Below are 57292 nucleotides of genomic sequence, written 5' to 3' on the forward strand. Positions count from 1 at the left end.
CGGCTCGGCCTGCCGGCCCGGGTGCATTTCGCCTGCGCGAAGGACTCCATCGAGGACCGCGGCACGCTCGACTACCTGCGCGATACCGCGATCCAAGCCGGCCTCGCCGCCCCGGCGCTGACCATGGACGAGATCGGCTGGGACGGACGCTGCTTCCGCGACGCCGACGAGCAGCCGATCCAGGCGATCTTCAAGCTCTACCCTTGGGACTGGCTGCTGGCCGAGGATTTCGGCGCCCATATCCCTCATGCCCCGACCCGCTGGATCGAGCCCGCCTGGCGGTTGATGCCAGCCAGCAAGGCCTTCCTCGCCCTGCTCTGGGCGCTCTTCCCCGACCACCCCAACCTGCTGCCCGCCTATTTGGAGCCTGGGCGCTGCGGCGGCCCGGAGATCGCCAAGCCCTACTGGGGCCGCGAGGGCGCCAACATCACCGCCCCCGGCGCCGAGATACCCGGCCCCTACACTGATCAGCCACGGGTCTGGCAGCGCTATGCTGAGCTGCCCTGCTTCGCCGGCCGCTACCCCGCCCTCGGCAGCTGGGTGATCGCAGGCGTCCCCGCCGGCCTCGGCATTCGCGAGGATGCGACGCCCATTACCCGCGACACCAGCCGCTTCGTCCCCCACTGGTTCCAGCCCGAGGGCTCCAAATGACCAGCCTCGCCGCCCTGCCGGCCTTCCTCGCGCATTTCCTGGCCGGGCTGGCGCTGCTCGGCGCCGCCTTCCTGATCTTCACCAAGGTGACGCCGCATGACGAGATGGCGCTCGTCCGGACTGGCAACCTGCCGGCAGCGGTGGCGCTCGGCGGTTCGGTGATCGGCGTGGCGCTGGCCATCGCCTCCGCCGTCTCGCATTCGGCCGGACTGGTCGATGCAGTGGTCTGGGCCGTGGTCGCCCTGCTCGCCCAGCTTGGCGCCTTCCTGGCGACCGCCTGGCTCCTGCCGGAATGGCGCGCCGCGATCGAGCGCAGCGAGATGGCGACGGCGGCGCTGAAAGCCGCGGTCGCGATCGCGGTCGGCCTGCTGAACGCGGCGGCGATGGTGCCTTGACCCGACTTCCCCATACTCGCCGTTCGGGGTGCTGGCCTCGGCCGTCCTTGTCCCGCTGTTCTACCCTACCTGCATGCGTCCGATCCTTTCCCGGATTTTGCGGCTCTTGGAGCGTGCGGCAGATGGCCGGGAGGACTGCGAAGCCGGCCGCTCTGCGTTGCACAGGATGAGAGGTTGTGCAGAGATGGACACCCCGTCTCAGGCCGCAGCCGCTATCGCCGGTCCCTCCAGGCTCTCGCGGATGAATCGCATCAGCGGCTCCGCCAGCGGGTTCTGCCCCGCCGCATCGCCGAAGACGCACATCTCCGCCGTCCCCAGCGCCGGCAGGCCCGGCACCTCGGCCAAGCCCGGCGGCATCCCGCTCCGCCCCAGCACGCTCAGCGCGAAGCCCGCCTGCGCCGCCGCCGCCACGCCGAGCAGGCTGGCCGAGACATAGACCACCTCGAAGGCCATCCCCGCCCGCGCCAGCGCCGCGAGGGCTCGGTCGCGGAACATGCAGCCGGGCGGCAGCATCGCCAGCGGCAGGGGCCGCCCTACGGGCACCACCCAGTCCGGCGCCGCGACCCAGACCACCGCCTCGGTCCAGATCGGCCGACCTTCGGTCTCGCCATCCCGTCGCTTGCCGAGCACCAAGTCGAGCGCGCCCCGCTCCTGCGCCGCCCGAAGCTCATGGCTGCGCCCGACTTCCACCTCCAGCGCCACCTCGGGGTAGGTGCTGGCGAAGCGCGCCAGCAGCGGTGCCAGGTTGCGCGGCACGAAGTGATCGGCGACGCCAAGCCGCAGCCGCCCAGCCACCGGTGGCGCCACCATCCGCCGCACCGCCTCGTCATTGAGCGCAAGGATGCGCCGTGCATAGGCCAGCAGCGTCTCGCCATCGCGCGTGAGGACGACGCTACGGCTGGTGCGTTCCAGCACGCGTCGCTGCACCACCTCCTCCAGCCGCTTCACCTTGAGGCTGACGGCGGATTGGGTAAGGCCGAGCGCCGCCCCGGCGGCGGTGAAGCCGCCCCGCTCCGCCACGGCGACGAAGCAGCGAAGCAGGTCGAGGTCGAGATCGGGGATGCGCATGGCATGACTATCCCTCAGGCCATGCGCCGCCTCAATCAGACCTCTTCGTCGTAATCGCCGCCGGCATCATCCATGCCGCCGCCGGTGTCGTAGTTGCTGGTATCCGTGTCGTAGCCGCCGCCGGTCGCGTCATTGGTTGAGCCATAATCCTGGCCGCCGCCCCAGTCGCTCTTCTGGCCGCCATCGGTGCCCCAGCCCTGGTCGGCCGCGGCCGAGCCGGGATCGGTCCAGGGGGAGGAGGCCGGCACCGCTTCCTGCCCGAAGGCGCCATTGCCCCCGGTGACGTCGGACGCCGTGGCCGCTGCCGCCGCACCGTGACTGCCGGAGAAGGCATTCATCAGCATGTTGCCGAGCACCATGCCGCCGGCGACGCCCGCTGCCGTGGTCAGCGCCGTGCCGAGGAAGCCGGAGCCGCCCCGCTGCTGCTGGAGCATCCCGGGGTTGTAGCCCGGCGGATAGACCGGCTGCGGGGGAGGGGGAATCTGCGGCGACGGCCGGCTGCCACCGCCGCCGAACATGCCGCCGAACAGCCCGCCGCTGCGCGGCTGCTGCGCCGACTGGGCCTGGGCCTGGGCGTTCTGCACCTCCCATTCCAACTGGCGGATGCGGTTCTGCGCCTCCACCAGCGCCGCCTCCTGCACGAACGCGGTCTGGGTGATGCGATAGCGCGCCTCGGGATAGCGAGAGAAGAGGTCCGCGATCAGCGCGTCCGCCTCGCGGTCGACCGGCGGCAGGGGCGGGCGCGACTGGGTCGCCGGCACGCTGCTGCCGCCCCATGGCCCCGGCGCGGCGGGAGCAGGCGATGCGCCCGCGATCCGCTCCACGAACTGGCTGATGATCCGGCGTTCGTCGTCGTTCATGGTCCTCGTGTCTCCCTGGCCCCGTCCCGGCAGCCGCCGCCCTGTTGCCGGGCTGGTCCGGCCCTCGGTGCCGTAACCGGCGAAGTGGCCCGGCAACCGAACCGTTTCAAGCGGCAGCGATGCGTCCCGGCAGGCCGAGCCGCCGCCACTCGATCACCGGGCAGCGATCCTGCACGAAGCGCAGCCCCGCTGCCCGCGCCCGCTCGCCGGCCGCGTCATCGCGCACGTCAAGCTGCAACCAGACGCTGCGGGCGCCGAGGCGAATCGCCTCGTCCACCACCGCCCCCGCCTCCTCGCTGCGGCGGAAGACATCAACCATGTCGAGCGACCCGGCCGCCTCCAGGCTCGGCGCCACCGCGGCCCCATGCAGCACCCCGCCGGCGAGGCCGGGATTGACCGGCGTCACCGTGTAGCCGCGCTCCACGAGGAAGCCGGCAACTCCGTAGCTCGGCCGCTCCGGCCGCGCCGAGGCGCCGACCACGGCGATGCGTCTGGTGGTCATCAGGATGTCGCGGATATCATCGTCGCTCATGGACCTCGCCTCCGGTGCTTGCCTTCCGCCGCGCCGCCCGGCATTCCTCACCGGGCGAGGGCCTGTAGCTCAATGGTCAGAGCGGACCGCTCATAACGGTTTGGTTGCAGGTTCGAGTCCTGCCGGGCCCATCGCTCATTGACCGATACTCACCGTCGCCGTCCGTCCCGGCAACAGCCGCACCCCCTGCGGCACGCTGTCGATGGCGATCCGCACCGGCACCCGCTGGGCCAGCCGCACCCAGCTGAAGGTCGGGTTGACGGTGGCCAGCAGGTTGGGCCCGGCCGCCCGGTCGCGGTCCTCGATGCCGCCGGCGATGCTGGCGACATGGCCGCGGATATCCGCCCACTCCCCCATCAGCCTCACCTGCGCCGGGGCGCCCGGGGCAATTCGCGGCAGCTTGGTCTCCTCGAAATACCCCTCGATGCGGATGGTGTCCCGGTCCACCAGCGCCAGCACCGCTCGTCCTGCCGTCACGTAATCCCCCGGCCGCAGCTCCAGGTTGGTCACAGTCCCACTGACCGGCGCCATGACCCGTGACCGCTCTAGGTTGAGCCGCGCCACGTCCCGCTCGGCGATCGCCTGGGCATAGGCCGCCGCCGCCTGGTTGGCATCCGAAACCGCCCGCTCCTGCGTCTGCACCGAGACCACGCTCTGGTCCAGCCGCGTCACTCGCCGGGCATCCCGCTGCAACTGCTGCAAGGCCTCCCAACGGGCTTGCGCCGCCGCATCCGCCTGCTGCACCGCCAGCTCGAAGCGCGCCCGGTCTATCTCGAAGAGCAGCGTCCCCCGCTCCACCACTTGGTTGTCCTGCACCGCGACGGTTGCGACCAGTCCCGAGACATCCGGCGTGACGCCGACCACATCCGCCCGCACCCGCCCGTCCCGCGTCCAGGGCGCCAGGATGTAGTAGTCCCAGAGCTGCCAGCCGACGAGGCCAGCGAGTGCTACGGCGAGCAGGGTCAGGGCAAGGCGCTTCATGAACCGATCCCATGGACCAACGCGACGATACCGCCGAGCAGAATGAGGAAGAGCGCCGCATCGAAGAGCGGTGCATGCCAGACATGCCGGTAAAGGCCGGCCCATCGCAGCCCGCGCCGGACCAGCGCCGCCAGCATCAGCGCCAGCACCACCCAGGCAAGCAGCGCCGGGACGAAGACGCCGAGGATGTCGATTTCCGCGATCATGCCGCCTGCGCCACCGGCCCCGGCAGCGCCGGCGGCGCCGCCTCCGGGAACAGCGCCATGCGCAGCCCGGTGAGCGCCAGCGCCGCCGCCCGTGCCGACGTATCGACCCGCTGGAAGGTGGCGAGCAACGCCGCATCGATCCGCGCCAGCGCCGCCTCCACGGGCACGCTGCCGCGGACCATCCCGGCGGTTGCCGCAATCGCCGCCTCCACCGACCGTTGTTCCGCCGCCGCCAGCACCGGCGCCACCGCACGCAACCGCAGCAGGTTGAAGGCAGCCCGCAGCTCCGCCAGCTCCCGCCGGCCCATCGCCGCGGCATCCGCTGCGCCGAGCCGGGCCGAGAGCGCCTCGAACCGGTCGAGCATGGCGGCGGCGATGCGGCGCAGATCGGCTGTCTGCCGACCCTCGGCCAGCCGCACCAGGTCGCGCCTATCGGCCTCCACCAGCCTTTCCACCCGCCAGGCGACGCCCGCCCCGCGGACCAGGCGGGTCACTGTCAGCGCCACGCCGAAGCCGAGCATCATGGCGATCCCGCCCTCGAGGAAGCTGTCGAACTCCGCCCCATAGGTCGATTGCAAGGCGAGCAGCGCGAAGCCATTGATGGCGACGGGCGCCATCCGCGGCTGCAGGGCTGGCATCGCCAGCAGCGCCCCGACCGGCAAGTAGAGCGTCCCCAGAACCAGAACGAGCGGCACGAAGCCATCCACCATCGGCAGCACAGCGAAGAGCATCAGGCCCGCCAACGCCACGGCGATGGCGGTGCCCTCCATGAAGCGCAGGATGGCCGGCGCCGGATCGTCGAGCTGGGCGAAGAGGCTCGCTCCGACCGCCGCCATCATCGCCGCCGTCGCCCCGCCCGGCCAGCCGACGAGGACCCAGAAGGCACAGCAGAGCAACACCGCGAGCGCCGCGGCGAGGCCCGACAGCCCGACCAGCAGCGGGTCGGCATGGCCCGGCAGCCCGGCCGGCGCCGCTGGCACCCGTCCCGCATGCTTCGATGCGATGCGCGCCGCATGGGCCTGGCAGGCCACCCAGGTCGCCAGCAACTCCCGCAGCCGAGCGAGCAAGCCCTCGCGCAGCAGGCCCGGCCAGCCGCCCTCCGCCGCGGCCTCCCGCTCCGCCGCGGCAAGCCGCTCGTCGAGCGAGCGCTGTTCGGCCTGGCCGATCCGTGTCCCGATCGCCGCCGTCACTTCCCGCAGCAGCGGCTCGGCGCGGGCTAGGCCGGCCGGGTCGGTCGCCCGCAGCCCCGCCACCCGGTCCGCCGCCGAACTCGCCAGCACCGGCATCCGCCGCGCCTCGCCTCGCAGCACCGGCAGCCAGCGCAGCGCCGCCCGTCCGCCATCCTCATACCGCGCCTGCTGGAACAGCGTGTCGAGCGCCGTCCCGCCAATCGCCAGCCGCCGCCGGTCCTCGGCCAGGTTCGGCAGCTCTCCGCGCAAGGCATCGGCGGTGAGGCGCGCGACCGCCGCCGTCCAGGTCTCCAGCTGCCGCAGCAGCCGTGGCGTCGCCGGGTTCGGCAGCAGCACCGAATGCAGCGCCCAGGCGCAGGCGATGCCGAGCCCGATCTCCTCCACCCGGAGAAGCGCGGTGGTGAAGATCGCATCCGGCGCATCCACCGCCGGGAAGCCGATGATCGCCGCCGTATAACCCGCCAGCATGAAGCCGTAGCTGCGCGGCGTCGTATCGAGCAGCGCCGCGGCTAGGCAGGCCCCCACCCAGAGCGTCATGGCGAGCACCAGCAGCGGCGGAGCATTGACTAGGTTCGGCACCGCCAGCACCGCGAAAGCCGCCCCGGCGAAGGTTCCGCCCAGCCGCCAGATACCCTTGGCCCGCAACGCCCCCGCCGAAGGCTGTGCCGTCACGTAAACGGTTGTCGCCGCCCAATAGGGCCGCTCCAGCCCGGTGCCGAAGGCGATGAAGAGCGCAAGGGCCGCCGCGGCGAAGGTGACGAGGGAGAACAGCCACTCCCGCCGTCTAGGCAGCCATTGCTCCAAAGCCATCCCTCCGCGCTGCCAGGCCGGCAACGCGGCGTGGATGGCGCGGTTCAGCTCCGCTCCGCCTCCGGCACCGGTACGTCGAAGCCGTTCAGCGTCACCGAGACCATGCAGTAGAGCCCGACCAGGTAGATCAGCTCGGCCGCTCCATGCTGGCCGAACGCCTCCACCGCCTGCTTGTAGCTCAGCGCCGGCAGCACTCCGCCATTCACCAGGGCGGAGGCGATGTCATAGGCGATGGCCTGGTCGCGCGGCAGGTCGCTCGGCCGCTGGCCGGCGACGATGGTCGCCAGCGTGTCGTCGGCGAGGCCGCGCTGCTCGGCGGCGATGACATGCGCGTAGATTTCGTAGGCCGAGTGGAAATGCGCCCCCGTGACGAGGATGGCGATCTCCCGCACCGGCTTCGGCAGGCTCGTGGAGAAGGAGAGCGCCTTGGTCAGCTCCCAGATCGGCCCGCCGAATTGTGGCTCGTGCAGCCAGGGATTCCACGGGCCGAGCAGCGCACCATCCTCGTCGATGGTAGCGAAACCCTTGAAATTCTTCTCGATGCCGGCACGCATATCGGCATAGAGCGGCTTTTGCTCCTCGGTCAGGCTGTCAGGCTTCATCAAGGGAAGGCGCATGGCCGGATCCTTTCGGTTGTGGCGCCTGAACGCGGCCGGGGAGCCGGCGCCGCTTGGCATCGCGTTGATCGGGGCGCGGACCGTCCCATGCCCGGGCGCCGCTTTCAATCACCGGCCCCCTTCGCTAGAACCACGACCAAACGCCCCCTCAGGACCGATGCCATGGCCTCCTACCAGTACGCCTATGTGATGAAAGACCTGACCAAGTCCTATCCGGGCGGACGCGAGGTCTTCAAAGGCATCACCCTCTCCTTCTTGCCGGATGTGAAGATCGGTGTGCTCGGCCCGAACGGCGCCGGCAAGTCGACGCTGATGCGCATCATGGCGGGGCAGGACAAGGAGTTCGGCGGCGAGGCCTGGGCGGCCGAGGGCGTGCGCGTCGGCTACCTGCCGCAGGAGCCGCATCTCGACCCGGACCTGACCGTCGGCGAGAACGTCATGCTCGCGTTCAAGGAGATGAAGGCGCATCTCGATCGTTTCAACGAGATCTCGCTCGCCTTCGGCGAGGAGATGTCGGACGACAAGATGAACGAGCTGCTGGCCGAGCAGGCCGACCTGCAGGAGAAGATCGACGCCGGCAGCGGCTGGGAGATCGACCGCACCGTCGAGATCGCGCTCGACGCGCTGCGCTGCCCGCCGGCCGAGAGCCCGGTGACCACCCTCTCGGGCGGCGAGCGCCGCCGCGTGGCGCTCTGCAAGCTCCTGCTCGAGAAGCCCGAGATGCTGCTGCTCGACGAGCCGACCAACCACCTCGATGCCGAGAGCGTCTCCTGGCTCGAGAAGACGCTGCGCGACTATACAGGCGCCGTGCTGATCGTCACCCACGACCGCTACTTCCTCGACAACGTCACCAACTGGATTCTCGAGGTTGATCGCGGCCGGGGCATCCCCTACCAGGGCAACTACTCCGCCTACCTTGAGCAGAAGCGCAAGCGCCTCGCCCAGGAGGAGAAGGAGGAGAGCACCCGCCAGCGCCAGCTCGCCGAGGAGCAGGAATGGATCGGCCGCAGCCCCTCCGCTCGCCAGGCGAAGTCCAAGGCCCGCATCCAGGCCTATGAGGAGCTGCTGGCCCGGAGCCTGGACAGGGCCCCTGACCCGACCGAGATCCAGATCCCGCCGGCCCCGCGCCTGGGCAACACCGTCATCGTCGCCGATGCTATCCGCAAGGGCTTCGGCAACCGGCTGCTGATCGACAACCTGTCCTTCAAGCTGCCACCGGGCGGCATCGTCGGCGTCATCGGCCCGAACGGCGCCGGCAAGACCACGCTGTTCAAGATGATCACCGGCGTCGACAAACCGGACAGCGGCACGATGACGGTCGGCGAGAGCGTCCAGCTTGGCTATGTCGACCAGAGCCGCGACAGCCTGGACGACAAAAAGACCGTCTGGCAGGAAATCTCCGACGGCCAGGACCAGATCGTCATGGGCAAGCGCTCCGTGCCGAGCCGCGCCTATTGCGCCGCCTTCAACTTCAAGGGCGGCGACCAGCAGAAGCCGGTCGGCGTGCTCTCGGGCGGCGAGCGCAACCGCGTGCATCTCGCCAAGATGCTGAAGAACCCGCACAACGTGCTGCTGCTCGACGAGCCGACCAACGACCTCGACGTCGACACGCTCCGCGCGCTGGAGGAGGCGCTGGCCGATTTCGCCGGCTGCGCCGTCATCATCAGCCACGATCGCTGGTTCCTCGACCGCCTTGCGACGCATATCCTCGCCTTCGAGGGCGACAGCCATGTCGAGTGGTTCGAGGGCAACTTCCAGGCCTATGAGGCCGATAAGCGACGCCGCCTCGGCGCCGCGGCCGACCAGCCGCACCGGATCAAGTACCGCCCGCTGACACGGTAGGGGCGGCCATGGGCCATGCGCATCCCGTGCCGATGCCGGCACGGCTGGTCCGCACCGCGCGGCTGACCCTCGCGCCGCCGGGCAAGGAGAACCTGCCGGACCTTGTCCGGCTGAAAGGCGACCCGCGCGTCTTCGAGCTGATGCTGCACGGCATCCGCACCTCGGAGATGACCCGGGCCGAACTGGAGGACGACATCGCCTTCTGGTCCCAGCGCGGCTATGGGACATGGTGCGTCTTCCACACCGAGAGCGGCGAGTTCCTCGGCATCTCCGGCCTGATGGAGCGCCCGGACGGGCGCGGCATCGCGCTCCGCTTTGCCCTCTGGCCGGAATGCCGCGGCCATGGCTATGCGCGGGAGGCGGCGAAGGCCGGGCTCGAATTCGGCCATCGCGCCGGCCTCGCCCGCATCATCGCCGTCGCCTGGGAGAACAACCAAGCCTCCCGCCATGTGCTCGCGGATATCGGCATGGCGGAATGCGACGCCTTCGACTACCGCGATCGCCACATGATCGTCTACGAAAGCCTTAGGTAGCAGCCCGAGGGGAACAACCTCGGGCCGTCCTGTTCAGCGCCCCTGCTCGCGCTGCGCGAGCTGCTGGATCTGCCCGCGCATCGCCGTCAGCAGCGCGGCAACGGAACCGTTGTTGCGCTGGATCACGCTGGAATACTCGCTTCGCTGAGTAAGCCGCAGCGAGGTCCCCTCGGCGATCACATCGACGATCTTCGGCTGTCCGTTGATTTCCGCCACGCGCCAGTCGAGCGAGAAGGGCGCCGTGTTCGGCCGCTCGATGACGGTGTTGACCAGCACGTCGTCCTCGGTGCGCTGCTGCGTCCGGCCGAGCGCGAAGCGCACCCCCTGGTATTCGCCGAAGCGGGCTGAGAGGTTGCGGATCAGTGTCTCCTCGAAGAGCTTCAGGTACTCCTGCTGCTCCTGTGGCGAGGCCTGGCGCCACCAGCGGCCGAGTATGAAGCGGCCGACGCTCTCCACATCCACGGCACGGCGCAGGACGGCGGCAACACGCTGCCGGCGGGCGGCGATGTCGCGCGTCTGGTCGTTGACCGCCGCCACCAGCTCCTGGCCGGTGGACTGGATGAAGTTGGCGGCGCGGCCGATATCTGCCTGGGCCATCGCCGGCCCGGCCAAACCTGCCACGGTGAGGAAGAGGGCCGTGCCAAGCAGGGCACGGCGGTCGAGGTCATGCATGGTCATCTGTCTCCCGGACCGGCCTTACCTGCGCTGCTGGTCCATGCCGGTGCCAACGCCGAATCCCGTACTGGTTGCCGCCGCGGGCGCAACCTCTCCCGCATTGCTGATCTCGGCGGCACGACGCTGGCGATAGGCGCTGCGCAGGGTGGAATACGAGTCGAGCGAGGTGCGGTTCACGTCGTCGATGGTGTCGATCAGGCTCTCGCGGGTATCGACCACGGTCATGCCGGCACGGCCATAGACCAGCCCGTCGACCACCGCGCCCTGGCCGAACCAGCTCAGCGGGTCGGAGACGATGCCGAGGCCGAAGCCCACCAAGTCGCGCGGGTTGGAGGGACCAATCACGGGTATGAACAGGTAGGGCCCTTCGCCGACGCCCCAGCGCGCGAGCGTCTGGCCGTAATCCTCGGCATGGCCCCGCACCCCGAACCAGCTCTCGGCGACATCGAAGATGCCGGCGACGCCCAGCGTCGAGTTGATGACGAAGCGCCCGAGCGTGTCGCCGGCCCGGCGCGGCTCGCCCTGCAGCATGTCGTTCGCCAGGATCACCGGCGTCCGCAGGTTGCCGAGCACGTTGCGGACCCCTGACCGCACCGGCTGCGGCACCACGGCGCGGTAGCCGACCGCCACCGGGCGCAGCGCATACTGGTCAATCGCCTGGTGCACGGCGTAAAGCCGCCGGTTGGTCGGCTCCGCCGGATCGTTGGTCTGCTGGTAGTCGGCGAGCGCCTCCGGGTCGGAGGCCGGCGGCCGCGTGGCGCAGCCGGCCAGCAGCACGGCCGCCAGCAGCGGGGCGGCAAGGGCAGCCCGGGAAAGGCGGGATCTGATCGGCTGACGCATCGGTCCGGTTGCCCTCGTCGGTCTTGGCATGGTTGCGGAGAAGATAGGGATTCATCGGCAGGATGCCATGCATCCCCATGCCGTGCCGATAGGCCCACTGCTTAGATGATTGTAGCACTGGTTGGTGTAACCGATAACGCCCCAAACCGTTTCCGTGTATTGCGCTTGCGAAGGTGATCGGCAATGGGCAGATAACCCGCCATGGATCACGCCCTTCCCGAAGTTCCGCCGCAGGGGACCCTGCAACGCTGGTTGACCGGACCTCGTTTCGGCGGGCTGCCGAACTTCGCGGACATGCCGCCGCCCAAGCTCTCCTTTGAATTCTTCCCGCCGAAGACCGAGGCGCTCGAGGCCCAGCTCTGGTCCTGCATCCGCCGGCTGGAGCCGCTGCGCCCGTGCTTCGTCTCCGTTACTTATGGCGCCGGCGGCACCACCCAGGCCCGCACCCACGCGACCGTGGCCCGCATCGTGCGGGAGACGAGCCTGACGCCGGCCGCCCATCTCACCTGCGTCGGCGCCTCCCGCGGCGAGGTGGACGATGTCGCGCGTGCCTACTGGGATGCCGGGGTGCGGCACATCGTGGCCCTGCGCGGCGACCCGCCGGCCGGCGCCGAGCGCTACGAGGCGCATCCGGAAGGCTATGCCTATGCCGCCGACCTGGTGGCCGGCCTCGCCCGCATCGCCCCCTTCGAGATCAGCGTCGCCGCCTATCCGGAGACGCACCCGACGGCACTCTCCTCCGACCACGACCTCGACAACCTGAAGCGGAAGATCGATGCCGGGGCGACGCGGGCGATCACCCAGTACTTCTTCGACAGCGATGTCTTCCTTCGCTTCCTCGATCGCTGCGCCGCGGCCGGCATCACCCTGCCGATCGTCCCCGGCATCATGCCGGTCTCCAATTTCAACCAGATGAAAAAATTCTCCGCCATGTGCGGCGCCGGCGTGCCCGCCTGGATGGGTCGGCTCTTCGAGGGGCTGGACGAGGATCCAGAGACGCGTCGGATGGTCTCCGTGGTCCTCGCGGCCGAGCAGGTCCGCCTGCTCCAGGCCAATGGCGTTGACGAGTTCCACTTCTACACGCTGAACCGGCCGGACCTGGTCTACGCCATCGCCCATATCCTGGGCGCCCGGCCGCAGCCCGTCACTCCACCCTGATCCCCTCGGCGCGGATGAGGTCCCCCATCCGCTGACGCTGATCGGCGAAGAAGGCGCCGAACTCGTCCGGCCCGCTGCCGACCGGGATCATGCCGATCTCGCCGAGGCGCTTCACCGCCGCCGGGTCCCGCATCCCGGCCGCCGCGGCCTCGGCCAGCCGGTTGACCGCCAGCTCCGGCGTCCCCCGCGGCGCGTAGAAGCCGAGCCAGTCATAGATGTCGAAGCTGGGGAAACCCTGCTCGGCAACGGTCGGCACGGAAGGCAGGTTCACCAGCCGTTCCTTGGTGCTGACGGCAATGCCCCGCAGCCGCCCCTCGATCACCAGTGGCGCCGCTTGCGGCAGGGTGGAAAAGACGAATTCCGCATCCCCGGCCAGGATTCCCGCCACCGAGGCCGCCCCGCCCCGGTAGGAGACATGGTTAGCCGTGACCCCCGCCTGCCGCAGCAGCATCGCCGGCGCCAGATGCGTCGCCGTCCCGGTGCCGGAAGAGGCATAGGGAATCTGCCCCGGTGCCGTCCGCAGCCGCGCCAGCAGCCCCTGCAGGTCCTTGGCCGGGTGGTCCGGCCGCACGACGCAGATCAGCGGCGACTTCACCATCTGGCTGATCGGCAGCAGCGCCGTGGCGAAATCATAGGGCAGCCCAGGAATCAGCGGGTTGTTCACCGCCCCCGCCGCCGTATCGGCCAGCGCCGTGTAGCCATCCGGCGCCGCCTGGGCGACGACCCCGGCCCCGACCGAGCCGCTCGCCCCCGCCCGGTTCTCCAGCACCACCGGCTGGCCCAGCACCTGCTGCATCGCGGGCGCCGCCAGCCGCATCGGGATATCCGCCCCGCCCCCCGGCGGCCAGGAGATGACGATACGCACCGGCCTGATTGGCCATGCCTCGGCGCGGGCCAGATGCGGCAGGGCGAGCGCCGCCGCCAGCAGCGGGCGGCGGGGGATGCGATGCGGCATGGCGAACCTCCCTTGGGCTTTGGCGCTCATCCTGCCGCCAAGCGCCGCAGCCCGAAAGGCTTTGGGCGCCGGCCGCGTCTGGGCCTACACTCCGCGCAACGCCAAGGAGGAAATGGCGATGCAGCAGCAAGGCCCGCTGAGCGCGGAACAACTCCGCCAATTCGAGGAGGAGGGCTGGCTCTTCCTCCCCGAGACCTTCAGTCCCGAGGAGGTCGCCGTCCTCGCCCGCGAGGCGGAGGCGATCTATGCCGAGAACCGCCCGGAGATCTGGCGGGAGAAATCCGGCGCCCCGCGCACCGCCTTCGCCGCCCATACCTTCAACGAGGTATTTCGCCTGCTCGGCGCCCATCCGCGGCTGATCGGCCCGGTGGAGCAGATCTTCGGCGAGCGGCTCTACATGCATCAGTTCAAGATCAACGCGAAGGCCGCCTTCACCGGCGATGTCTGGCAATGGCACCAGGATTACGGCACCTGGAAGCGCGATGACGGCATGCCCGAACCTCGCGCCATGAACATCGCCGTCTTCCTCGACGAGGTAATGCCGATCAACGGCCCCCTAATGCTGATCCCCCGCAGTCAGGCGCATGGCACGCTCGAGGCCGGCCACGACACCAGCACCACCTCCTACCCGCTCTGGACCCTCGATGACGCGATGGTGACCCGGTTGGTGCAGGAGGGCGGTATCGTCGCACCCACCGGCAAGCCGGGCGGAGTGCTGATGTTCCACGGCAACCTCGTCCATGGCTCCGCGCCAAACATCACCCCTTATCCGCGGAAGATCGTCTACCTGACGCTCAACGCCGTCTCGAACCACATCCGCACCCCGACCCGGCCGGACTGGATCGCCCACCGCGACTTCACCCCGATCGACCCGGTCCCGGCCGAGGCGCTGACCGACTACGCAAGGCGCTGGAAGCAGGCCGCCGAATAGGCATCCCCGCCGGCTCTCGCCCGTTGCTGCCTCCGACAACAGAGGAGGCAGCGATGTCAGGCTCCGGCGAGATTCGCCCGCATATGGAAGTGGTTGGCGCCGATGGCGTGCACGTCGGCACCGTGGACGGGCTGGAGCGTGGTGCGATCAAGCTGACGCGCCAGGACGACCCCGACGGCACCGGCCGGCACCATCACCACATCCCGCTCGGCGCCATTCGCATGATCGAGGGCGACCGGGTCTGGCTCACCATGCCGGCCGGCCAAGCCCGCGCCATGGCCGTCGGTGGCCAGTCGCCGGAGGATATGGAGGAGGGCAGCGCCGCCACCGACGAGGCCGGCATCGCCCGCCCGGACCGCACCGGCGTTTCGCCGATGGAGGGCGGCGCCACCGGCAACATCCATGGCGGCGGCACCATGGCGCCGAACGGCGGCGGGGCAGGGGGCACCGCCGCCTACAGCCAGGGCAGTGGCGGCGGCATCGCCCATGACCCGAACATGGACCCGAGCGGCCGCGGCGACCCGGATCTGTAAGCCGACGGGGCCGCTACGCGGCGGCCCCGCCTCATTCCTCAGCCGTGCCACTCATAGACGCGGACGAAATCGACCATGATGTCGTAGCGTCCCGGCGCATCCGCCCCTGGCACGCCGCCATACCAGGTGTCGCTCGGCGCCCCGACATGGCCCTGGAGCCCGACCGTCATCTTCATGCTCGGGATGTTCTGCGTGAAGGTATGGATCGCCTGGCCGTCGACAGTCATCGTCACCCGGTCCGGCGTCCATTCCAGCCCGTAGACATGCCATTGGGTCAGGTCGACGTCGTAGTTGTGGCTCTCGAAGACATCGCCGCCGGTCACCGGATCGGGCCAGTGCTGGGTGACCATCCCATCGCCTTTCGGCGTCTCGAGGATGTCGAGCTCCGGCGGCCAGACCCCGTTCGCCGCCGGCCAGAGCAGGAAGCATGGACCCATCCCCGTCACCTCGGCGCTCATCTTCGCCATGATCTCCACCTTGCCATAGGTGAAGGCGAAGCCCGGGTTCCACTGGTTCGGCGTGGTCGAAAGGCCGCCCGTCGCCCAGCTTCCATCGGCCATCCTGGTGATGCCGATGTCGAGCATCCCGTTGCCGACGCTGACCTGCGAGTTGTCCCAGCGGAAGGCGTTGTTCCAGTAGGTCGAGCCGCCATAGCTGATTGGCCACTTCGTCGGGTCGACCCGCGTGCCGCTGAACTCGTCCTGAAAGATGAGCCCGCCGAACTCGTCCGAACCGCTGGAAGGCGCGTAGGTCCAGGGCGGATCGACCAAGGTGTTCATCCAGGCATCGGTGACGCCGGCCAGCATCACCGTATCGCCCGTGCCCGGCCCGTAATGCACCAGCGTACCGCTGACGCCGTTGACCGTCGCCGCCTCCTGCCAGACCGCGAAGGTCCCGTCTGTGGCGATGGAAAGCCGGTCCTCGCCCGGCTTGAAGTCGGTGATGACGTCGGCGCCGTCGCCCGGCTTGAGGACGAAGACGTCGGCCCCGGCGCCACCGGTCAGGGTGTCGTTGCCGAGACCGCCGGTGATGGTGTCGTTGCCAAGATCGCCGTTGATCGTGTCCGCGCCGAACTTACCGGTCAGCACGTCGTTGTCCGCTGTGCCGGTGAGGTTGAGGTTGTCGGACGGCGGTGGCGCCTCGAAGAAGGAGAAGCTTTTCATCCCTGTCGAGGTCAGGTTGAGGCTGGAATCCGCGACCTCCTGCCCGGCATAGGTCGCGCCGCCGACATAGAGGTTGCGGTCCTGCGCCAGCGACCCGCCCCAGCCGTCATTGAGGAAATTGACCTCGACCTTGTGGATGCCCGCCGCCCAGTCGCCCTTTAGGGTCAGCGTGTCGTACTGGCCGGAGCTGCGCAGCGCAGAGGCGGTGAAGGTGCCGCCGATCTGCACGCCGTCCACCTTCACCGTGTACTGCGCGCTGCCGCTCCAGGCATCCTGATTGATCTTCAGCACTAGGCTGTCCGGTCCCGTCCCGGCAGTGAGCAACCTGGGTGGGAAAGGATCCGCCGGCGGCTGTTCCGTGAAGGAGAAGCTTTGCACCCCGGAGCGTCCGAGGTTGAGCGCCGCGCCGCTGACCGCCAGCCCGGCATAGGCGGCGCTTTCGACGTAGAGGTTGCGGTCGGTGTCGCTTGTCCCGCCCCAGCCATCGTTGAGGAAGTTGACCTCTACCTTGTGGGTGCCGGCTGCCCAGTCTCCCTTCAAGGTCAGGGTGTCGACCTGCCCCGAGCCGCGCAAGGCGGAGGCGGTGAAGGTGCCGCCGATCTGCACGCCGTCCACCTTCACGGTGTACTGCGCGCTGCCCTGCCACTGGTCCTGGGTGATCTTCAGCACCAGGCTGTCCGGCCCCGTCCCTGCGGTGAGGGAGACCGGGTTGAACACCGTCTGCGCCTTGTTCGCCGCCGGCACCAGCGCCGGGTTGGTCAGCTATTCCAGCTTGAGGTTGGTGATCCCGGCCAGGAAAATAGAATCGCTCCAGGAACCATTATACACGATGCTGGTCCCGTAGATGCCGTTAACGGTGGTCTGGTACACCCAGGGGTTGTAGGTGCCGCTGGCAATGGACAGCCGGTCCACCCCAAGCTGGAAGTCGTTGATGATGTCCGCCCCATCACCGGTCTTGAACGTGAAGAGGTCTGCCCCGGCCCCGCCAGTCATCAGATCGGCACCCGTGCCGCCGGTGATGGTGTCGAGCCCCGCTGCACCCTTCAATGTGTCTTTGCCGGAGGTACCTGTGATGACGGGCATGGGAAATCTCGCTGTGACAACCGGGGAGCGCCTCTCGGTTCCCTTATGCAACCCCGAGTTGATGTTACCGTCAAACTAAAACCCCGTGAACTGCAACTAATCCGCGTGAGTTGCATCAAGCTCTGGCGAGGATGCGCCTGCCAGCGCCAGCCGCACCCAGCCCGTCCGGCGGTCCCGTGCCATGGAGCCCGGACGAGGCGAGGGGGCAGGCAAGGGCAGGGAGTGCCGATGCGGTTGGAGAGGTTCGTCGAAGGTTCTATAGCTGAGGGGTGTCCGCACCACTCCCCACCCCCGCATCCTCCGGCGACGACTACCTCGCCCGCCTCAACCCCGAGCAGCGGGAGGCGGTCGAGACCCTCGACGGCCCAGTGCTGATCCTGGCCGGCGCCGGCACCGGCAAGACCCGCGTGTTGACCACGCGCTTCGCCCATCTGCTGAAATCCGGCCGCGCCTGGCCAGGCCAGGTCCTCGCCGTCACCTTCACCAACAAGGCGGCGCGGGAGATGCGCGAGCGCGTTTCCGCCATCCTTGGTCAGCCCGCCGAGGGCCTCTGGCTCGGCACCTTCCACGCCCTCTGCGCGCGGATGCTTCGCCGCCATGCGGAGTTCGTCGGCCTCACCAGCGGCTTCACCATCCTCGACACCGACGACCAGATGCGCCTGCTGAAGCAGGTGATGGAGGCCGCCGGTATCGATTTGAAGCGCTGGCCCGCCCAGGGGCTCATGGGCCAGATTCAGCGCTGGAAGGACCGCGGCCTCGCCCCCGACCGCGTGACGCCGGCCGAGGACACCGACTACGCCGCGGGCAAAGCGCGTGGCCTCTACGCCGCCTACCAGTCCCGCCTGCGCGACCTCAATTGCTGCGACTTCGGCGACCTGATGCTGCATGTGACGGAGATCTTCCGCACCCGGCCGGAGGTGCTGGCGGACTGGCAGCGGCGCCTGCGCTACATCCTGGTCGACGAGTACCAGGACACCAACCTCGTCCAGTACTACTGGCTCCGCCTGCTGGCGCAGTCGCACCGCAACATCTGCTGCGTCGGCGACGACGACCAGTCGATCTATTCCTGGCGCGGCGCCGAGATCGAGAACATCCTCCGTTTCGAGAAGGACTTCCCGAACGCCAAGGTCGTCCGCCTCGAGAGCAACTACCGCTCGACCAAGCCGATCCTGGCGGCGGCCTCTCATCTTATTGCCCACAATAGCGGCCGCCTCGGCAAGACGCTGCGCGCCGGCCGCAACGATGCCGAAGGCGACAAGGTCCGCGTCGTCTCGCTCTGGGACTCCGAAGAGGAGGCTCGCATGGTCGGCGAGCGGATCGAGGCTTTCAAGCGCAGCGGCCACAAGCTGGCGGAGATCGCCATCTTGGTCCGCGCCGGCTTCCAGACCCGCGCCTTCGAGGAGCGTCTGATCACCCTCGGCCTGCCCTACCGCGTCATCGGCGGGCTCAAATTCTACGAGCGCGCCGAAATCCGCGATGCCATGGCCTATCTCCGCGTCCTCGCACAGCCGGCCGACGATCTGGCCTTCGAGCGCATCGTCAACACGCCGAAGCGCGGCCTCGGCGACACGGCGATGCGCCGCATGCACGAGATCGCCCGCGCTGAGAGCATCCCGCTCGCAGCCGCCGCGCATCGCCTGCTGCCGAACCTCACCGCCAAGCCCCGCGCCGCCCTCGGCGAGCTGTTGCACGGCTTCGCCCGCTGGCGCGAGGGGCTGTCGAAGGAAGGCCATGTCGTCGTCGCCGCGACGCTGCTCGACGAGAGCGGCTACACCGAAATGTGGAAGCAGGACAAATCGCCCGAGGCTCCCGGCCGGCTCGAGAACCTGAAGGAGTTCATCCGCGCCCTCGGCGAATTCGAAAGCCTCGCCGGCTTCCTCGAACACGTCGCCCTGGTGATGGAGAACGACGAGAATTCGGACGGCGACCGCCTTTCGCTGATGACGCTGCACGCGGCGAAAGGCCTTGAGTTCGACACCGTCTTCCTCCCCGGCTGGGAGGAGGGCCTCTTCCCCCACTCCCGCGCCATGGAAGAGGGCGGCGAGAAGGGCCTCGAGGAGGAGCGCCGCCTCGCTTACGTGGGCATCACCCGCGCCCGCAAGCAGGCCATCATCTCCGCCGCCGCCAACCGACGCATCTACGGCAACTGGTCCGCCTCCGTCCCCAGCCGCTTCCTCGACGAACTGCCGGCCGCCCATATCCAGCGCGAGGGCAGCGCCAGCATGGCCCGCCAGCGCGTGGCGGAGATGCCCTCCGTCTTCACCGGCGCCGGTGGCCTGCAATCCCGCAAGCCGCGGGTGATCGAGGCCGGCGCCTGGGAAGTCCAGTCACGCCCCTCCCACGCCCAGCCGCTGAAACCCGGTGAGCGCGTCTTCCACAAGAAATTCGGCTATGGCCGGGTGACGGCGGTGGACGACAACCGCGTCGAGGTCGATTTCGAGAAGTCGGACCCCAAGCGGGTGCTCGACAGCTTCCTGGAGCGTGCCTGATGCTCTCCCGCCGCCGCGCCGAGCCGCTCGAGCTGCTCACCATCGAGGGCCTGCCCGAGCCCGCCCTCCCGACCTTCGAGGCGGCGCTGCAGACCGTCTGCGCGACCGTCGCCTATTTCCGCGAGGAGCCGGCCGAGACTTGGCGCATCGAGGGTGTCCGCGAGGCCGGCGCCCGGGATGACGAACTCGCTGGCGCCCTGGCCCTCGCCGCCCTGGTCACCGGCATCGACCCGCCAACGCTGCAGGCCGGCCCGATCGAGGCCGAAGGCTGGCTCGCCCGCACACTCCAGAGTTTCCCCGAGGCGCCAATCGGCCGCCGCTTTCTGATCCGCCCGACCCACCTGCCGAACCCGCGGGAGTATGGTCGCATCGTCCTGCGTCTTGATGCCGGCCTCGCCTTCGGCAGCGGCGAGCACGCCTCGACCCAGGGCTGCCTTATGGCTTTCGAGGGGATGGCGCATCGCCGCCCGCGCCGGATGCTCGATCTCGGCACCGGCTCGGCGATCCTCGCCCTGGCCGCAGCGAAATGGTTGAAGCGCCCCGTCCTTGCGACCGATATCGACCCCTGGTCGGTCCGCGTCGCGGCGGAGAATGCGGCGCTGAACGGGGTGCAGCGCCTGCTGCATCCGCGCCTGGCGGATGGCTGGAAAAGCCGGGCGATGCAGGCCCGGCGCTATGACCTGATCTTCGCCAATATCCTGGCGCGGCCGCTCTGCGCCATGGCGCATGAGCTGGCGGCGCATCTGGCCCCAGGCGGCACCGCCATCCTCGCCGGGCTGCTCGGCAGCCAGGCGCGGCTGGTGCTGGCGGCACATCGCCGCCAGGGCCTCAGGCTGGAGCGGCGCATCGATATCGGCGCCTGGACCACGCTGGTCCTGCGCCGGTAGCGATGCCTCCTGCCTTAGCGCTTCAGCTCGCCGCGGACGACGCTATCGAGATCGCCGCGGGTCAGGCCGATATCGGTCAGCTCGCGCTCGGAGAGCGAGGCCAGCTCGGCGCGCAGCCGGGCCCGGGCCGGCCAACCGACGATCGCATCGGCGATCCGCGCCAGGCCGCGCAGCAGGGCCGCCTGGTTCGCGCGGCCAGCCGCCTCGCGAAGCGAAGCGATCTGCTCGGCGGCGGGGTTGCGGGGCAGGGGGAGGAGCAGGGCTGCCTCCGCCTTGGTCATGCGGGCGTCCATTGTCTGGGTTCCAATCCTTGCGAGGCGGTCTTTCCCGTCTCGCTTCGCACTGCAGCAATTAGGCACGAAAGCAGATTGTTGCCCGTGCGAAGAGCACAGCAGAGCCATGCGACTGGCGCAGGCCTTTCTGAAATACCCTGCATTTTTGCTTTACCAATTCGTGAGGACTGCCGATGACCCCCGCCGAACGCCTCGCCGCCCTCCGCGCCGAACTCGCCCGCGCCGGGGTCGATGGCTTCCTCATCCCCCGCGCCGACGAATATCTCGGCGAGTACGTCCCCCCTTCCGGCGAGCGCCTCGCCTGGCTCACCGGCTTCACCGGCAGCGCCGGCCTCGCCGTGGTGCTGATGGACCGCGCCGCCCTCTTCACCGATGGCCGCTACACCACCCAGGCGGCCCAGCAGACCGACACGGCACTCTGGGAGCAGCGCCACATCACCGAGCAGCCCGCCGCCGACTGGCTCGCCGAGCACGCCGCTGGCAAGCGGATCGGCTACGACCCCTGGCTCCACTCTGAAGGTGCCCTGGCCCGCCTCGAGCGCCCCGGCCTCACCTTCGTCCCTCTGTCGGCCAACCCGCTCGACGCCATCTGGACCGATCGCCCCGCCCCGCCCATGGCCGAGGCCCGCCCGCACCCGCTGCGCTATGCCGGCGTCGCTGCCTCGGAAAAACGCGCCGCCGCCGCCGAGGCCCTCCGCACCGCCGGCGAGGACGCCGCCGTACTCGCCGACCCCCACTCCCTCGCTTGGCTACTGAACATCCGCGGCGGCGACCTCGACCACACCCCGCTCGCCCTCGGCTTCACCCTGCTGCGCGCCGATGCCTCGACCGAGTTTTACATGGATCCGGCGAAGGTCCCCGCCGAGACCCGCGCCCATCTCGGCAATGACGTCGTGGTCCGCCCTCGCACCGAGCTTCCTGCCGCCCTGGCTGGCCTTGCAGGGAAGGCGGTCCGCCTCGACCCGGAGGCGACGCCCGCCTGGTTCGCCGCCCGCCTGCGCGAGGTCGGCGCCACCATCGCTCCGGGAGACGATCCCTGCCGCCTGCCGCGCGCCTGCAAGAACACGGTGGAGCGGGAAGGTGCCCGCAGCGCCCACAGGCGGGATGCGGTGGCGCTCGCCCGCTTCCTCGCCTGGTTCGCCGCCGCTGCACCCAAGGGCCGCGAGACGGAGATGAGCGCCGCCGAGCGCCTGCTTGCCTTCCGCCGAGAGGTGCCGCTCTTCCAGGCCGAGAGCTTCCCCGCCATCAGCGGCGCCGGCGAGAACGGTGCCGTCATCCATTACCGCGCGACGCCGGAAACCAACCGCCCCATCCGCCCGGACGAATGCTACCTGACCGACAGCGGTGCCCAGTTCCTCGACGGCACCACCGATGTGACGCGCACGCTCTGGACCGGTCCCGGTCCGGCGCCCCAGGCGCTTCGCGCCCGCTACACCCGCGTCCTTCAGGGCCATGTCGCGCTGGCCACGCTGCGCTTCCCAAAAGGTGTCGCCGGGCCGCATATCGACGCCATCGCCCGCCGCGCCCTCTGGCAGGCCGGGCTCGACTTCGACCATGGCACCGGCCACGGTGTCGGCAGCTTCCTCTCGGTGCATGAGGGGCCCGCCTCCATCAGCCGCGCAGCGAAGCCCGTTCCGCTCGCTGCCGGGATGATCCTGTCTGACGAACCCGGCTACTACCTCCCCGGCCAGTACGGCATCCGCATCGAGAACCTGCTCCTCGTCCGTGACGCCGAGCCTCAGCCCGACCAGGTGAAGCCCTTCCTCGAATTCGAGACCCTGACCCTCGCCCCCTATGCCCGCGCCCTGATCGAATCTGCCCTGCTTTCACCCGCCGAGCGCGACTGGATCGACGCCTACCACGCCCGCGTCCTCGCCCTGATCGCCCCTGGCTGCGACGCCGCCACCGCAGCCTGGCTGGAGGAGGCCTGCAGCCCGCTCAGCTGACCCCGGCGAGGCTCCGCGTCCCCGTCACCTCGCCGCCATTGGCCCGGTTGTCGAAGACGAAGCTCACCCGCCCAGGCGTGTAGTTGCGGATGGTGATGGAGTCGCCCCCGCCCGGCATGGTGAGGGTGAGGTCCGTGCCGGTGAGCGTCGCCGTCACATCCCCCGGCCCGAAGCCCTGCAGCACCAGCGCGGCATGGGCGCTGCCATGTCCTGGCTCGCTTGCGGCCGGCAACTCCATGCGGAATCCGCTCCAGTCATCGAGGCCGACCGTCTGCGCCTCGATTAGCCCGCTCTCGTCGCCGATCACCGGCCGCGAACCGCCCTGCCGCAGGCCGCTCTCGAGGGGCGGCAGGACGATCTCATCCACCCCGTCGCCCGGCCGGTAGAGCAGCGTCGAGAGCTCCGCATTGCCGAGATAGACGGTATCCTTGCCCGTCCCCGCATTCACCCATTGCGCCCCGCTGACGGTGTCGTTGCCGGCACCGGAGGAGACGGTCGTCCCCATCCCCTGCACCGCGATCACGTCGCTGCCCTTGCCGCTGCGGACCGTGCCGTAATGCCCGGTGACGGTCGCCATGTTGTCGCCATCGCCAAGGTCGATGTCGCTGAAATCCCCGAAGCGCGCCGAAACCTGATCATCCCCCGCCCCGGCATCAAGGCTGAGCCGCCCCGTCGTCTCAGCCGCGATCAGGTCCTTCCCGCCGCCCGTGCTGACGCGCAGCGAGGCCGGCTGCGCCCGGTCCGCGACCAGCGCATAGGCGCTGATGAGATTGTCGCCGGCCGCCGCCTTGACTTCCACCATCGCTCCACCCGCCGGGGCGATGGCCGCGCTCGAAGTGACGCTCCCCGTCGAGGCGGGGTCGACCTCCACCCCCGCGATCGCTGGTGGCCCCTTGCTGCCCGATACCGCCGTGACCGTCCCCGCCCCGCTGAGCGTCCCCGATCCCGGCGCGGTCAGCCTGATTCCCGGCGGCCCATAGACCTGCGGCGCCGAAGGCTGCGCCTGCCCGCCATTCATCGCCTGGATCAGGCCCAGCAGCAGCCGCGCCTGCGCCGACAACTCGACGCTGTCCTGCGTCCGTCCGCCGGCCGCGGGTGGCGTGGCGGCTGGGCCGCCAGCATTGCCGCCGGCTGTGCCTGGCATTGCCCGGGTATAGGCCTGTCTGGCCCAGAGGCTGAGGTCTGCTGCGGTGAGCATGGCCTTGCGATGCGTTTTGCTCGCCCAGCATGGCCCTGCGAGGATTAAGGAAGGGTTCTCACCCGAACCCCGCCATCTCCCGCCATTCCGCCTCGCTCAGCACGCGGAGGCCGAGCTCCGCCGCCTTCTTCGCCTTGCTGCCCGCATCCGCGCCGACCACGACGAAATCCGTCCGCGCCGAGACGCTCTTCGTCACCTTGGCGCCCAGCGTCTCCGCCCGCGCCTCCGCCTCAGGCCGCGTCATCGTCTCGAGCGTGCCGGTGAAGACCAGCGTCTTGCCGGCGAAGGGGCTGTCCGCCGCCGCGCTCGCCACAGGCACCGGCACCACCTCCCGCACCAGGTCGTCGAGCGCCGCCAGGTTGCGCGGCTCGTCGAAGAAATCGACCAGCTCCTGCGCGATCGCCGGCCCGATTCCCTGAATGGAGCCCAGCTCCTCCCTGGCCTCGGAGCCGATGATGCGCGCCGCAAGCATCCGCTCCCGCCACTCGGGGAAGGTGCCGTAATGCCGCGCCAGCAGCTTCGCATTCGCCTCGCCGATGCGCCTGATGCCGAGCGCGAAGATGAAGCGGTCGAAAGGTGGCGCCCGCCGCGCCTCGATGGCGGCGAGCAGGTTCGAGACTTTCTTCGACTCCTCGCCCCGCTTCGAGCGTGCCCCCCAACCCTCCCAGCCCCGCATCCGCTCCGCATGCTCCGCGAGGCGGAAGATATCCGCGGGGCCCTTGACCAGCCCCTCGTCGTGCAGCGTCTGGATGTTTTCTTCGCCGAGCCCCTCGATGTCCATCGCATTGCGCGCGACGAAATGCTTCAGCCGCTCGACGGTCTGTGCCGGGCAGATCAGCCCGCCGGTGCAGCGCTTCACCACCTCGCCCGGCGGCCGCACCGCATGGCTGCCGCAGGCCGGGCAGCGCTCGGGGAAGGCGAAGGGCTCGGCGCCCGCGGGCCTTTTCTCCAGCACGACCGAGACGATCTGCGGGATCACGTCGCCCGCCCGCTGCAGCACGACGGTGTCGCCGATCCGCACATCCTTGCGCGCGATCTCGTCCTCGTTGTGCAGTGTCGCATGCTGCACCATGACGCCGCCGACATTGACCGGCTGCATCACCGCCCGCGGCGTCAGCGCCCCCGTCCGACCGACCTGGATCTCGATCCTGAGCAGCGTCGTCGTCGCCCGCTCCGCCGGAAATTTCCACGCCACCGCCCAGCGGGGTGCCCGCCCGACAAAGCCGAGCCGCCCCTGCCAGTCCAGCCGGTCGAGCTTGTAGACGACGCCGTCGATATCGTAGTCGAGCCGGGCCCGCTCCGTGCCCATGCGCGCCTGGAACTCGGCCGCCGCATGCTCGTCCGGCAGCGGCGCCGAGAGCGGATTGACACGGAAGCCCCAGCGCTTCAGCGCCTCCAGGTAGCCGGAATGCGTCTCCGCCACCGGCGTGCTCGATGCGCCCTGGGCATAGGCGAAGAACTGCAAGGGCCGCCGCGCCGTCACCTCCGGGTCGAGCTGCCGGAGCGAGCCTGCCGCCGCATTGCGCGGATTGGCGGGTATGCGGATCTCCGGTCCCACCTTCTCGCCGCGTGCGCGCCTCTGCTCCCGCTCCTCGGCCAGCCTCGCCTGCTCGTCGCGGAAGGCGATGAAGTCGGCCTTCGCCATGAAGACCTCACCACGGATCTCGATCCGCGCCGGCGCATCCGGCCCGAGCCGCCGCGGCAGCTCGCCCTCGCGCAGCGTCTCGAGGTTGCGGGTGATGTCCTCGCCTTGCGTGCCATCGCCCCGCGTCGCGCCGCGGACGAAGACGCCGTTCTCATAGGTCAGGTTGACCGAGAGCCCGTCGATCTTCGGCTCGCCGACGAAGCGCAGCACCTCTTCCTGCGGCAAGCCGAGGAAGCGCCGGATGGTCCGCGTGAACTCGGCGAATTCCTCCGGGTTGAAGACGTTGTCGAGGCTCAGCATCGGCGTGCCGTGCCGCGCCTTGGCGAAGCCCGCCGCCGGCGCCGCGCCCGGTGCCGCCTCGCTCGGGCTGTCGGCGCGCTTCAGCTCCGGAAAGCGCGCCTCGATCGCCGCATTGCGCCGCCGCAGCGCATCGTACTCGGCATCGGTGATCTCGGGCGCATCGTTCTGGTGATAGGCAATGTCGGCCGCCGCGATCTCGGCCGCCAGCGCCGCGAGCTCGGCAGCGGCTTCCCCCTCCGTCAGCTTCTCGGGCGGCAGGTTGCGCAGACTCACAGCAACCCGCCAGTCAGCAGGCTGTCCGCCGCCGCCCGCGCCGCATCCGTCACCCGCTCGCCGGCCAGCATCCGCGCGATCTCCTCGCGCCTCTCGCGCTTGTCGAGCGGCTCCACCACCGTCGTCGCCCGCTCGCCCTTCACCTGCTTCGCCACACGCAACTGTTGCGCCCCACGCGCCGCCACCTGCGGGCTATGCGTCACCACCAGCACCTGCAACCGCTCGGCCACGCGCTCCAGCCGCTCGCCGACCGCGGCCGCCGTCGCGCCGCCGATGCCCGCATCCACCTCGTCGAAGATCAGCGTCGGCACCGGCGAGCCGCGTGCCAGCACCACCTTCAGCGCCAGCATCAACCGCGACAGCTCGCCGCCCGATGCAATCTTCTGCAAATGCCCCGGCGTCTGGCCGGGATTGGTCGAGACGAGGAAGGTGACGCGGTCCATCCCGTCCGCCGCCCAACCGTTCTCCTCCCGCGCCGCAACCTCGACGAAGAAGCGCGCCCGGTCGAGCTTCAGCGGCGGCAGCTCCTTGGCGAGCGCCCGCTCCAGCCGCCCCGCCGCCTCGCGCCGCGCAGAGGACAAAGCCTCGCCCGCCGCCAGATAGGCCCGCCGCGCCTCGCCCGCCGCCTGCTCCAGCCGCGCCACCTGCCCGCTTCCCGCATCCAGTGCGCCAAGGCGCTCCTTCAGCGAGACCAGCAGCCCCGGCAGCTCGACCACGGCGACGCCATGCTTCCGCGCCGCCGCCCGCAGGCCGAACAGCCGGTCCTCCAACACTTCGAGCCGGCGCGGATCGGGCCCGTCCTCGAGCATCAGCCGTTGCAGCAGGGTTTCCGCCTCGGCGAGCGAGTCCTGCGCGGCGCCGAGCAGGGCGACAATAGCCTGGGCTTCCTCATTGGGCGGCGGCAGCCGCTCCAGCGCGCGCGCCGCATTGCGCAGCGCCTCCGCCGGCCCGCCGCGCCGCCGGTCCTTCGGCTGCAACTCGGCCAGGGCATTGGCGATGCTCTCACCTCGGCGCTCGCCCTGCTGGAGGCGCTGCCGCTCCTGCGACAGCTCTTCCTCCTCGCCCTCCACCGGGGCGAGGTCCGAGAGCTCCTGCACCGCGTGGCGAAGGAATTCCTCATCCCGCTGGGCTGCGGCGATCGCCTCCCGTGCCGCGGCGAGGCTGCGCTCGGCCTCCCGCCAGGACCGCCAGGCCGCACTCACGGTATTCCGCCTGCCCTCAAGCCCGCCGAAGGCATCGAGCAGCCCGGCATGGGTCGCCGGATCGGCCAGCCCCACTTGGTCGTGCTGGCCCTGCACCTCGACCAGCGTGGCGGCCAGCCGCCGCAGCAGCCCGACCGAGACCGGTTGCCCGTTGACGAAGGCCCGGCTCCGCCCATCCGCCTGCACGGTGCGGCGAAGCACCAGCGTCTCCTCCGCCTCCATATCCTGCTCGGCGAGGATGGCATGGGCCGGATGCCCCTCGGGCGGCATGAAGCCGGCGGCGACCGAGCATTGCTGCTGACCGGCTCGCACCATCCCCGCCTCCGCCCGCTGTCCGCAGGCAAGGCCGAGGCTGTCGAGCAGGATCGACTTGCCGGCGCCCGTCTCGCCGGTCAGCACCGTCAGCCCGCCCCCGAAGGAGAGGTCGAGCCGTTCGATCAGCACCACATCGCGGATCGCCAGGGAGGCGAGCATGAGCTGGCTAGAAAATCCAGTTCCAGGCCCGGCGCGCGAAGCCAGGCCGGTCGCCCGGAGCGGGCCGCGCGCCATCGACCAGAAGCGCGTAGCTGTCCTGGTACCAGGGGCTGCCGGGGAAGTTGTGGCCGAGCACCGCCGCCGTCTTCTTCGCCTCGTCTACCAGGCCGAGGGTGAGGTAGATCTCCGTCAGCCGGTGCAAGGCCTCGGGGACGTGGTTGGTGGTCTGGTAATCCTCGACCACCTTCCTGAAGCGCCCGATCGCGGCGCCATAGAGCTTCTGCCGCTGGTAGAAGCGGCCGATATTCATCTCCTTGCCCGCCAGGTGGTCGCGGCCGAGATCGAGCTTGAGCCGCGCATCCCGCGCATAGGCGCTGTCGGGGAAGCGGTTCACCACATCCTGCAGCGCCGCCATGGCCTGTTCCGTGGTGCGCTGGTCGCGGTCCGCCTCGGCGATCTGCTCGTAGTAGCAGAGCGCGCGCAGGTAATAGGCGTAGGCGATGTCGCGATGCGCCGGATGCAGCTGGATGAAGCGGTCCAGCGCGCCGATGGCTTCGGTGTAGCGGTTGCGCATGTACTCGCCATAGGCGGACATGATCTTCGCATTGGTCGCCCAGGCCGAGAGCGGATGGTCGCGCTCAACCTGATCGAACAGGTCGACCGCCAGCTGGTAGCGCCGCGCCTGCAATGCCTCGATGCCGGCCGCATAGAGTCCCTCAGGCGAGCGGTCGATCACGTTGTTGGCCCGTGCGGCCGTCTGGCGCTCGGTGTCGAGGGTCGATTGCTTGCCGTCCCAGTTGCCGCCGAAGAGCGAGCAGCCCGGCAGCGCTGCGAGGGCAAGCCAGAGGGAGAGCAAGGGGGAAAGGCGTCGGATCATCACGGACCGGTCGAAGGGGAGGGCCCGGCTTATAGCACGCCGCCGCCCGGGTCCACAGTGTGCGCCAAGAGGACCCGGTGGCAGGTTCAGGCCACCGCCATCGCCGGCTGACGGGCAGTGGCATACTCGGCCGCCGGCAGCGCCTGCGGCAGGGTGAAGGAGGGCACTGCGCGCCAGTTGGCCCGATCGGCGAAGAGCGCCCGCAACAACCGATTGTTCAGTGCATGGCCGGAGCGATGCCCGCTGAACCGCCCGTGGATCGGCGCGCCGGCCAGCGCCAAGTCGCCCACCACATCGAGCAGCTTGTGCCGTACGAACTCGTCCGCCTGGCGCAGCCCGCCCGGGTTGAGCACCAGGGGCCCATCGACCACCACCGCATTGGCGAGGCTGCCGCCCTGGGCGAGGCCGGCGGCGCGCAGCCGGGCTACATCCTCCGCCAGGGTGAAGGTCCGCGCCTCGGCCAGCTCCGCCCGGAACTCGCGCGGCGAGATGCTCGCCTCGAGCGACTGGCGCCCAATCGCCGTGCCCGGGAAATCGATGGTGAGCGACGCCTCCAGCCGGTCGCCGCCGGTCGGCTCCAGCATGGCCCAGGCGGCGTCCGGGCCCTCGCCCTCCTGCACCCGCACCGGCCGCAGCACCTCGATCGCCTCCGGCAGGCCGAGCCCGGCCTGGGCGACGAGCCCGGTGCAATCGATCAGGAAGACGAAAGGCGCCGCCGAGCCGTCGAGGATCGGCACTTCCGGCCCGTCCAGCTCGACGATCGCGTCATTGACGCCGCAGCCGGCCAGCGCCGCCATCACATGCTCGACCGTGCCGACCCGCACCTCCGGCGCCTCGGCGGAGCCGAGGGCGGTGCAAAGCCGCGTGTCGACCACATGGTCGTACAAGGCGGGGATCTCGACCCCAAGATCGGTGCGGCGGAAGCGGATGCCGGCCCCGGCCTCGGCTGGGCGCAGGGTCAGGCTCACGCGCTTGCCGCTGTGCAGGCCGATGCCGACGCAGCCGATAGCGGCCTTCAGCGTCCGGCGGCGACCTGTCTCAAGCGGGAAGTATCCGTCCATGCCTACCCCTGTTTGAAACCTGGAGCCTATGGAGAAAGCATCCAGGATGTCGTTGAGGCGTTTGCCCAGGACAATAGGTGGCACTGCCTCCTGGCTTGCGCGAGTCAAGCCTTATTACTTCATATTACGATATAACCAATTAATATTAAATGATTTTTGCGGCGCACATTGCAAGCGCAAGCCGTGATGAGCGCGGATGCAAAACGGGCCGCCCCGGTGAGGGCGGCCCGTTCCAGGCGACAGAATTCGGTGCGAAATCAGTTCGACTGACGACGCAGGAAGGTCGGGATCTCGAAATCCACCTGTCCCTGCGGCGCCTCGGCCGGGCGCTGCGCCACCGGCTGGTCGAGCCGCGGGGCGACCGGCGCCGGGGTCGGCTCGGTCAGCGTCCGCCGCATGCCATTCTGCGCCGCGCCGGTGACGAGACCGAACAGGCCACGGAAGCCGCCTGCCGCCGGCCGGCTCGGAACGGCCGGCGCCTGCGCCGCGGCCGGGGGCACGGCAACCGGAGCCGTCACCGGTGCCACGGCAACGACCGGCTCTTCCTCGGCTTGGCCCATCACTTGAAGGTTCGGCGACGGCATGGCCTGCACCGGAGCTGCGGCGACAGGCGCTGCCGCGACTGCGGTCCGCAGCGCGCCGCCACGCGCCGGCATCACCCGCGGCGCGCCGATCGGCCCAGCATTCGGCGCCATGCCGGAGGTCGTAGCCGGCCTGCCTGGGCGTCCACCCGGGAGCATGGTCAGCCCCGCCGCCTGCGGTGCGGCTGCGGCAACCGGCGCTGCCTGCACGGCGACCGGAGCCGCCACCTGCGCCTGCTGTGCATCGATGCCCGTGGCGACGACCGAGACGCGCAGCCGCCCGTTCAGGTCCTCTTCCACCGAGGTGCCGAAGATGATCTGCGCATCCTCGTCCACTTCCTTGCGGATGCGGTTGGCGGCCTCGTCGACCTCGAAAAGAGTCATGTCGTAGCCACCGGTGATGTTGATCAGCACGCCGCGCGCGCCGCGCAGCGATGCATCGTCCAGCAGTGGGTTGCTGATGGCGCGCTCAGCGGCCTTCACCGCGCGGTCATCGCCATCGGCCTCGCCGGTGCCCATCACCGCCTTGCCCATCTCCGCCATGACGGTGCGGATATCGGCGAAGTCGAGGTTCACCAGGCCCGGCTTGATCATCAGGTCGGTCACGCCGCGCACGCCGTCGTAGAGCACCTCATCCGCCAGCTTGAAGGCCTCGGCGAAGGTGGTGCGCTCCGTCGCCATCCGGAACAGGTTCTGGTTGGGGATGATGATCAGCGTGTCGACGAAATTCTGCAGCTCCTCGATGCCCGATTCGGAGGCCCGCTTGCGCTTCGGACCCTCGAAGTCGAAAGGCTTCGTCACCACGCCCACCGTCAGCACGCCCCGCTCGCGCGCCATGCGGGCGATGACCGGCGCCGCGCCCGTGCCAGTGCCGCCGCCCATGCCCGCGGTGATGAACACCATGTGGCAACCGTCGAGATGCCGTGCCAGCTCCTCCGTCGCTTCCTCGGCGGCGGCGCGGCCGATCTCCGGCTTCGCGCCCGCGCCGAGCCCCTGCGTCAGATGCGGGCCAAGCTGCACCCGCTTCTCCGCCTTCGAATGCACGAGCGACTGCGCATCCGTGTTGGCGACGACGAACTCGACCCCTTCGAGGCCCATGGCGATCATGTTGTTGACCGCATTCGTCCCGCCGCCACCGACGCCGATGACGGTGATGCGCGGGGTGAAATCGGTGTGCTGGATGACGGGCAGGGTCAGGTTGAGGGTCATGCGGGGATCTCCTCGCGGCAACGTAAACGAGAGGGACGCTTCATGCACCGGGACTTCAGCGCGCCGCCGCGATTTGCCCCGGTTATCCACAAAAGAATTTTAATCGACGGGCTCATGCGAGATCGCGCAGCCAGTTGACGAATCGACGGAATCTGCTTGCAGGACGTTCGAGCCCCGGCATCAGTTCCAGCAGCGGCCGCCCTTCGCCCGCGCCCCAGGCGAGCAGCCCGAGCGGCGCGGCGAATGCCGGCCCCGTCGCCGTCTCCGGCAGGCCGCGCACCGGGTGCGGCCGGCCGAGCCGCACCTGCCGCTCCAGCACGCGCGCGGCGAGTTCGCGCACGCCAACGAGCTGGCTCGCGCCGCCGGTCAGCACCACGCGCCGCCCCATCTCCTGGCTGAGCCCGGCCGCCTCCATCCGGTCCTTCACCAGCTCAAAGGTCTCCTCAAGCCGCGGCCGGATGATGCCGATGATCATGGCACGCGGGATGCGGGCGATCTGGTCCTCCTCCTCGCCCACCTGCGGCACGGGAAGCCATTCGCGCTCATCGTCCGGCGCCCCGAGCACGCCGCCATGCAGCGTCTTCAGACGCTCTGCATGAGCGATCGGCGTGGACAGCCCACGCGCCAGGTCATTGGTGACGTTCCAGCCGCCCACCGGGATCTGCGAGGTATGCAGCAGATGCCCCTCGGCAAAGACCGAGATGCTCGTCGTCCCGCCGCCCATGTCGATGACCGTGGCGCCGAGCTGCTTCTCATCCTCCACCAGCGTGGCGAGGCCGGCGGCAAACGGTGCCGAGACCAGCTCCTCGACCACGAGGTCGCAACGCAAAAGCGTCGCGCCCAGATTGAGCAGCGAGGCCTGCGCCGCGTCGACCATGTGGAGCTTCGCCGCCACCGTCTCGCAGATCATCCCGCGCGGGTCCTCGGCGCCCGGCGTCGCATCCACGGTGAAGCCGAGCGGGAAGGCATGCACCGTCTCCCGCCCATCCTCCGCGCTGCGCCGCCGCCCTTCGCCCATGATGGCGCGGAGGTCGGCCTCGGTGATCGCCCGCCCGCCGATCGGCCATTGGATGTTCTGCTGCCGCGATTCCGGCTGGCCACAGGAGAGGTTGACGATCGCGCCCTTCAGCTGGGTATCCGCCATCTCCTCCGCCTGGCCGACCGCGGCGCGAATCGCACGCTCGGCCTCTTCCAGGTCGACGATGTTGCCGCCCTTGATTCCCCGCGCCCGCTGCCAGCCGAAGCCGAGCGCCCGCGGTTCGCCGTCGTTCTCGATTCGCGCGATGACGCAGACAATCTTGGTCGAGCCGATATCGAGCACGCCGAAGATGCCATTGCGCGCGCCGCGCCGGCGCCGCCCCTGCACCGGCAGCCCCTCATGATGGCCGAGGCGCACGAGCTGGTTCATCCGCGCCCACTCCTCACCCGCTGGACGGTCGGCTCCGGCGCCGGCGCCGCCTGCGAGGGCAGCCGCAGCACCAGCTTGTCCGGCAGGCGCAGGTCGATCGAGGCCAGCGGCCGGTCAAGCAGCCCCTGCTTCTGATGCAGCTCGGCAAGCCGCGCCAGCGCCGCCGCCTCCTGCCCGTCCGGCAGCAGCACGTCGACGTTGTTGCGCAAGCGCAGGTTCCACCGCCGCTCCGCAACGCGCACCAGCGCATGGGTGCGGTCCTGCACCTCCGGCACGGTCTTCAGCAGCGCGACCATCGGCCCCGCTACCCGGTTGGCGCCGGTGCCGACGATCAGAGGCAGGCGGCCGAAGGCGCCGACATTCTCGTTCGACACCACCTCGCCCTTCTCGTCGATGACGGAGAAGCGCCCGTCCCGCTGCCAGATGGCGAAGGGCTGCCGCTCGGTGATCCGCACCCGGATGGTGCCGTTCAGGTGCCGCTCGACATGCGCCTGCTCGACCCAGGCAATCAGCTCCAGCCGCTCCTTCGCCACCTGCGGGTCGAAGGCAAGGATCGGGTCGCCGCGCCGAATGTTGAGCGCCTCCAGCACCAGATCGGGCGGCGTGTTGCGGCTGCCCTCGAGCGTCACCTCCTGCACGGTGAGGCCGACACTGCCTGCGATCTCCGCCGCCCCATCCCAAAGAGCGGTGATCCGCCCGTAGGGATCGGCCGCCATCGTCGCCAGCGCCGCGGCGACCAGCACCCCGCCGGCGCCGAGCGCGAGCCCCGCCGGCCGCAGCAGCCCGCGCCGCCGCCGCAGCCAGAGCCGCAACCGGCTGGGGCGGGAGGGCGTCGCCTCCGCCTTGCTGCGCCGCACCGGCGCCTTGCCACGGGTTCGCGTCGTGTCAAGCGCCATGGCTGGCCTGCTCCACCATCCAGGCGCAAAGCGCGGGGAAATCCATGCCGGCATAGGCTGCCTGCTCCGGCAGCAGCGAGGTCGGCGTCAGCCCGGGTTGCGTGTTCACCTCGAGCAGCACCAGCCGCCCCGGCTCCCCCGCCGTGTCGTCATAACGGAAATCCGCCCGCGTCGCCCCACGGCAACCAAGTGCGCGATGCGCGGCCAGCGCCACCTCCATCGCCTGCTCGCGGATGGTTGGATGCACCGCCGCCGGCACCACATGCCGCGACCCGCCCTCGGCATATTTCGAGGAATAATCGTAGAACTCGCCCGCATCCGCGATGATGTCGGTGACCACCAGCGCCCTGTCCCCCAGCACACCAACGGTCAGCTCACGCCCGGGGATGAACTCCTCCGCCAGCACCGTCCTGCCGAAGCGCCAGCTCCGCGCGATCTCCGCCCGCCGGTTGTCGCCCTTGCGCAGGATATGCACCCCGACCGAGGAACCCTCATTCACCGGCTTGACGACGTAAGGGCGGGGCAGGGGATCCTCCGCCTCCAGCTCCTCCGGCTCCAGCAGCCGATGCGCCGGCACCGGCAGGCCGGCGGCGCGGAACACCGCCTTCGCCGCCACCTTGTCCATCGCCAGCGCCGAGGCGCGCAGCCCCGAATGCGTATAGGGGATGCCCATCCAGTCCAGCACGCCCTGGATGCAGCCATCCTCGCCGAACCGCCCATGCAGCGCGTTGAAGACGACATCCGGCTTCGCCGCGCGCAAGGCCGCGATGGTCGCGGTGAGATCGGCGCCGACATCGATCGGCGTCACATCGAACCCCGCCTCGCGCAGCGCCGCCACGCATTGCTCGCCGGAAGCGAGGCTCACCTCGCGCTCCGCCGAAATCCCGCCGTGCAGGACCGCCACATGGGTCATGCCGCAACTCCGATTCGCTTGATCTCCCAGTCGAGGGAGATGCCGCTGTGGTCGAGCACCCGGGCGCGGACCTCTTCGCCGAGCGCTTCCAGCTCCGCCGCCGTGGCATTGCCGGTATTGAGCAGGAAATTGCAGTGCTTCTCCGAGACCTGCGCGCCACCACGCGCTAGCCCCCGGCACCCCGCCGCATCGATCAACGCCCAGGCCTTGTGCCCGGGCGGATTCTTGAAGGTCGAGCCGCCGGTCCGCGCCCGCACTGGCTGCGCCGCCTCCCGCGCCGAGCGGATTTCCGCCATGCGCGGCGCCGCATCCCCCGGCCGTGCACGGAACCTCGCCCGCACGACGACGCCGCCTTCCGGCAGCACAGCATGCCGATAGGAGAGCCGCAGCGCCTCCGCATTAAGCCTGACGATGCCGCCGGGCGTTGCCACTTCCGCCCAGTCCAGCACGTCTTTCACTTCACTGCCGTAGGCGCCCGCATTCATCGCCACAGCGCCGCCGATGCTCCCCGGAATCCCGCAGAGGAATTCGAGACCGCTCAGCCCCGCCACCGCCGCATGCTCCGCCACCGTGACATCCAGCGCGGCAGCCCCCGCGACGACGCCATCCTGTTCCGTGACGACTTCACCGAAAGCCCCGCCCAGCCGCAGCACGACCCCCGGCAGCCCGCCATCGCGGATGATGAGGTTCGACGCCGCCCCGAGCACCGTCACCGACATCCCCGGCGTCACGCCGGCGAGCAGCGCAACCAGGTCCTCCGCATCCGCCGGCCGCACCAGCCACTCCGCCACCCCGCCGACACGGAACCAGGTGAGCGGCGCCAGCGCCACCCCCGCCCGGACCCGCCCACGGATGAGCGGCGCGGCATGCTGCATGTTCCTGGCGCTCATGCCCGCCTCAGCGGCGTCGCGCGGAAGCCGGGTTGCAAGGCCGCCAGCTGCTCCGGCAGCGCATGCGCCCAGGCGGTGATGTTCCCCGCCCCGAGGCAGACGACGTAATCACCCGGCTTGGCGATGGCATGGATCATCTCGGCGAGGCTCTCCGGCCCCGGCAGCGCCACGACGCTCCGATGCCCATGGGAGCGCAGCCCCTCGACCAGCCCATCCTTGTCCATGCCCGGAATCGGCTGCTCGCCCGCGGCATAGACATCGGCGACGATCACCGTCCCCGCATCATTCATGCACTTCGAGAATTCCTCGAAGAGCGTGGCGAGGCGGCTGTAGCGATGCGGCTGCACCACCGCGATGACATCCCTGGCGCCGGCCTGCCGCGCAGCCTTCAGCACCGCCGCGATCTCGACCGGATGATGCCCGTAATCGTCGATGACGGTAATGCCACCTGCCTCGCCGACCCGGGTGAAGCGCCGCTTCACCCCCTTGAAGCCCGCGAGCGCGCTGCGGATCGTCGCCTCGTCGATCTCCATCTCGACGCCGACGGCAATGGCCGCCAACGCATTCTGCACGTTGTGCTGCCCGAGCATCGGCAGGCGGAAGGGCTTCATTGTCCGGCTGCGCTTCGTCGCCCGGTCCTGCACGACAACCTCGAAGGTCGCGCCCATCCGGTCGGTGATGACCCGCTCCGCCCGCACATCCGCCTGCGGCGAGAAGCCGTAGGTGACGATCCGCCGGTCGAGCTTCGGGATCATCGCCTGCACCTCGGGATGATCGAGGCACAGCACCGCAAACCCGTAGAAGGGGATGTTCGAGACGAATTGCGCGAAGCCGTCCTTCATCGCCTCCGCCGTCCCCCAATGGTCCAGATGCTCCGGATCCATGTTGGTGACGATAGCAACGACGGAAGGCAGGCGAAGGAAGCTGCCATCGCTCTCATCCGCCTCGACCACCATCCACTCGCCTTCGCCGAGACGGGTATTGGTGCCATAGGCATTGACGATGCCGCCATTGATGACGGTCGGGTCGATCTTCGCCGCCTCCAGCACGCAGGCAACGAGGCTCGTCGTCGTCGTCTTGCCATGCGTCCCGCCGACCGCGACCGACCATTTGAGCCGCATCAGCTCCGCCAGCATCTCCGCCCGCCGCACCACGGGGATGAGCGCCGCCCGCGCCGCCTGCACCTCCGGGTTATCCTTCTTCACGGCGGTCGAGACGACGACGACCTGCGCCCCGCCCAGATTTTCCGCCGAATGCCCAATGGCGACGGGGATGCCCGCCTCGCGCAGCCGCGCCGTGTTGTAGCCCTCGGCGATGTCGCTGCCCTGCACCTGGTAACCCAGGTTGTGCAGCACCTCGGCGATGCCGGACATACCGATGCCGCCGATGCCGACGAAGTGGATGGGACCGATGGTCAGGGGCAGCGCACGCATCAACGGGTTTCCTGGGCGGCACGCGCCCTGACGAGCGAAAGGACAAGATCGGCCAGCCGCTTCGCCGCATCCGGCTGCGCCAGCAGGGCAGCGGAGGCGGCGGCGCGCTTCAGCCCGGCGAGGTCGCCGAACTGGGCGGCGAGCTGCGCCGAGAGCGCCGCCGGGGTGAACTCCCCCTGCGGCATGACGATGGCCGCGCCGGCCTCGGCGATGGCCCGCGCATTGGCCTTCTGGTGGTCGTCGATCGCATGCGGCAGCGGCACGAGGATGGAAGGCCGTCCCGCGCAGGCCAGCTCCGCCACGGTCCCCGCGCCGGCGCGGGCGACGACGAGATGCGCCATGGCCAGCCGCCCGGCGACATCGGGGAAGAAGGGCGAGAGCTCCGCCGGCACGTTCGCCGCGCCATAGGCCTCGCGCACCCGGTTGAGATCCTCCGCCCGGCACTGCTGCGCGACGACGAGCCGCCCACGCAGCCCCTCCGGCAGCGCAGCCACCGCCGCCGGCACCACATCCGCGAAGATGCGCGCCCCGAGCGAGCCGCCGAGCACCAGCAGCCGCAACGCCCCATCCGTCCCCGGATAGCCGCGCCCTGCCAGCTCGGCGAGCGCCGGCCGCACCGGATTGCCGACCACATGCACCGGCGCCCCATCGGGCACCCGCCCCGTCGCCGCATAGGACAGCGCCAGCGCATCCGCCCGCCGGCTCAACAGCCGGTTGGCTCGGCCGAGGATGGCATTCTGCTCATGCAGCACCGTCACCGGCCGGGCGCTGACCATGGTGAGCGCCGCGAGCAGCGGCGGCACGCTCGGGTAACCGCCGAAGCCGACCACCGCCGAAGCCCCGAGCTGCCGCACCAGCCGCCGCGCCTGCATCGTCCCCGCCGCCAGCGCCACCGCGCCCCGCGCCGCGCTCACAGCCCCGCGCCCCGACAGCCCCGAACCCTTCAGCACGAAGCGCTCCGCATTGGCGAAGGCCGCGCTCTCGAAGGCCGCCGAGCGCGCATCCGTCATCAGCGCGATCCGCTCGCCGCGCGCCAGCAGCTCCGCCGCCAGCGCCTCGGCGGGAAACAGATGGCCGCCAGTCCCGCCCGCCGCGATGATGATCGGATGCACCGCGGGCCCTCTCATTCGACCACGTCCATGCGGGAAGTCCGCTTCCGCGTCAGCGCCAGCAGCATCCCCATGCCCAGCGCGATGGCGAGCACCGAGGACCCGCCATAGGAGACGAAAGGCAGCGTCATCCCCTTGGTCGGGATCAGATGCAGCGACGACGCCATGTTGACGAAGGCCTGGAGCCCGAACTGCGCCAGCAACCCCGTCGCCGCCAGGATGACGAACAGCTCCGCCTCGCCCAGCAACCGGATCAGCCCGCGCACCACGACGAAGGCGAAAAGCGCCAGGATCACCAGGCAGACGATGAAGCCGAATTCCTCCCCCGCCACGGCGAAGACGAAGTCGGCATGCGCGTCCGGCAGCGCGTTCTTCACGCGCCCCTCGCCGGGCCCCCGCCCGAACAACCCGCCGTTGCCGAAGGCCTCCATCGCCTTGGTGATCTGGAAGGTGTCGCCAGAGGACGGGTCGAGGAAGCGATCGACGCGGCTGCGGACGTGGTCCAGCGTGAAATAGGCACCGATGGCGAGCGCCACGCCGCCCACCCCGAGCGCGCCGACGAAGGCGAGGTTCAGCCCGGCAACGAAGAACTGCGCCAGGAACATGCAGACGACGACCATCAGCATGCCGAAATCCGGCTGCGACTTCAGCACGATGGTGACCACGCCCAGCAGCCCGAAGGCCGCCGCCGGCCAGAGCCATTGCGGATGCAGCAGCGCCAGCCCGCGCTCCCCCGCCGCGATCCGCCGCGCCGCCGCCGCCTTGCCCTCGGCCAGCATCCAGGCGACGACCACCGCGAAGCAGGGCTTGAGGAATTCGGAGGGCTGCATCGTTCCCATGAGCGGCAGGGCCAGCCAGCGCCGCGCCCCCTTGGTCTCAAAGCCGATGACCAACGTCGCCGCCGTCAGCGCCAGCGCCCCGAGGCAGCCAAGGATCGCCAGGTGCTTGATGTTCCGCGGCGTCAGCAGCGAGACCATCACCATCAGCGCCGCAGCCATGATGAGGAACACCACCTGCTTGGCAAACAGCAGCTCGCGCGACCCGCTGCCGATGACGCGCTCCGCAACCGCCGGGCTCGCCGCCAGCATCATGACGTAGCCGAAGCCGATCAGGATCAGCAGCGCCGCCAGGGTCCAGCGATCGACCGTCCACCACCAGCGGCCGAGGACGGAATTGTCGGAGCGCGAAATGGCCATCAGGCGGCCCTCCCTTCGGCCAGCGCGGCGACGAGCGCACGGAACCGCTCCCCCCGCTGCTCGAAACCGGTGAACTGATCCCAGCTGGCGCAGGCCGGCGACAGCAGCACGACCGGCGCCGCACCGGCCGCGGCACTCGCCGCCGCCTCGGCGACAGCCATATCCAGCGTGCCGACCACGCGATGCTTCACACCATGCGCCGCCAAGGTCGCCGCCAGCACCGGCGCATCCCGCCCGATCAGCAGCGCCTCGGCAACGCGTGTAAAGAAGGGCACGAGGCTTTCGATCCCTCCCTCCTTCGCCGTCCCGCCCGCGATCCAGACGACGCGCTCATAGCTGGCGAGTGCCCGCGCCGTGCTATCCGCATTCGTCCCCTTGCTGTCGTTGACGAAGGCGACGCCCCGCCATTTGCCGACCCGCTCCTGCCGGTGCGGCAGCCCCGGATAGCTCCCGAGCCCCGCCGCCACCTCGCCACGCGTCAGCCCGAGATCGAGCGCACAGGCCGCCGCCGCCGCCGCATTCTGCGCATTGTGGCTGCCGGGCAGGGCAGGGGCCTCGCCAAGATCGAGGATCGCCCCGCTATCGTCGCGCAGCACCCGCCCCTCGGCCCAGACGCCGCCCGCCTGCCGCGCCTCGCCGGAGATCGGGCAGAAACGTCCCGCCAGCCGCCCGCGCAAACCGGCGCTCCAGCCATCATCCATGCCGAGCACCGCGAGATCCTCGCGCTCCTGCCGCGCGAAGACCTGCGCCTTCGCGTCCAGATAGCCGGCCATGTCGCCATGCCGGTCGAGATGGTCTGGCGAGAGGTTCAACATAACGCCCTGGTTGAAGCGCACGCTCTGGATTCGCTCCAACATGTATGACGACATCTCGAGTGCGTATACGTCATCCCTTCCCAAGATATTGAGGGAAAGCGCCGCCGGCCCAAGATTTCCACCCGCCGCCGCCTCGCGCCCCGCCGCGCGCAACAGGTGGTGCAGCAGCGCCGTCGTCGTCGATTTCCCGTTCGTCCCGGTGATGCCGACGAATCGCGCCGTCGACCCTGCCGCGCGGACAGCGCGATAGAGGTAATCGACATCGCACAGCACCGGCCGCCCGGCAGCCAATGCTGCGGCGGCGGCCGGATGCACCCGCGGCAGCCGGTGCGGGATGCCCGGCGAGAGCAGCAGCGCATCCCAGCGGAACACCCCTTGCGACGGATCCTCGACCGCGAGCCCGGCTGCGCTCGCCGCGACGCGCCCATCCTCCTTGTCGTCCCAGCAGGTGACCTCCGCCCCCCATTCGGCGAGCCGCCGCGCCGCCGGAAGCCCGGCCTTGCCGAGCCCCACCAGGGCAATGCGTTCTCCGGCGAAGGGGGTGAAGCTGCTCATCGGATCTTCAGCGTCGACAGGCCGACCAGCGCGAGCACCATGGCGATGATCCAGAAGCGGATCACGATGGTGGCCTCGGCCCAGCCCTTCTTCTCGAAATGATGGTGCAGCGGCGCCATCAGGAAGACGCGCCGCCCGGTCCGCTTGTACCAGAAGACCTGGATGATGACGCTGACAGTCTCGACGACGAAAAGACCGCCGACGATCGCCAGCACGATCTCATGCTTGGTGGCGACGGCGACCGCGCCGAGCGCCCCGCCCAGCGCCAGCGACCCCGTATCCCCCATGAAGACGGCGGCTGGCGGCGCGTTGAACCAGAGGAAGCCAAGCCCCGCCCCGATCAGCGCCGCGCAGAACACCGCCAGCTCGCCCGCACCCGGCACCGAATGCAGCTGCAGATACTCGGAGAAGACCCGGTTGCCGACGAGATAGGCGATCAGCGTGAACACCGCTGCCGCGATCATCGCCGGCACGATGGCGAGCCCATCGAGCCCGTCCGTCAGGTTGACGGCATTCGACGCCCCCATCAGCACCAGCATCCCGACCAGCGGGAAGAGGAATCCGAAAGGCAGCAGCGTCTCCTTGAACACCGGGAATGCGAGCCCCGTCGCCACCGCCGGCGGCAGCAGCAGCACGATCCAGATCGCCCCCGCCAGCCCGACCACCGCCTGCCAGACCAGCTTGCCCCGCGCCGAGACGCCCTTGGTGTTCCGCTTCGTCACCTTCAGCCAGTCATCGGCGAAGCCAAGCCCGCCATAGCCGACGGTAACGAACAGCGCCGCCCAGACCAGCCCGTTGCGCAGGTCGGCCCAGAGCAGCGTGGCGAGCACCAGGGCGAGCAGGATCAGCACGCCCCCCATGGTCGGCGTGCCCTTCTTAGTGACGAGGTGGCTCGCCGGCCCATCGACGCGGATCGGCTGCCCGCCGCGCTGGAAGCCGCGCAGCCAGGTGATCACCGTCGGTCCGAGGGCGAGCGACAGCACCAGGGCGGTCAGGCAGGCCGCCCCCGCCCGGAAGGTGGTGTAGCGGATCAGGTTGAAGAGGGGGAAATCCTCCGCATAGGGCGCGAAGAGATTGAAGATCACCGCGCGTTCCCCCTGATCGCCGCGAGCACCCTGCCCATCAGCGTCGCCTTGCTTCCCTTGACCAGCACCGCATCCCCATCCCGCAGCGCCGCCGCGACCAGCGGCGCCAGCTCAGCCGAAGTCTCCGTCACCGCCAGCACCAGGCCCGGCGGCAACGCCGCGGCCAGATGCGGCATGTCCTTGCCGCAGAGGAAGACCGCATCCGCCGCCTCCCGCACATGCGGCGCCAGCGCGGCATGTTCCGCCGCGCTGAAGTCGCCGAGCTCACCCATCTGCCCGAGCACTGCGACACGCCGCCGCGCCGGCAGCAGCCGCAGCACCGCGAGTGCCGCCCGCACCGAGGGCGGCTGCCCGTTGAAGGCCTCATCGAGCAGCGTGGCCTTGCCGCCATCCGCGGTAGCGACCTGCTCCAACGCCCCACGCCCCTGCATCACCCGATACTCGCCGAGCCGGGGCGCCAGCGCCGCCGCATCGCAGCCGAGCGCCCGCACCGCGGCCAACGCACCGATCGCATTCCGCACCAGATGCGCCCCCGGCGCCCCGAGCCGGAAGGCGACCCGCTGCCCGCCAATGGCCGCCACGACGTCGCTTCCCCCGGCATCGGCGCGCACCTCCAGCGCCTCCACCTCGCCGCCCGCGCCGAAGGTCATGACGCGATGCCCGGCGCCCACCGCCTCGCGCAGCACCGGCAGAATCGCATCCTCCGCCGGCAGCACGGCGACGCCGCCCGGCTCGAGTCCAAGGGCGATGCTGCCCTTCTCCCGCGCGATCGCCTCGAGGCTGCCGAGATGCCCGATATGCGCCGCGCCCACATTCGTCACCATCGCCACATGCGGCCGGGCGAGGCGGGTGAGGGGGGCGATCTCGCCCGGATTGTTCATCCCGATCTCGATGACGGCGAATCTGTTCCCAGCCGGCATGCGCGCCAGCGTCAGCGGGACGCCCCAATGGTTGTTGTAGGAGGCGACCGCCGCATGCGTCTCGCCCGCGCCTGCGAGCAGCAGCCGCAGCATCTCCTTGGTCCCGGTTTTGCCGACGCTTCCCGTCACGGCGACGACCCGCGCCGCACAGCGCGCGCGCCCCGCCGCTCCCAACGCCGTCAGCCCCGCCAGCGTATCCCGCACGCGCAGCAGCGGCGCCCCGGCCGCCACGCCCGGTGGATCGCGGTCGACCATCGCCGCCGCCGCCCCGCGCGCCAGCGCATCGGCGACGAAATCATGCCCGTCCCGCACGTCGCGCAGCGCGACGAACAGCTCGCCCGGCGCCACGCTCCGGCTGTCGATGGAAACCCCGGTGACGGCAAACTCGCCGTCGAGGCTTCCCTCCGTCGCCGTCCGCAGCTCGGCACCCGTCCAAAGGCTCATGCCGCGAGCTCCCGCACCACCTCGGCATCGTCGAAGGGTGTCGTCACCCCGCCGATCGTTTGCCCGCTCTCATGTCCCTTGCCCGCGACAGCCAGCACATCCCCCGGCCCGAGATCGCCGAGCGCCCGCGCGATCGCCCCGCGCCGCTCCCCCGCATCGATCCCGTCTGCGCAGCCCGCCAGCACCGCCGCACGGATCGCCGCCGGGTCCTCGCTGCGCGGATTGTCATCTGTCACCCAACACACGTCCGCCCCGCGCGCCGCCGCCGCGCCCATCAACGGCCGCTTGCCCGGGTCGCGGTCGCCGCCCGCACCGAAGACGACATGCAGCCGCCCGCCCGCCGCCACATGCGGCCGCAGTGCCCCGAGCAGCCGCTCCAGCGCATCCGGCGTATGCGCATAGTCGACATAGACCGCGGCGCCGTTCGCCAGCCGCGCCGCCAGCTCCATCCGCCCGCGCACCCCGGCGAGCCGCGGCAGCAGCGTCATCGCCCGGCCCGGCTCGATCCCGGTGGCGACGGCCAGCGCCAGCGCCATCAGCACGTTGTCGGCCTGGAACCGCCCCGGCAGCGGCAGATGCACCGCGTGCCGCTGGCCGAAGGCCTCGATCTCCAACGCCTGCCCGTCCGGCAGCGGATGATGCGCCAGCAGCCGCACTGCCTCGCCCGTCTCGCCCACCGTCAGCAGTTCCAGCCCCCGCCGCGCGGCCACGCCCCGCAGCGCATCGAGCGTCTCCCGCTCCATCTCGGCGGAAGCCACCGCCACCGCCCCCGGCTCCAGCAGCGTGTCGAACAGCCGGAGCTTCGCCGCCCGGTAGGCCTCCATCGTCCGGTGATAGTCGAGATGGTCCCGCGTCAGGTTGGTGAAGCCCGCCGCCGACAGCCGTACCCCATCCAGCCGCCTCTGTTCGATGCCATGCGAGGAGCCCTCGATCGCCGCATGCCCGATCCCGGCCTGGGCGAGTGCCGCGAATTGCCCGTGCAGCGCCACCGGATCGGGCGTCGTCAGGCTCGCCCCGCCGGGGAAGCCCGGCGCGATCAGCCCGAGCGTGCCGAGCGACGCCGCCCGCCGCCCCGCCAGCGTCCAGAGCTGGCGCAGGAAATCGACGGTGCTCGTCTTGCCATTGGTCCCCGTCACCGCAACGACGGTGGCCGGCTGCGCCCCAGCCAGGGCCGCCGCCATCAGCGCCAGGCTCCGCCTCGGATCTTCGGCGCCGATCACTGGCACCCCTGCCTCGACGACCGTACCTACCGGCACCAGCACCGCGACGGCACCCTTCGCCACCGCATCGGCGACGAAGGCCCGCCCATCCTGCCGCGCACCCGGCAGGGCAACGAAGAGCATGCCGGGCGCCACCGCCCGGCTATCCGTGGTGACGCCGCCGATCAGCCGCCCGGCCGCATCGCCCGCCGCATCCGACGGCAGACCGCCGGCCCGGAGGAGGTCACCGAGGCGCAAGGCCGGCCTCACGCGGAGAGGCCGGTCCGAGCGCGAAGCGGAGCAGGCCGGACGGCGGCTCCGCCTCGGTGCGGCGCAGCGCGGGGGCAGGGGGCACCAGGCTCGGTGCCGGCGCGATGCCGGTGGTGGGCGCTGTCGGCGGCGCCGCAGCCGGCGTCCCGCGCGGGGCCGGTGCCGCGGCGACGGGCGGCGTGGCCCGCGGCGGCCGCCCCGGCTGCATGGGGATCGCCAGCGTTTGCTGGATTTGCGGCACGCGCTCGCCCGTCTCCGGCACCAGGCCGAGAATCGGCGCGACGCGGCGGATCACCGCACCCGCGGCCGGCGCCGCCACCCAGCCCGCCGTCGCATAGCCATGGCTATGCGCATTCGGCTTCGGCTCGTCCACCATCACATAGATCGCGTAGCGCGGCGCATTCAGCGGGAAGGCGCCGACGAAGGCGGCGATGCGCTTGTCCTGGATATAGCCGCCGCGCGGCCCGACCTTCTGCGCCGTGCCTGTCTTGCCGCCGACGAAGTAGCCCGGGACATCGGCCCCCTTGCCCGAGCCGTCGGTGACGACGAGGCGCATCAACCGCCGCATCGTCTCCGAGGTCCGCTCGGAGATGACGCGCGTGCCCTCGCGCTGCGAATCCGGCGCCTGCGCCACCAGCGTCGGCGGCCGCAGGATGCCGCCATTCGCCAGCGCCGCGATGCTGTTGACGACGTGCAGCGGCGTGACCGAGATGCCATGGCCGAAGGCGACGGTCATCGTGTTGATGTCGCGCCAGCCATTCGCCGTGGGGGCCAGCGGCCGCGCCACTTCCGGCAGCTCGACGCCGAGCCGCTGGAGCATCCCCATCCGCCCCATGAACTCGCGGTGCCGCGCCGGCCCCACCGCGACCGCCATATGCGCCGCGCCGAGGTTGGAGGAATAGGCCATCACCTCCGGCAGGCTGAGGACGCGGTTCTTGCCCTTGTAGTCGCTGATGGTGAAGCGCCCGTAGCGGATCGGCCGGCTGGCGTCGTAGCTGCTCCACACCTGCGCGGTGCCGAGGTCGAGCGCCATCGCCGCGGTCAGCAGCTTAAAGGTCGATCCCGGCTCGTAGAGGCCGACCGTCGCCCGGTTGAAGTGTGGGTCTTGGTCCTGGCTGACGACGGCCGGCGCCGGCGGCCGCGCCACCGCCTGGCGGACCATCGGCTGCGCCGCCGCCTGTCCCGTCGCCTGGCCCGGCTGCCCGCGCCGCTGCAGGCCGCCGGGGTCGGAGGCGTCGTAATCCGGCAGGCTGACCATCGCCAGCACCTCGGCGGTGTTGACGTCCATCAGCACGCCGGCGCCGCCGATGCCGTTGTAGTCGGAGATCGCCTTCTGCACCGCCTCGCGCAGCGCCACCTGCACCCGCACATCGACCGAAAGCCGCAGCGGCCCGCGCTCCGTCCTGAGCCGCTCGTCGAAGCTGCGCTCCACGCCCGCGATGCCGCGCCCGTCGACATCCACCTGCCCGAGCACATGCGCCGCCGCCGAGCCTTGCGGATAGAAGCGCCGCTCCGCCGGGCGGAAATGGAAGCCGGCGATGCCGAGGTCGTTGATCGCCTGCTGCTGCCGCGGCGGCAGGTTGCGGGCGATATAGGCGAACTCCACAGGCCGCTCAGTCCCCGGCACCATGCGCGGGCTGATCCGCGCGACGAGCCGCTCGCGGTCGAGCCCGGGCAGCACGGTCAGCAGCTTCTCCGCCGCCTCCACCGGATCGTTGATCTCCTGCGGATTCGCATAGAGCTCCGTCACCTGCAGCGAGACGGCCAGCACCTCGCCGTTGCGGTCGGTGATGGCGGCGCGGCCGCTGCTCGACTCGCCGGTCGGCATCCGCACCGCAGCGCGCGGCTTCGGCGTCAGCGGATCGATCAGCGTGGCGAAGGCGAGCTTCAGCGTCACCGCGCCGAACAGCACGGCGAATCCGCCGGCCGCGATGACGAGCCGCCCGCGCGTCTTCTCCATCTGCGCCCGCCGCGCCAGCTCCGGCGCCGCGATGCGCACCAGCGCCCGCGAGGGCGAGGCGGCGAGGCTCGCCCCCCTCGGCCTGCCGGCCGGCGCCTGGTCCGGCGAGGGCGGCAGCCGCAGCTCGTCCTGCGGTCCGTTCACCGGCCCATCCCCCCGTTGAAGGTCGCGGCGGAGGCGCTGCCGAAGGGCACCGGCGGCGGCAGCATCGGCTGCCCGCCAAGGCCGAGCGCCGAGCCGCCGCCAGCCGCCGGATAGGCAGGGGCCTGGTAGGCAGGCGCGGCCGCCCGCGCCGGCGCCACGGCCGGTTGCACCGGCGCCACCCGTGGCGCGGCGGTGGCCGCCACCTGCGTGGCCACCGGCGCCCGTGCCGGTGCCGCGACCGGCGGCAGCGCAGCGATCTCGGCCGGCCGTGCCACCGGCTTCGGCGCCGGCCGCGGCGGCAGCGTCACCCGCGCCAGCTCAAGCTGCGCCGGCCGCACCGGCTCTGCGAGGCGCGGCGTCTCCACCGTGCGCGCCTCGGCCGGCCGCGGCAGCGTCGCCCGCGCCAGGTCGACCAGCGCCGGGCGCGGCGCCGCCTCCACCGGCTTCGCCACAGGCAGGGCGAGCCGCACCAGCGGCGGCGGCGCCACCGGCTCCGGCGGCGGCAAAGGCAGGGCGGCCAGATCGATCTCCGGCATCGCCGCCGGCGTGGCCAACGGTGCCAGCGCAACAACCGGCGCAGCCACGGGCGCCGCCACCGGCGCGGCCCTGACCACGGGCGCCGTCACCGCCACCTGCACCACCGGCTCCGCCACCACGCGCGGCAGCAGGGCGAGCGCCGTGCTCCCCGCCGGCATCGCCGGCTCGCGCGGCGCGAAGAGCGCGACCGGCCCCTCATAGGCCGCGACCGCCGGCAGCCGCCGCTCCGCCTCGCTGGCGCGGACGAATTGCGCCGGCTGCATCGCCTCCAGCTCCGGCAGGTGCCGCTGCGCCACCGCGCGCAGCCGCTCCGGCTCGTTCAGCCAGGCCCACTCCGCCTGCAGGGTCTGCGTCCGCGCCTCCGCCTCCTCGACCTTGCGGGCGATGGAGCGCAGCTCGCGGTCCATCACCGCGGCCTCGTGCTTGGTGCTGTAGACATGCATCCCGGCGCCGAGGAAGGCGACAAGGCAGAGCGAGGTGAAGGGGCGGAAGATCATGCGGCGTCCCGGGATGCGGCGGGGTGGTCGAGGGGCAGGCGTTCGATCGCGCGCAGCCGGGCAGACCGGGCGCGGGGATTGGCGTTGGTCTCCGCCGTGCCGGGGCGCAGCGCGCGCGGCGTCAGCAGGCGGAATTCGGCCGGCGCGGCGCGGCCCATGAGCGAGGACGGATCATGCCGCGAGGCGCCGGCTTGGCGCCCGGCGGCGCCGGCCATGAAGCGCTTCACCAGCCGGTCCTCGAGCGAGTGGAAGGCGACGACGACGAGCCGCCCGCCCGGCGCCAGCAGCGCGGCGGCGGCGGCCAGTCCCCGCTCGACCTCGCCCAGCTCGTCATTCACCGCGAGGCGCAGCGCCTGGAAGCTGCGCGTCGCGCCGTCGATGCCCGACGGGTCGCGGGGGATGCAGCCGCGCACCAGCTCAGCGAGCCGCGCCGTGGTGGTGATCGGCGCCTCGCGCCGTGCCGCGACGATCACGCGCGCGATCCGCCGCGAGTACCGCTCTTCGCCCAATTGATAGAGCACGTCGGCCAGCTCCGACTCGTCCAGCGTGTTGACGAGGTCCGCAGCGGACTTCCCGTGTTTCGACATCCGCATGTCAAGCGGTCCGTCGCCGCGGAAGGAGAATCCGCGTTCGCTGTCGTCGAGCTGGAAGGAGGAGACGCCGAGGTCGAGCACCACGCCGTCGAGTCGCGTCACGTCGCGCGCCTCGAGCAGCGCCAGCATCTCGCCGAACCGCCCCTCGAGCAGGTGCAGCCGCCCGGCATGCCGCGTCGCCAGCGCCGCGCCGCGCGCAATCGCCTCCGGGTCGCGGTCGATGGCGAAGAGGGTACAGCGCGCCGCCTCCAGGATCGCCCCGGCATAGCCGCCGCCGCCGAAGGTGCCGTCGCAATAGATGGCGCCGTCACGCGGCGCGAGCTGCTCCAGTACCTCGGACAGCATTACTGGGACATGACCGGAGGCGCTCATACGTCGCCCCCCTCGTCCTCGGCATCGAGTCGCGCCTCTTCCTCGGCGAAGGCCGTGGCGTTCCAGATCTCGAAATAGGCGCCGCGCCCGCTGAACTGCAGATCGCTCTCGAAGCCCGCATGCTCGGCGAGCTCCTTCGGCATCACCACGCGGCCGTCCGGGTCGAGGGTCAGGGTATGGATCTTGCCGACCAGCTTGCGCATCACCGACTGGTATTCCGCGGAGAGCTTGCTGAGCCCGGCGACGCGGCTCTCCACCTCGGCCATGTAATCCGCCTTCGGCCAGACTTCGATGCAGCGATTGTGGCGGGACCGGCGGAGGATGATCTCCATAGGGCCGGGGCCGGTGAGCTGGCTGCGGAAGAGGGACGGCACGGAAATGCGCCCCTTCTTCGCGTCGTACCCCCCACCCACGGTGCCTATGAACTCGGACATCGCCCAGCGACCGCCCCCCAGTGACCGCTTGTTGACCTGCCCTGGGGGAGATGCTTTCGAGGACCGCTCCGGCCTCGGGGATCAGCGGCCGGCGGGGCCCCCCGACCCCGCCGGCTCGCCCGACCATCCCGCTTTGGATCCCTCGCCCCCCCGAGCTTTGGACCCATCGTCGGGATGACTTGGGATAGCACGGGATTTCGTGGGACCACAAGCACGAATACCGTTTCGACCCACTAAATGCGCCCGACAAATTGCGGGATTCCTAAGGCCTTAGGCGCCGGCATCGCCACCGCATGAGAAATCATCTGCGAACGAAAGCAATATGTTATACTTACCCGGTTTGTTCTTTCCCCGCACCGGTCGTTCCGTGGACAAGCTTGTGGACGAACCTGTGGGAAAAATGCGCCAGGCAGCCTGTAAGCCGGGTTCTGTCCGCCCCCGGAATTCCGGGGACGAGGCGACCATTCCTCTGGGACGCACCTCACGGTGCGCCTCACGCGGCCAACCCGGGCGACGGGGCGGGAATGCCCCTGCGCCAGGCGGGCCGAAACCCACCCGCGCCGGTCGCCCCTATTCGGCCTTGCTCCCGATGGGGTTTGCCCTGCCGCCCCCGTTGCCGGGGGCGCGGTGCGCTCTTACCGCACCGTTTCACCCTTGCCGGGCGGCCTCGCGGCAGCCCGGCGGTCTGTTCTCTGTGGCACTTTCCCTGGGGTTTTACCCCCGCCGGCCGTTGACCGGCATCGTATTCCCGTGGAGCCCGGACTTTCCTCCAACGGGGCCTTACAGCCCCGCCAGCGGCCGCCCAGCCACCTGACGCGGCGGCGTCATGCGCCCCCGCTCAGCACCCCGTCAACCGGCTTCCGACAAGGTAGGCGGAATCATCGCCGCCACTGCCGCCAGCCTCGCCAGGCACTCCGCATCGGCCATGCCATCCACCCGCTCCGGCCGCCAGCGCCGCTGGAAGGCGGTGAGCAGCAGCGGCAGCGGCAGATCCGTCCGGTAGCCGATGGCCGCCAGCAGCGCCGCCGGCTCCGCTTGCGCAGGTGCCGCCGCCGCCGGCCAGAGCCCGACGCCATTCGCCGCAAGCCCCTCCCAGTCGAAGAACTCGCCGGGGTCCTGCTTGCGATCCGGCGCCACGTCGCTATGCCCGACCACGTCCCAGGGCGCGATCGGATGCCGCGCGATGACCTCCAGGCACAGGTCGCAAACGGCCGCCATCTGCAGGGCAGGGAAGGGGCGGTAGCCGAATTCATGCCCCGGATTGACAATCTCGATGCCGATGCTGCGGTCGTTGAGCCCCTGCCGCCCGCGCCAGTGGGAGACGCCCGCATGCCAGGCCCGACGCTCCTCCGGCACCAGCCGGAAGACCGCCCCATCCTCCTCGACGACATAATGCGAGGAGACCTTCGCCGCCGGGTCCCGCAGTCGCTCGATCGCCGCTCGCCCGGTCCGCATCCCCGTATAGTGGAGCACGAGGATATCGACCAGCACGCCCGCGGGCCGGTCATCCTGGTTCGGACTCGGCGCGTCGATGATCCTCAGAGCTTCCGCTCCCGCTTCACCCGGTCCCAGGCCGCGTTGATCTCGGCGACCTTCTCCGTCGCCCGCTTGACGAATTCCGCCGGCACGCCGCGCGAGGCCAGGCTGTCGGGGTGGTTCTCCAGCATCAGCCGCCGCCAGGCCTGCCGCACGGCATCGTCCGAGGCATCCCGCGGCACGCCCAGGATGGTATAGGGGTCCGGCCCACTCGCCGTCGCCGTGCCATCGCCCGCTGCGCGCGAGCTGCGCCCATCCCGTGCACGCTCCCAGGCCGCCGCATCCAACCCGAATCCGCGCTGCACGCCCTGCAGGAAGGCCAGCTCCGCCTTGGTCAGCGGCCCATCGGCGCGGGCGATCTGGAACAGCGCGCCGAGCACGTCCTCCAGCATCCCCTTGTTGTCGGCGAAGCTCTCACCGAGCTTTTCGGCGAAAGGCTCCGGCGGGTCGGTGCTGTCCCGCGCCTGGTCGAACAGCGCTGCAACCTCGCGCAGATTCTCGGGCGGGATGCGGAACAGCCGCTTGAAGGCGTCGATCTCCTCGCGCTTCACCGCCCCGTCGCATTTGGCGAGCTTCGCCGCCAGCACGACGACGGTGATGGCGAAAAGCTGCTCCCGGCTACCGAGCAACGCCGCCGCATCCGCCGCCTGCCGCACCGCCGAGCGCCCGAACAGCGCGCCGAGCGGGTTGCCCGCGCTGCGCCCGCCCTGGTCCGCCGCATGGCCGAGCGCCGCCCCGACCACGGCGCCGAGCGGCCCGCCGGTCATGAACCCCGTCACCCCGCCGATGATCTTGCCCCAGAGGGTCAAGCGCCTCACCCCATTGCTCTCGCCCCAGCCTTACCATGCCGGGGACGGACGGGGAGAGGCCCCGCTCCACCCGCAAGATGGGTTGCCGCTGCCGGCCGCGAAAGGTTGACCCTCCGCCCCGCTCGCCGCAGCCTTCGCTTCATGACGAAGGCCAGCCGATTCGCGCCTCCGGCGGCGGCCCGGCTTCTTCTTTGGTGCGGTTCCGATCGCAACCGGCAGTGTGCAGCGCCGCTCGCGGAGGCCTGGGCAACGGCAACAGCAAAATGCGCCCGCGTCGCAAGTCGCGGCGGGCTTCTTCATGGCTAAGACTAGACGAATAACCATGAATATTGGTCCGCTCGACTCGAAGACTGTCGCCGCGATGCAACCCGCTGAGCCGGGAAACTCGCGATATCGAGAGTTTTATACCGCGCCGAGCCCTTGATTGTACCCGATTCGATTTTTCCGGCATCGCCAGTGCCACCACCTCAGCGGTGGATCGGCAGGCGGTCATGCGGGCCTTCCCAAAAGGCCCCGAAGAGGTCGATGCCGCGACGATCCGCGACGCGGAGGAGGCTGGCCCGCCGCGCTACAGCGTTGCCGCCGCCCGCGAGGCCTGGTCGTAGAAGCCCGAGAGAGTCCGCAGCAGCCCCGCCACCTCCGACAGCGCCACCGCCGGCGGCCCGCTGTCGCGCACCGCCCCCGCCAGCAGCTGCTCCCTGACCTCGGCATAACGCGCACAAAGCGCCGCACCCTCGGCGGTCGCCGCCACCAGCTTCTCCTTGCCGGCTCGACTCGTCGTCACCAGCCCGGCGGCCTCGAGCTTGCGGATGGCATAGGTGGCGATATGCGCATCCTCGATCGCCAGCGCGAGCAGGATTTCCGCCTGCCGCTTCGGCCGCCCGCGATGATGCACCGTGTGCAGGATCAGCACCTCGACCGGCGACAGCCCCGCCGCCCCCGCCGCCGCCGCGCAGAGCACCATCCAGCGCTGGAAGGCATGCCCGGCAAGGATCAGCCCATACTCCACCTCCGACAGGCCGGGCGAAGCGCCGGCGGCCAGATGTGCCGAGGAGACGACGGGGCGAGGCTCGACCATGCCGCCAACATTGACAAAATGCTGATAAAACGTCAATGAGCCGCACGGCCTTGCGCGACCTTGCACCCCGGGTGAGACGGCCGCATCACGGCATCAGCGGAGAGGCGATCATGGACGCAGGCTGGCAGTTCTGGATCGATCGCGGCGGCACCTTCACCGACATCGTCGCCCGCGACCCCTCGGGCCGCCTCTCCACGGCGAAGCTCCTCTCCGAGAACCCCGGCCGCTACCGCGACGCCGCCGTCGCCGGCATCCGCCAGATTCTTGTGAAGCATGGGGGCATCGCCCCCGGCGCCCCCATCCCCCCCGGCCTGATCGATGCGGTGAAGATGGGCACGACCGTCGCCACCAACGCCCTGCTGGAACGCAAGGGCGAGCGCGTCCTGCTGCTGGTGAACCGCGGCTTCGCCGACATGCTCCGCATCGGCAACCAGGCCCGCCCGCGCCTCTTCGACCTCGCCGTGAAACTCCCCGACCTGCTGCACGAGCAGGTGGCCGAGATCGGCGGCCGCATCGCCGTCTCCGGCGAGGAGCTGGAGCCGCTCGACGAAGCAGCCGCCCGCTTCGCCCTCGAAGCCGCTTGGCAGAGCGGCATCCGCGCCGTCGCCGTCGTGCTGATGCATGCCTGGGCTCACCCCGCGCATGAACTCCGCCTCGGCGAGATCGCCCGCGAGATCGGCTTCCCCCAGGTCTCCCTCAGCCACCAGGCCAGCCCGCTGCCCCGCATCGTCCCTCGCGGCGATACGACGGTAGTCGATGCCTACCTCTCCCCTATCCTCCGCCGCTACGTCGAGCAGGTCTCTGGCGAGCTACCCGGCGTCCGCCTCTACTTCATGCAGTCGAATGGCGGCCTCGCCGAAGCCGGCCATTTCCAGGGCAAGGACGCCATCCTCTCCGGCCCCGCCGGCGGCATCGTCGGCGCGGCGCGCACCGCCGGCATGGCCGGGCTCGACCGCATCATCGGCTTCGACATGGGCGGCACCTCCACCGATGTCGCGCTCTATGCCGGCGAGTTCGAGCGCGCCTTCGAGACGCTGGTCGCCGGCGTGCGCATGCGCGCGCCGATGATGGCGATCAACACCGTGGCGGCCGGCGGCGGCTCCATCCTCGCCTTCGACGGCGCCCGCTACCGCGTCGGCCCCGAGAGCGCCGGCGCCGTGCCCGGCCCCGCCTGCTACCGCCGCGGCGGCCCGCTCACCGTGACCGACGCGAACGTCATGGCCGGCAAGATCCAGCCGAAGCATTTCCCGCCCATCTTCGGCGCAGAGGCCAACCAGCCCCTCGACGCCGACATCGTCCGCGAGAAATTCACCGCGCTGGCCGCCGAGATCGGCGTCGCCACTGGCGAGACGCCGGAGCCGCGCGCCGTGGCGGAAGGCTTCCTCCGCGTCGCCGTCGCCAACATGGCGAACGCGATCAAGCAGGTCTCCATCCAGAAGGGCCATGACGTCACCCGCCACGCGCTGCAATGCTTCGGCGGCGCCGGCGGCCAGCATGCCTGCCTCGTGGCCGACGAGCTCGGGATGGAGACCGTCTTCATCCACCCCTTCGCCGGCGTGCTCTCCGCCTATGGCATGGGCCTCGCCGACCAAACCGTGATCCGCGAGGCCGCCATCGAGGCGCCGCTCTCGCCCGACTCGCTCGACAGCCTCGCCGCCACCCTCGACACGCTTGCCGAGGAAGGCCGCGCCGAACTCCTCCGCCAGGGCGCCGAAGCGGGCCGCATCGCCGCCGCCCGCCGCCTGCATCTCCGCTACGCCGGCACCGACAGCTTCCTCCCCGTACCCTTCGCCGACCACTCGGCGCTGGTCGAAGCCTTCACCGCCGCCCATCGCGCGCGCTTCGGCTTCGCCACGCCCGAGCGCCAGATCGTCGTCGAAGCCTGCATCGCCGAGGTGACGGCCGCCGGCGAATCCGTCGAGGAAGCCAAGCTCCCGGCGCGCCCGCCGGGCGAGTCGATCCCGCTGCTCGACACCGTCCCACTCTACGCTGCCAGCGCCGAGCACCAAGCCCCCGTCTACGACCGTGAAGCCCTCCTCGCCGGCGACCGCCTCCCTGGCCCGGCGCTGATCCGCGAAGCCAATGCGACGACGGTGGTGGAGCCCGGCTGGACCGCCGAAGTGACGCCCCTCAACCATCTCATCCTCCGCCGCACCACCCCGCGCGAGGCGACGCATACCGAGGTCACCGGCCGCCCCGACCCGGTGATGCTGGAGCTGTTCAACAACCTCTTCATGTCCATCGCCGAGCAGACCGGCGCCGTCCTGCAGAACACGTCGCTCAGCGTGAACATTAAGGAGCGGCTGGACTTCTCCTGCGCCATCTTCGATGCGACCGGCGGTTTGGTCGCGAACGCCCCCCACGTCCCAGTGCATCTCGGCGCCATGGGCGAGAGCGTCCGCACCGTCATCCGCCAGCGCGGCGCGACGCTCCGCCCCGGCGACGTGGTGGCACTGAACAACCCCTATAACGGCGGCACCCACCTTCCGGACGTCACCGTCATCACCCCCGTCTTCGACGATGCCGGCAAGGAGATCCTGTTCTTCCTCGGCAGCCGGGGCCACCACGCCGATATCGGCGGATTGACGCCCGGCTCCACGCCCCCGCTCTCCCGCACGCTGGAGGAGGAAGGCGTCGTCATCGACGACTTCCTGCTGGTCGAGCAGGGGCGCTTCCGCGAGGCGGAATTCCGTGCCCTCCTCGCCTCGGCAAAATACCCGGCGCGCAGCCCCGACGTGAACGTCGCCGACATCAAGGCGCAGATCGCCGCCAACGAGAAGGGCGTGCAGGAGCTCCAGCGTGCCGTCCGCGAGCAGGGACTCGACACCGTCCGCGCCTATATGCGCCACGTCATGGACAATGCCGAGGAGAGCGTCCGCCGCGTCCTGGCGCGTCTGCAGGATGGCGAGTTCCGCACCACCACCGATGACGGCACGCCCCTCGTCGTCGCCGTCCGCGTCGACCGCGAGCAGCGCCGCGCCGTGATCGACTTCACCGGCACCGGCCCGCAGCGCCCGTCGAATTTCAACGCCCCCGCCGCCGTCTGCCGCGCCGTGGTGCTCTACTGCTTCCGCGCCCTGGTCGGCGAGGACATCCCGCTGAACGACGGCTGCCTGAAGCCGCTCGAAATCGTCGTCCCCTCCGGCACCTTCCTCTCGCCGCTGCCGCATGGTGAAGGAGGGGGCGCCGCCGTCGTCGCCGGCAATACCGAGGTCAGCCAGATGACCTGCAACGCCCTGCTCGCGGCGCTCGGCGCCTGCGCCTCCGCCCAGGCCACCATGAACAACGTGATTTTCGGCGACGACGTTTATCAGTATTATGAAACGGTCTGCGGCGGCGTCGGTGCCGGCCCTGGATTCGACGGCTGGGGCCCGGTGCAGACCCATATGACCAATACCCGCATGACCGACCCGGAGATTTTCGAGCTCCGCTACCCCGTCCGGCTGGAGGAATTCGCCATCCGCCGCGGCTCCGGCGGCGCCGGCCGGTGGCGTGGCGGCGACGGCGCCCGCCGCCGCATCCGCTTCCTCCGCCCGATGCAGGCCATCGTCGTCGCCTCGCGCCGCAACGTCGCCCCGCACGGCCTGATGGGCGGCGCGAATGGCGAGCCCGGCCGCCAATGGGTCGAGCGCGCCGGTGGCCGCATCGAGCCCATCCCCGGCAACAGCGGCAGCGCCGACCTCGCCATCGGCGACGCCCTCGTCGTCGAGACCCCCGGTGGCGGCGGCTGGGGTCCGCCCGCCGGCTGATGCGCCGCCTCGCGGCCATCCTCCTGCCGCTGCTGGCGCTGCTCGGCGCCGCGCTCTGGGTCGGCCCTCGCCTCCTGGACTGGGAGCCCTACCGCGCGCATCTCGCCGACATCGCCAGCACCCGGCTCGGCCGCCCGGTGACGCTGGGCGGCCGCATCACCCTGACGCTGCTGCCCCAGCCGCGCGTGGAGGCCGCCGCCGTCGCCATCGGCTCGAATGATGACGGGTTGACCGTCACCGCGCGTGCCATGCGCCTCCGCCTCGACCTCGCCAGCCTGCTCCGTGCCCGATTGGAGCCGCGCGAGATCGCGCTCGTCGGCGGCGAGATCACCATGCCCTGGCCGCCCATCGCCCTGCCGAGCCTCCGCCCGCCCCCCTGGCTCTCCGCCCTCGATGCCCGGTTGGAGGATTGCCGCCTGAAGCTGGGCGGCCTGCAATTCGAGGCCCTCAATGCCCGCCTGCAGACCGGCGCCACCGCCGAGGCGCTGACCGCCGAGGGCACGCTCGCCTGGCGCGGCTATGCCATCCGCTTCGCCGGCCAGCTCGGCCGCGCCGGCTTCGACGGAGTTGCCCCCCTCGACCTCTCCCTCGCCTTGGCCGGCTCGACGCTCACCGCCCGCGGCGTCCTCGCCTCGGACGGCTTCGACGGGCGGATGGAATCCGCCGGCCCCGACCTCTCGCTGCTGCTGCCCGCCCCGCCCGTCGCCTTCCGCGCCACCGGCCGTCTCACCGTTGCCGCCGATCTCTTCGCCGCCGACGACCTTTCCATCGACCTCGCCGGCCAGCCCGCCCGCGGCGCCGCCACCCTCCGCCTCGCTCCTGAATCCCGCCTCGACATCGCCCTTGCCGCAGGAAGGCTCGACCTCGACGCCTGGTTCGCCGCCCTCCGCCAGACCCGCGGCAGTTCCCGCGCGCTGCCCATTCCGGTCAGCATCGACCTCTCCGCCGAGGCGACCGGCTTCGGCGGCATCCCGCTGCGGCGGCTCCGCGGC

General features: G+C 70.6%; 49 protein-coding genes, 1 tRNA gene and 1 other RNA gene (2 of these 51 only partly in view). 13 read left to right on the forward strand and 38 right to left on the reverse strand.

Annotated elements, in window-relative coordinates; all coding sequences use genetic code 11:
- Positions 1 to 651, forward strand: the 3' portion of a protein-coding gene (locus tag EP26_RS00775) for a glutathionylspermidine synthase family protein (protein WP_052388634.1). 414 nt of this gene lie to the left of the window's left edge; the window shows 651 of its 1065 coding nt (coding positions 415-1065); its start codon lies beyond the left edge, outside the window; it ends in the stop codon at positions 649 to 651.
- On the forward strand, positions 648 to 1046 hold the full coding sequence (locus EP26_RS00780; RefSeq protein WP_052388635.1) for a DUF350 domain-containing protein: 399 nt from the start codon (positions 648 to 650) through the stop codon (positions 1044 to 1046). The genes EP26_RS00775 and EP26_RS00780 overlap by 4 nt, the downstream gene beginning before the upstream one ends.
- A gap of 198 nt (positions 1047 to 1244) precedes the next feature.
- Here the strand turns inward: EP26_RS00780 and EP26_RS00785 are convergent, their stop codons facing one another.
- From EP26_RS00785 to EP26_RS00795, 3 genes are all read right to left on the reverse strand, one after another.
- Complete coding sequence (locus tag EP26_RS00785; protein ID WP_043334559.1) at positions 1245 to 2114, reverse strand: LysR substrate-binding domain-containing protein; 870 nt, start codon at positions 2112 to 2114, stop codon at positions 1245 to 1247.
- A 35-nt stretch (positions 2115 to 2149) separates the two neighbouring features.
- Positions 2150 to 2974 (reverse strand): DUF2076 domain-containing protein, encoded by an 825-nt coding sequence (locus EP26_RS00790; RefSeq protein ID WP_084112235.1) that lies wholly within the window; start codon positions 2972 to 2974, stop codon positions 2150 to 2152.
- A gap of 106 nt (positions 2975 to 3080) precedes the next feature.
- Positions 3081 to 3506 carry a CoA-binding protein gene (locus EP26_RS00795; RefSeq protein WP_043334561.1) on the reverse strand — a complete coding sequence of 142 codons (426 nt, stop codon included), beginning with the start codon at positions 3504 to 3506 and terminating at the stop codon, positions 3081 to 3083.
- 58 nt (positions 3507 to 3564) lie between these two features.
- Between EP26_RS00795 and EP26_RS00800 the strand changes: the two genes are divergently transcribed.
- Positions 3565 to 3637 (forward strand) — tRNA-Ile (locus EP26_RS00800).
- A 4-nt stretch (positions 3638 to 3641) separates the two neighbouring features.
- Here the strand turns inward: EP26_RS00800 and EP26_RS00805 are convergent.
- From EP26_RS00805 to EP26_RS00820, 4 genes are read right to left on the reverse strand one after another with little or no spacing between them, the layout of a single operon-like run.
- Complete coding sequence (locus EP26_RS00805; RefSeq protein ID WP_043334563.1) at positions 3642 to 4487, reverse strand: efflux RND transporter periplasmic adaptor subunit; 846 nt, start codon at positions 4485 to 4487, stop codon at positions 3642 to 3644.
- A complete protein-coding gene (locus EP26_RS00810) occupies positions 4484 to 4693 on the reverse strand; it encodes a DUF1656 domain-containing protein (protein ID WP_043334566.1) in 210 nt (69 codons plus the stop codon). The genes EP26_RS00805 and EP26_RS00810 overlap by 4 nt, the downstream gene beginning before the upstream one ends.
- Complete coding sequence (locus tag EP26_RS00815; RefSeq protein ID WP_043334568.1) at positions 4690 to 6693, reverse strand: FUSC family protein; 2004 nt, start codon at positions 6691 to 6693, stop codon at positions 4690 to 4692. The genes EP26_RS00810 and EP26_RS00815 overlap by 4 nt, the downstream gene beginning before the upstream one ends.
- A 44-nt stretch (positions 6694 to 6737) precedes the next feature.
- Entirely contained in the window at positions 6738 to 7310 is a 573-nt protein-coding gene (locus EP26_RS00820; RefSeq protein ID WP_043334570.1) for a carboxymuconolactone decarboxylase family protein, read from the reverse strand.
- Between the two features lie 162 nt (positions 7311 to 7472).
- On the opposite strand from EP26_RS00820, the gene ettA reads away from it, so the two are divergent.
- Complete coding sequence (gene ettA, locus EP26_RS00825; protein WP_043334572.1) at positions 7473 to 9152, forward strand: energy-dependent translational throttle protein EttA; 1680 nt, start codon at positions 7473 to 7475, stop codon at positions 9150 to 9152.
- Between the two features lie 8 nt (positions 9153 to 9160).
- A complete protein-coding gene (locus EP26_RS00830) occupies positions 9161 to 9685 on the forward strand; it encodes a GNAT family N-acetyltransferase (protein ID WP_043334574.1) in 525 nt (174 codons plus the stop codon).
- 33 nt (positions 9686 to 9718) lie between these two features.
- On the opposite strand, the gene EP26_RS00835 is transcribed toward EP26_RS00830, so the two are convergent.
- Positions 9719 to 10357, reverse strand: coding sequence for an MlaC/ttg2D family ABC transporter substrate-binding protein (locus EP26_RS00835; RefSeq protein WP_043334747.1), 639 nt, complete (start codon positions 10355 to 10357; stop codon positions 9719 to 9721).
- A gap of 24 nt (positions 10358 to 10381) precedes the next feature.
- Positions 10382 to 11200 carry an MlaA family lipoprotein gene (locus EP26_RS00840; RefSeq protein WP_052388637.1) on the reverse strand — a complete coding sequence of 273 codons (819 nt, stop codon included), beginning with the start codon at positions 11198 to 11200 and terminating at the stop codon, positions 10382 to 10384.
- A gap of 201 nt (positions 11201 to 11401) precedes the next feature.
- Between EP26_RS00840 and metF the strand changes: the two genes are divergently transcribed.
- Positions 11402 to 12358, forward strand: a complete 957-nt coding sequence (metF, locus tag EP26_RS00845; RefSeq protein ID WP_043334577.1) for a methylenetetrahydrofolate reductase [NAD(P)H] — start codon at positions 11402 to 11404, stop codon at positions 12356 to 12358.
- On the opposite strand, the gene EP26_RS00850 is transcribed toward metF, so the two are convergent.
- Positions 12345 to 13313 carry a Bug family tripartite tricarboxylate transporter substrate binding protein gene (locus tag EP26_RS00850; RefSeq protein ID WP_043334578.1) on the reverse strand — a complete coding sequence of 323 codons (969 nt, stop codon included), beginning with the start codon at positions 13311 to 13313 and terminating at the stop codon, positions 12345 to 12347. The two genes, metF and EP26_RS00850, sit on opposite strands and share 14 nt — an antisense overlap.
- Here EP26_RS00850 and EP26_RS00855 point away from each other — a divergent pair.
- Positions 13312 to 14244, forward strand: coding sequence for a phytanoyl-CoA dioxygenase family protein (locus tag EP26_RS00855; RefSeq protein WP_245624254.1), 933 nt, complete (start codon positions 13312 to 13314; stop codon positions 14242 to 14244). The two genes, EP26_RS00850 and EP26_RS00855, sit on opposite strands and share 2 nt — an antisense overlap.
- A 53-nt stretch (positions 14245 to 14297) precedes the next feature.
- Positions 14298 to 14777 (forward strand): DUF2171 domain-containing protein, encoded by a 480-nt coding sequence (locus EP26_RS32900; RefSeq protein WP_084112237.1) that lies wholly within the window; start codon positions 14298 to 14300, stop codon positions 14775 to 14777.
- A gap of 38 nt (positions 14778 to 14815) precedes the next feature.
- On the opposite strand, the gene EP26_RS38030 is transcribed toward EP26_RS32900, so the two are convergent.
- Together EP26_RS38030 and EP26_RS00870 are read right to left on the reverse strand one after the other, a co-directional pair.
- The gene (locus EP26_RS38030; RefSeq protein WP_052388638.1) at positions 14816 to 16684 is read right to left on the reverse strand and encodes a carbohydrate-binding domain-containing protein; all 1869 of its coding nucleotides are present in this window, start codon (positions 16682 to 16684) and stop codon (positions 14816 to 14818) included.
- An 18-nt stretch (positions 16685 to 16702) separates the two neighbouring features.
- Positions 16703 to 17023, reverse strand: coding sequence for a calcium-binding protein (locus EP26_RS00870; protein ID WP_157033362.1), 321 nt, complete (start codon positions 17021 to 17023; stop codon positions 16703 to 16705).
- Between the two features lie 269 nt (positions 17024 to 17292).
- Between EP26_RS00870 and EP26_RS00875 the strand changes: the two genes are divergently transcribed.
- Together EP26_RS00875 and EP26_RS00880 are read left to right on the forward strand one after the other, a co-directional pair.
- Positions 17293 to 19512 (forward strand): ATP-dependent helicase, encoded by a 2220-nt coding sequence (locus EP26_RS00875; RefSeq protein WP_043334583.1) that lies wholly within the window; start codon positions 17293 to 17295, stop codon positions 19510 to 19512.
- Positions 19512 to 20399, forward strand: a complete 888-nt coding sequence (locus tag EP26_RS00880) for a 50S ribosomal protein L11 methyltransferase (RefSeq protein ID WP_043334585.1) — start codon at positions 19512 to 19514, stop codon at positions 20397 to 20399. Before EP26_RS00875 ends, EP26_RS00880 begins: the two co-directional genes overlap by 1 nt.
- 14 nt (positions 20400 to 20413) lie before the next feature.
- Here the strand turns inward: EP26_RS00880 and EP26_RS00885 are convergent, their stop codons facing one another.
- Complete coding sequence (locus EP26_RS00885; protein WP_043334586.1) at positions 20414 to 20692, reverse strand: DUF1127 domain-containing protein; 279 nt, start codon at positions 20690 to 20692, stop codon at positions 20414 to 20416.
- Between the two features lie 173 nt (positions 20693 to 20865).
- Here EP26_RS00885 and EP26_RS00890 point away from each other — a divergent pair, with 173 nt between their 5' ends.
- Positions 20866 to 22638 carry an aminopeptidase P family protein gene (locus EP26_RS00890; protein WP_043334587.1) on the forward strand — a complete coding sequence of 591 codons (1773 nt, stop codon included), beginning with the start codon at positions 20866 to 20868 and terminating at the stop codon, positions 22636 to 22638.
- Here EP26_RS00890 and EP26_RS00895 read toward each other — a convergent pair.
- The 25 genes from EP26_RS00895 to EP26_RS01010 form a co-directional block, all read right to left on the reverse strand.
- Positions 22631 to 23836: a hypothetical protein gene (locus EP26_RS00895; protein WP_043334588.1), complete on the reverse strand. Its 1206-nt coding sequence runs from the start codon at positions 23834 to 23836 to the stop codon at positions 22631 to 22633. The genes EP26_RS00890 and EP26_RS00895 overlap by 8 nt on opposite strands.
- A 58-nt stretch (positions 23837 to 23894) precedes the next feature.
- Entirely contained in the window at positions 23895 to 26048 is a 2154-nt protein-coding gene (ligA, locus tag EP26_RS00900) for an NAD-dependent DNA ligase LigA (RefSeq protein ID WP_052388653.1), read from the reverse strand.
- Positions 26049 to 26050: 2 nt separating this feature from the next.
- Entirely contained in the window at positions 26051 to 27730 is a 1680-nt protein-coding gene (gene recN / locus EP26_RS00905; RefSeq protein ID WP_043334590.1) for a DNA repair protein RecN, read from the reverse strand.
- A gap of 7 nt (positions 27731 to 27737) precedes the next feature.
- Complete coding sequence (locus tag EP26_RS00910; RefSeq protein WP_043334593.1) at positions 27738 to 28607, reverse strand: outer membrane protein assembly factor BamD; 870 nt, start codon at positions 28605 to 28607, stop codon at positions 27738 to 27740.
- Between the two features lie 86 nt (positions 28608 to 28693).
- Entirely contained in the window at positions 28694 to 29668 is a 975-nt protein-coding gene (gene lpxC / locus EP26_RS00915; protein ID WP_084112240.1) for a UDP-3-O-acyl-N-acetylglucosamine deacetylase, read from the reverse strand.
- Positions 29669 to 29925: 257 nt separating this feature from the next.
- Positions 29926 to 31458, reverse strand: a complete 1533-nt coding sequence (gene ftsZ / locus EP26_RS00920; protein ID WP_043334596.1) for a cell division protein FtsZ — start codon at positions 31456 to 31458, stop codon at positions 29926 to 29928.
- Between the two features lie 112 nt (positions 31459 to 31570).
- Positions 31571 to 32866 (reverse strand): cell division protein FtsA, encoded by a 1296-nt coding sequence (ftsA, locus tag EP26_RS00925; RefSeq protein WP_043334598.1) that lies wholly within the window; start codon positions 32864 to 32866, stop codon positions 31571 to 31573.
- Positions 32863 to 33762 carry a cell division protein FtsQ/DivIB gene (locus EP26_RS00930; RefSeq protein WP_084112241.1) on the reverse strand — a complete coding sequence of 300 codons (900 nt, stop codon included), beginning with the start codon at positions 33760 to 33762 and terminating at the stop codon, positions 32863 to 32865. Before EP26_RS00930 ends, ftsA begins: the two co-directional genes overlap by 4 nt.
- Entirely contained in the window at positions 33752 to 34675 is a 924-nt protein-coding gene (locus EP26_RS00935; RefSeq protein WP_043334601.1) for a D-alanine--D-alanine ligase, read from the reverse strand. Before EP26_RS00935 ends, EP26_RS00930 begins: the two co-directional genes overlap by 11 nt.
- Positions 34672 to 35565 (reverse strand): UDP-N-acetylmuramate dehydrogenase, encoded by an 894-nt coding sequence (gene murB, locus EP26_RS00940; RefSeq protein WP_043334602.1) that lies wholly within the window; start codon positions 35563 to 35565, stop codon positions 34672 to 34674. Before murB ends, EP26_RS00935 begins: the two co-directional genes overlap by 4 nt.
- Positions 35562 to 36998 (reverse strand): UDP-N-acetylmuramate--L-alanine ligase, encoded by a 1437-nt coding sequence (murC, locus tag EP26_RS00945; RefSeq protein WP_043334604.1) that lies wholly within the window; start codon positions 36996 to 36998, stop codon positions 35562 to 35564. The genes murB and murC overlap by 4 nt, the downstream gene beginning before the upstream one ends.
- Positions 36998 to 38125 (reverse strand): UDP-N-acetylglucosamine--N-acetylmuramyl-(pentapeptide) pyrophosphoryl-undecaprenol N-acetylglucosamine transferase, encoded by a 1128-nt coding sequence (locus EP26_RS00950; protein WP_043334607.1) that lies wholly within the window; start codon positions 38123 to 38125, stop codon positions 36998 to 37000. Before EP26_RS00950 ends, murC begins: the two co-directional genes overlap by 1 nt.
- A complete protein-coding gene (locus EP26_RS00955; protein WP_157033363.1) occupies positions 38122 to 39306 on the reverse strand; it encodes an FtsW/RodA/SpoVE family cell cycle protein in 1185 nt (394 codons plus the stop codon). The genes EP26_RS00950 and EP26_RS00955 overlap by 4 nt, the downstream gene beginning before the upstream one ends.
- Positions 39303 to 40673 carry a UDP-N-acetylmuramoyl-L-alanine--D-glutamate ligase gene (gene murD / locus EP26_RS00960; protein ID WP_043334612.1) on the reverse strand — a complete coding sequence of 457 codons (1371 nt, stop codon included), beginning with the start codon at positions 40671 to 40673 and terminating at the stop codon, positions 39303 to 39305. Before murD ends, EP26_RS00955 begins: the two co-directional genes overlap by 4 nt.
- Positions 40670 to 41758, reverse strand: a complete 1089-nt coding sequence (gene mraY, locus EP26_RS00965; RefSeq protein WP_043334616.1) for a phospho-N-acetylmuramoyl-pentapeptide-transferase — start codon at positions 41756 to 41758, stop codon at positions 40670 to 40672. The genes murD and mraY overlap by 4 nt, the downstream gene beginning before the upstream one ends.
- Positions 41755 to 43122: a UDP-N-acetylmuramoyl-tripeptide--D-alanyl-D-alanine ligase gene (locus EP26_RS00970; protein WP_043334618.1), complete on the reverse strand. Its 1368-nt coding sequence runs from the start codon at positions 43120 to 43122 to the stop codon at positions 41755 to 41757. The genes mraY and EP26_RS00970 overlap by 4 nt, the downstream gene beginning before the upstream one ends.
- Positions 43119 to 44579: a UDP-N-acetylmuramoyl-L-alanyl-D-glutamate--2,6-diaminopimelate ligase gene (locus EP26_RS00975; protein ID WP_043334619.1), complete on the reverse strand. Its 1461-nt coding sequence runs from the start codon at positions 44577 to 44579 to the stop codon at positions 43119 to 43121. Before EP26_RS00975 ends, EP26_RS00970 begins: the two co-directional genes overlap by 4 nt.
- The gene (locus EP26_RS00980) at positions 44566 to 46695 is read right to left on the reverse strand and encodes a peptidoglycan D,D-transpeptidase FtsI family protein (RefSeq protein ID WP_052388639.1); all 2130 of its coding nucleotides are present in this window, start codon (positions 46693 to 46695) and stop codon (positions 44566 to 44568) included. The genes EP26_RS00975 and EP26_RS00980 overlap by 14 nt, the downstream gene beginning before the upstream one ends.
- Positions 46692 to 47729: a cell division protein FtsL gene (ftsL, locus tag EP26_RS31565; RefSeq protein ID WP_052388640.1), complete on the reverse strand. Its 1038-nt coding sequence runs from the start codon at positions 47727 to 47729 to the stop codon at positions 46692 to 46694. The genes EP26_RS00980 and ftsL overlap by 4 nt, the downstream gene beginning before the upstream one ends.
- Positions 47726 to 48694 carry a 16S rRNA (cytosine(1402)-N(4))-methyltransferase RsmH gene (gene rsmH, locus EP26_RS00990; RefSeq protein WP_043334622.1) on the reverse strand — a complete coding sequence of 323 codons (969 nt, stop codon included), beginning with the start codon at positions 48692 to 48694 and terminating at the stop codon, positions 47726 to 47728. The genes ftsL and rsmH overlap by 4 nt, the downstream gene beginning before the upstream one ends.
- On the reverse strand, positions 48691 to 49128 hold the full coding sequence (locus EP26_RS00995) for a division/cell wall cluster transcriptional repressor MraZ (RefSeq protein ID WP_052388641.1): 438 nt from the start codon (positions 49126 to 49128) through the stop codon (positions 48691 to 48693). The genes rsmH and EP26_RS00995 overlap by 4 nt, the downstream gene beginning before the upstream one ends.
- 401 nt (positions 49129 to 49529) lie before the next feature.
- An RNA gene (gene rnpB / locus EP26_RS31585) (RNase P RNA component class A) lies at positions 49530 to 49942 on the reverse strand.
- A 35-nt stretch (positions 49943 to 49977) separates the two neighbouring features.
- The gene (locus EP26_RS01000) at positions 49978 to 50619 is read right to left on the reverse strand and encodes an N-acetylmuramoyl-L-alanine amidase (protein ID WP_245624255.1); all 642 of its coding nucleotides are present in this window, start codon (positions 50617 to 50619) and stop codon (positions 49978 to 49980) included.
- A gap of 47 nt (positions 50620 to 50666) precedes the next feature.
- Complete coding sequence (locus EP26_RS01005) at positions 50667 to 51473, reverse strand: TerB family tellurite resistance protein (protein ID WP_043334627.1); 807 nt, start codon at positions 51471 to 51473, stop codon at positions 50667 to 50669.
- 568 nt (positions 51474 to 52041) lie between these two features.
- Complete coding sequence (locus EP26_RS01010) at positions 52042 to 52551, reverse strand: winged helix DNA-binding protein (protein WP_043334630.1); 510 nt, start codon at positions 52549 to 52551, stop codon at positions 52042 to 52044.
- Positions 52552 to 52661: 110 nt separating this feature from the next.
- On the opposite strand from EP26_RS01010, the gene EP26_RS01015 reads away from it, so the two are divergent.
- Positions 52662 to 56300, forward strand: coding sequence for a hydantoinase B/oxoprolinase family protein (locus EP26_RS01015; protein WP_043334632.1), 3639 nt, complete (start codon positions 52662 to 52664; stop codon positions 56298 to 56300).
- Positions 56300 to 57292, forward strand: the start of a protein-coding gene (locus tag EP26_RS01020) for an AsmA family protein (RefSeq protein WP_043334634.1). 1833 nt of this gene lie beyond the right edge of the window; the window shows 993 of its 2826 coding nt (coding positions 1-993); the start codon lies at positions 56300 to 56302; its stop codon lies beyond the right edge, outside the window. The genes EP26_RS01015 and EP26_RS01020 overlap by 1 nt, the downstream gene beginning before the upstream one ends.

Source organism: Belnapia moabensis DSM 16746 (genome assembly GCF_000745835.1).
Taxonomy (GTDB): Bacteria; Pseudomonadota; Alphaproteobacteria; order Acetobacterales; family Acetobacteraceae; genus Belnapia; species Belnapia moabensis.

Coding starts and splice junctions, on each gene's coding strand:
- EP26_RS00785 (WP_043334559.1), bottom strand. CDS start 2,114: ATGCGCATCCCCGATCTCGACCTCGACCTGCTTCGCTGCTTCGTCGCC.
- EP26_RS00885 (WP_043334586.1), bottom strand. CDS start 20,692: ATGGACGCCCGCATGACCAAGGCGGAGGCAGCCCTGCTCCTCCCCCTG.
- EP26_RS00855 (WP_245624254.1), top strand. CDS start 13,312: ATGGCGAACCTCCCTTGGGCTTTGGCGCTCATCCTGCCGCCAAGCGCC.
- EP26_RS01010 (WP_043334630.1), bottom strand. CDS start 52,551: ATGGTCGAGCCTCGCCCCGTCGTCTCCTCGGCACATCTGGCCGCCGGC.
- ftsZ (WP_043334596.1), bottom strand. CDS start 31,458: ATGACCCTCAACCTGACCCTGCCCGTCATCCAGCACACCGATTTCACC.
- EP26_RS00850 (WP_043334578.1), bottom strand. CDS start 13,313: ATGCCGCATCGCATCCCCCGCCGCCCGCTGCTGGCGGCGGCGCTCGCC.
- EP26_RS00805 (WP_043334563.1), bottom strand. CDS start 4,487: ATGAAGCGCCTTGCCCTGACCCTGCTCGCCGTAGCACTCGCTGGCCTC.
- EP26_RS00810 (WP_043334566.1), bottom strand. CDS start 4,693: ATGATCGCGGAAATCGACATCCTCGGCGTCTTCGTCCCGGCGCTGCTT.
- EP26_RS00995 (WP_052388641.1), bottom strand. CDS start 49,128: ATGTCCGAGTTCATAGGCACCGTGGGTGGGGGGTACGACGCGAAGAAG.
- murC (WP_043334604.1), bottom strand. CDS start 36,998: ATGCGTGCGCTGCCCCTGACCATCGGTCCCATCCACTTCGTCGGCATC.
- metF (WP_043334577.1), top strand. CDS start 11,402: ATGGATCACGCCCTTCCCGAAGTTCCGCCGCAGGGGACCCTGCAACGC.
- rsmH (WP_043334622.1), bottom strand. CDS start 48,694: ATGAGCGCCTCCGGTCATGTCCCAGTAATGCTGTCCGAGGTACTGGAG.
- EP26_RS32900 (WP_084112237.1), top strand. CDS start 14,298: ATGTCAGGCTCCGGCGAGATTCGCCCGCATATGGAAGTGGTTGGCGCC.
- EP26_RS00880 (WP_043334585.1), top strand. CDS start 19,512: ATGCTCTCCCGCCGCCGCGCCGAGCCGCTCGAGCTGCTCACCATCGAG.
- ettA (WP_043334572.1), top strand. CDS start 7,473: ATGGCCTCCTACCAGTACGCCTATGTGATGAAAGACCTGACCAAGTCC.
- EP26_RS01015 (WP_043334632.1), top strand. CDS start 52,662: ATGGACGCAGGCTGGCAGTTCTGGATCGATCGCGGCGGCACCTTCACC.
- EP26_RS00910 (WP_043334593.1), bottom strand. CDS start 28,607: ATGATCCGACGCCTTTCCCCCTTGCTCTCCCTCTGGCTTGCCCTCGCA.
- recN (WP_043334590.1), bottom strand. CDS start 27,730: ATGCTCGCCTCCCTGGCGATCCGCGATGTGGTGCTGATCGAACGGCTC.
- EP26_RS00820 (WP_043334570.1), bottom strand. CDS start 7,310: ATGCGCCTTCCCTTGATGAAGCCTGACAGCCTGACCGAGGAGCAAAAG.
- EP26_RS00935 (WP_043334601.1), bottom strand. CDS start 34,675: ATGACCCATGTGGCGGTCCTGCACGGCGGGATTTCGGCGGAGCGCGAG.
- EP26_RS00815 (WP_043334568.1), bottom strand. CDS start 6,693: ATGGCTTTGGAGCAATGGCTGCCTAGACGGCGGGAGTGGCTGTTCTCC.
- ftsA (WP_043334598.1), bottom strand. CDS start 32,866: ATGAACCAGCTCGTGCGCCTCGGCCATCATGAGGGGCTGCCGGTGCAG.
- ftsL (WP_052388640.1), bottom strand. CDS start 47,729: ATGATCTTCCGCCCCTTCACCTCGCTCTGCCTTGTCGCCTTCCTCGGC.
- EP26_RS00840 (WP_052388637.1), bottom strand. CDS start 11,200: ATGCGTCAGCCGATCAGATCCCGCCTTTCCCGGGCTGCCCTTGCCGCC.
- EP26_RS00835 (WP_043334747.1), bottom strand. CDS start 10,357: ATGCATGACCTCGACCGCCGTGCCCTGCTTGGCACGGCCCTCTTCCTC.
- EP26_RS00780 (WP_052388635.1), top strand. CDS start 648: ATGACCAGCCTCGCCGCCCTGCCGGCCTTCCTCGCGCATTTCCTGGCC.
- EP26_RS00950 (WP_043334607.1), bottom strand. CDS start 38,125: ATGAGAGGGCCCGCGGTGCATCCGATCATCATCGCGGCGGGCGGGACT.
- EP26_RS00930 (WP_084112241.1), bottom strand. CDS start 33,762: ATGGCGCTTGACACGACGCGAACCCGTGGCAAGGCGCCGGTGCGGCGC.
- murD (WP_043334612.1), bottom strand. CDS start 40,673: ATGAGCAGCTTCACCCCCTTCGCCGGAGAACGCATTGCCCTGGTGGGG.
- EP26_RS00895 (WP_043334588.1), bottom strand. CDS start 23,836: ATGCTCACCGCAGCAGACCTCAGCCTCTGGGCCAGACAGGCCTATACC.
- EP26_RS00795 (WP_043334561.1), bottom strand. CDS start 3,506: ATGAGCGACGATGATATCCGCGACATCCTGATGACCACCAGACGCATC.
- EP26_RS00890 (WP_043334587.1), top strand. CDS start 20,866: ATGACCCCCGCCGAACGCCTCGCCGCCCTCCGCGCCGAACTCGCCCGC.
- murB (WP_043334602.1), bottom strand. CDS start 35,565: ATGAGCGCCAGGAACATGCAGCATGCCGCGCCGCTCATCCGTGGGCGG.
- lpxC (WP_084112240.1), bottom strand. CDS start 29,668: ATGGACGGATACTTCCCGCTTGAGACAGGTCGCCGCCGGACGCTGAAG.
- EP26_RS00970 (WP_043334618.1), bottom strand. CDS start 43,122: ATGAGCCTTTGGACGGGTGCCGAGCTGCGGACGGCGACGGAGGGAAGC.
- EP26_RS00830 (WP_043334574.1), top strand. CDS start 9,161: ATGGGCCATGCGCATCCCGTGCCGATGCCGGCACGGCTGGTCCGCACC.
- EP26_RS00790 (WP_084112235.1), bottom strand. CDS start 2,974: ATGAACGACGACGAACGCCGGATCATCAGCCAGTTCGTGGAGCGGATC.
- EP26_RS00870 (WP_157033362.1), bottom strand. CDS start 17,023: ATGCCCGTCATCACAGGTACCTCCGGCAAAGACACATTGAAGGGTGCA.